At 65.1% G+C, this 54,224-nt stretch carries 46 protein-coding genes, 2 pseudogenes and 1 riboswitch (1 of these 49 cut by a window edge); of the genes and pseudogenes, 26 read left to right on the top strand and 22 right to left on the bottom strand.

Translation table 11 applies throughout. The features are described from left to right. The first annotated feature begins 520 nt into the window (after positions 1–520). Positions 521–1,825 (top strand): MFS transporter, encoded by a 1,305-nt coding sequence (locus CAG22_RS19450; RefSeq protein ID WP_063914168.1) that lies wholly within the window; start codon positions 521–523, stop codon positions 1,823–1,825. 430 nt (positions 1,826–2,255) lie between these two features. Here CAG22_RS19450 and CAG22_RS19440 read toward each other — a convergent pair whose 3' ends face one another. The 8 genes from CAG22_RS19440 to CAG22_RS19405 form a co-directional block, all read right to left on the bottom strand. Continuing rightward, a complete protein-coding gene (locus CAG22_RS19440) occupies positions 2,256–3,218 on the bottom strand; it encodes a D-glycerate dehydrogenase (RefSeq protein WP_085588593.1) in 963 nt (320 codons plus the stop codon). Between the two features lie 11 nt (positions 3,219–3,229). Further along, positions 3,230–4,522 carry an MFS transporter gene (locus CAG22_RS19435; protein ID WP_085705984.1) on the bottom strand — a complete coding sequence of 431 codons (1,293 nt, stop codon included), beginning with the start codon at positions 4,520–4,522 and terminating at the stop codon, positions 3,230–3,232. A gap of 58 nt (positions 4,523–4,580) precedes the next feature. Continuing rightward, a complete protein-coding gene (locus tag CAG22_RS19430) occupies positions 4,581–5,531 on the bottom strand; it encodes a sugar kinase (protein ID WP_085692517.1) in 951 nt (316 codons plus the stop codon). After that, positions 5,524–6,312 (bottom strand): TIM barrel protein, encoded by a 789-nt coding sequence (locus tag CAG22_RS19425; protein ID WP_085705983.1) that lies wholly within the window; start codon positions 6,310–6,312, stop codon positions 5,524–5,526. The genes CAG22_RS19430 and CAG22_RS19425 overlap by 8 nt, the downstream gene beginning before the upstream one ends. A 67-nt stretch (positions 6,313–6,379) precedes the next feature. Continuing rightward, positions 6,380–7,399, bottom strand: a complete 1,020-nt coding sequence (gene ptxS, locus CAG22_RS19420; RefSeq protein WP_025339278.1) for a transcriptional regulator PtxS — start codon at positions 7,397–7,399, stop codon at positions 6,380–6,382. 286 nt (positions 7,400–7,685) lie between these two features. After that, positions 7,686–8,930: a cytochrome c gene (locus CAG22_RS19415; protein ID WP_085705982.1), complete on the bottom strand. Its 1,245-nt coding sequence runs from the start codon at positions 8,928–8,930 to the stop codon at positions 7,686–7,688. 12 nt (positions 8,931–8,942) lie between these two features. Continuing rightward, positions 8,943–10,727, bottom strand: coding sequence for a GMC family oxidoreductase (locus CAG22_RS19410; protein ID WP_025339280.1), 1,785 nt, complete (start codon positions 10,725–10,727; stop codon positions 8,943–8,945). A gap of 3 nt (positions 10,728–10,730) precedes the next feature. Beyond that, positions 10,731–11,471: a gluconate 2-dehydrogenase subunit 3 family protein gene (locus tag CAG22_RS19405; RefSeq protein WP_085664763.1), complete on the bottom strand. Its 741-nt coding sequence runs from the start codon at positions 11,469–11,471 to the stop codon at positions 10,731–10,733. A 453-nt stretch (positions 11,472–11,924) separates the two neighbouring features. On the opposite strand from CAG22_RS19405, the gene CAG22_RS19400 reads away from it, so the two are divergent. The 7 genes from CAG22_RS19400 (at position 11,925) to CAG22_RS19370 (ending at position 19,517) form a co-directional block, all read left to right on the top strand. Beyond that, positions 11,925–13,253, top strand: a complete 1,329-nt coding sequence (locus CAG22_RS19400; RefSeq protein ID WP_085705981.1) for a hypothetical protein — start codon at positions 11,925–11,927, stop codon at positions 13,251–13,253. 32 nt (positions 13,254–13,285) lie between these two features. Then, on the top strand, positions 13,286–15,523 hold the full coding sequence (locus CAG22_RS19395) for an Ig-like domain-containing protein (RefSeq protein ID WP_085705980.1): 2,238 nt from the start codon (positions 13,286–13,288) through the stop codon (positions 15,521–15,523). A 15-nt stretch (positions 15,524–15,538) separates the two neighbouring features. Next, on the top strand, positions 15,539–16,012 hold the full coding sequence (locus CAG22_RS19390; protein WP_025339292.1) for a curlin: 474 nt from the start codon (positions 15,539–15,541) through the stop codon (positions 16,010–16,012). A gap of 16 nt (positions 16,013–16,028) precedes the next feature. Then, on the top strand, positions 16,029–17,474 hold the full coding sequence (locus tag CAG22_RS19385; RefSeq protein ID WP_085705979.1) for a curlin: 1,446 nt from the start codon (positions 16,029–16,031) through the stop codon (positions 17,472–17,474). Between the two features lie 227 nt (positions 17,475–17,701). Next, on the top strand, positions 17,702–18,349 hold the full coding sequence (gene alkB, locus CAG22_RS19380; protein ID WP_085705986.1) for a DNA oxidative demethylase AlkB: 648 nt from the start codon (positions 17,702–17,704) through the stop codon (positions 18,347–18,349). 169 nt (positions 18,350–18,518) lie between these two features. Then, the gene (locus CAG22_RS19375; protein ID WP_025339295.1) at positions 18,519–18,806 is read left to right on the top strand and encodes a hypothetical protein; all 288 of its coding nucleotides are present in this window, start codon (positions 18,519–18,521) and stop codon (positions 18,804–18,806) included. A gap of 96 nt (positions 18,807–18,902) precedes the next feature. Beyond that, positions 18,903–19,517, top strand: a complete 615-nt coding sequence (locus tag CAG22_RS19370) for a Yip1 family protein (protein ID WP_085705978.1) — start codon at positions 18,903–18,905, stop codon at positions 19,515–19,517. A 19-nt stretch (positions 19,518–19,536) separates the two neighbouring features. On the opposite strand, the gene CAG22_RS19365 is transcribed toward CAG22_RS19370, so the two are convergent. From CAG22_RS19365 to CAG22_RS19345, 5 genes are all read right to left on the bottom strand, one after another. Next, positions 19,537–19,797: a DUF1652 domain-containing protein gene (locus CAG22_RS19365; RefSeq protein WP_025339297.1), complete on the bottom strand. Its 261-nt coding sequence runs from the start codon at positions 19,795–19,797 to the stop codon at positions 19,537–19,539. A gap of 184 nt (positions 19,798–19,981) precedes the next feature. Next, positions 19,982–20,911, bottom strand: coding sequence for a DNA-3-methyladenine glycosylase (locus tag CAG22_RS19360; protein WP_085588561.1), 930 nt, complete (start codon positions 20,909–20,911; stop codon positions 19,982–19,984). A gap of 154 nt (positions 20,912–21,065) precedes the next feature. Next, positions 21,066–21,953 (bottom strand): pirin family protein, encoded by an 888-nt coding sequence (locus CAG22_RS19355; protein ID WP_025339299.1) that lies wholly within the window; start codon positions 21,951–21,953, stop codon positions 21,066–21,068. A 96-nt stretch (positions 21,954–22,049) separates the two neighbouring features. Continuing rightward, positions 22,050–22,922, bottom strand: a complete 873-nt coding sequence (locus tag CAG22_RS19350; RefSeq protein WP_085705977.1) for an alpha/beta fold hydrolase — start codon at positions 22,920–22,922, stop codon at positions 22,050–22,052. 21 nt (positions 22,923–22,943) lie between these two features. After that, complete coding sequence (locus tag CAG22_RS19345) at positions 22,944–23,573, bottom strand: LysE family translocator (RefSeq protein ID WP_025339302.1); 630 nt, start codon at positions 23,571–23,573, stop codon at positions 22,944–22,946. A gap of 125 nt (positions 23,574–23,698) precedes the next feature. Between CAG22_RS19345 and CAG22_RS19340 the strand changes: the two genes are divergently transcribed. From CAG22_RS19340 to CAG22_RS19305, 8 genes are all read left to right on the top strand, one after another. Next, positions 23,699–24,178 carry a GNAT family N-acetyltransferase gene (locus tag CAG22_RS19340; RefSeq protein WP_085588556.1) on the top strand — a complete coding sequence of 160 codons (480 nt, stop codon included), beginning with the start codon at positions 23,699–23,701 and terminating at the stop codon, positions 24,176–24,178. 259 nt (positions 24,179–24,437) lie between these two features. Continuing rightward, positions 24,438–24,662, top strand: a riboswitch (cobalamin riboswitch). A gap of 92 nt (positions 24,663–24,754) precedes the next feature. Beyond that, positions 24,755–24,943, top strand: coding sequence for a CbtB domain-containing protein (locus CAG22_RS19335; RefSeq protein ID WP_025339304.1), 189 nt, complete (start codon positions 24,755–24,757; stop codon positions 24,941–24,943). Between the two features lie 9 nt (positions 24,944–24,952). Next, positions 24,953–25,639 (top strand): CbtA family protein, encoded by a 687-nt coding sequence (locus CAG22_RS19330; protein WP_075045338.1) that lies wholly within the window; start codon positions 24,953–24,955, stop codon positions 25,637–25,639. Next, positions 25,639–26,025: a cobalamin biosynthesis protein gene (locus tag CAG22_RS19325; protein WP_085588552.1), complete on the top strand. Its 387-nt coding sequence runs from the start codon at positions 25,639–25,641 to the stop codon at positions 26,023–26,025. The genes CAG22_RS19330 and CAG22_RS19325 overlap by 1 nt, the downstream gene beginning before the upstream one ends. 32 nt (positions 26,026–26,057) lie before the next feature. After that, complete coding sequence (gene cobM / locus CAG22_RS19320; RefSeq protein ID WP_085615512.1) at positions 26,058–26,810, top strand: precorrin-4 C(11)-methyltransferase; 753 nt, start codon at positions 26,058–26,060, stop codon at positions 26,808–26,810. 66 nt (positions 26,811–26,876) lie between these two features. Next, entirely contained in the window at positions 26,877–27,119 is a 243-nt protein-coding gene (locus tag CAG22_RS19315; RefSeq protein WP_085705976.1) for a DUF1272 domain-containing protein, read from the top strand. Between the two features lie 231 nt (positions 27,120–27,350). Further along, the gene (locus CAG22_RS19310; RefSeq protein WP_085692500.1) at positions 27,351–27,965 is read left to right on the top strand and encodes a response regulator transcription factor; all 615 of its coding nucleotides are present in this window, start codon (positions 27,351–27,353) and stop codon (positions 27,963–27,965) included. A gap of 13 nt (positions 27,966–27,978) precedes the next feature. Next, a complete protein-coding gene (locus CAG22_RS19305) occupies positions 27,979–31,248 on the top strand; it encodes a transporter substrate-binding domain-containing protein (RefSeq protein WP_085705975.1) in 3,270 nt (1,089 codons plus the stop codon). On the opposite strand, the pseudogene CAG22_RS29020 reads toward CAG22_RS19305, so the two are convergent. The 3 genes and pseudogenes from CAG22_RS29020 to CAG22_RS19295 form a co-directional block, all read right to left on the bottom strand. Next, a pseudogene (locus CAG22_RS29020) lies at positions 31,223–31,648 on the bottom strand (methyl-accepting chemotaxis protein); the annotation flags it as partial. The gene CAG22_RS19305 and the pseudogene CAG22_RS29020 overlap by 26 nt on opposite strands. 111 nt (positions 31,649–31,759) lie before the next feature. Next, positions 31,760–32,443, bottom strand: a pseudogene (locus CAG22_RS29015) (PAS domain-containing protein); the annotation flags it as partial. A gap of 237 nt (positions 32,444–32,680) precedes the next feature. Beyond that, positions 32,681–33,700, bottom strand: coding sequence for a LacI family DNA-binding transcriptional regulator (locus CAG22_RS19295; protein ID WP_025339312.1), 1,020 nt, complete (start codon positions 33,698–33,700; stop codon positions 32,681–32,683). A gap of 206 nt (positions 33,701–33,906) precedes the next feature. Here CAG22_RS19295 and CAG22_RS19290 point away from each other — a divergent pair, with 206 nt between their 5' ends. The 3 genes from CAG22_RS19290 (at position 33,907) to CAG22_RS19280 (ending at position 36,288) form a co-directional block, all read left to right on the top strand. Continuing rightward, positions 33,907–34,446, top strand: coding sequence for a gluconokinase (locus CAG22_RS19290; protein WP_085664749.1), 540 nt, complete (start codon positions 33,907–33,909; stop codon positions 34,444–34,446). Between the two features lie 111 nt (positions 34,447–34,557). Further along, a complete protein-coding gene (locus tag CAG22_RS19285; RefSeq protein ID WP_015270532.1) occupies positions 34,558–35,910 on the top strand; it encodes a GntP family permease in 1,353 nt (450 codons plus the stop codon). Positions 35,911–35,994: 84 nt separating this feature from the next. Beyond that, a complete protein-coding gene (locus tag CAG22_RS19280) occupies positions 35,995–36,288 on the top strand; it encodes a hypothetical protein (protein ID WP_013972806.1) in 294 nt (97 codons plus the stop codon). A 174-nt stretch (positions 36,289–36,462) separates the two neighbouring features. Here CAG22_RS19280 and CAG22_RS19275 read toward each other — a convergent pair whose 3' ends face one another. The 4 genes from CAG22_RS19275 to CAG22_RS19260 form a co-directional block, all read right to left on the bottom strand. Continuing rightward, positions 36,463–37,890 (bottom strand): sigma-54 dependent transcriptional regulator, encoded by a 1,428-nt coding sequence (locus tag CAG22_RS19275; RefSeq protein ID WP_025339314.1) that lies wholly within the window; start codon positions 37,888–37,890, stop codon positions 36,463–36,465. Next, positions 37,859–39,352: a HAMP domain-containing sensor histidine kinase gene (locus CAG22_RS19270; RefSeq protein WP_085705985.1), complete on the bottom strand. Its 1,494-nt coding sequence runs from the start codon at positions 39,350–39,352 to the stop codon at positions 37,859–37,861. The genes CAG22_RS19275 and CAG22_RS19270 overlap by 32 nt, the downstream gene beginning before the upstream one ends. Positions 39,353–39,648: 296 nt before the next feature. Beyond that, complete coding sequence (locus CAG22_RS19265) at positions 39,649–41,109, bottom strand: HAMP domain-containing sensor histidine kinase (RefSeq protein ID WP_085705974.1); 1,461 nt, start codon at positions 41,107–41,109, stop codon at positions 39,649–39,651. Between the two features lie 271 nt (positions 41,110–41,380). Next, positions 41,381–41,965 (bottom strand): lytic transglycosylase domain-containing protein, encoded by a 585-nt coding sequence (locus CAG22_RS19260; RefSeq protein ID WP_023662492.1) that lies wholly within the window; start codon positions 41,963–41,965, stop codon positions 41,381–41,383. A gap of 185 nt (positions 41,966–42,150) precedes the next feature. Here CAG22_RS19260 and gspG point away from each other — a divergent pair, with 185 nt between their 5' ends. Both gspG and CAG22_RS19250 read left to right on the top strand, forming a co-directional pair. Continuing rightward, positions 42,151–42,576, top strand: a complete 426-nt coding sequence (gene gspG / locus CAG22_RS19255) for a type II secretion system major pseudopilin GspG (protein ID WP_085588532.1) — start codon at positions 42,151–42,153, stop codon at positions 42,574–42,576. Between the two features lie 11 nt (positions 42,577–42,587). Further along, positions 42,588–43,778 carry a type II secretion system F family protein gene (locus tag CAG22_RS19250; protein ID WP_085705973.1) on the top strand — a complete coding sequence of 397 codons (1,191 nt, stop codon included), beginning with the start codon at positions 42,588–42,590 and terminating at the stop codon, positions 43,776–43,778. Here the strand turns inward: CAG22_RS19250 and CAG22_RS19245 are convergent. Both CAG22_RS19245 and CAG22_RS19240 read right to left on the bottom strand, forming a co-directional pair. Continuing rightward, positions 43,772–45,076 (bottom strand): LLM class flavin-dependent oxidoreductase, encoded by a 1,305-nt coding sequence (locus CAG22_RS19245; protein ID WP_085705972.1) that lies wholly within the window; start codon positions 45,074–45,076, stop codon positions 43,772–43,774. The two genes, CAG22_RS19250 and CAG22_RS19245, sit on opposite strands and share 7 nt — an antisense overlap. A 139-nt stretch (positions 45,077–45,215) precedes the next feature. Then, complete coding sequence (locus tag CAG22_RS19240) at positions 45,216–46,151, bottom strand: ABC transporter substrate-binding protein (RefSeq protein ID WP_025339320.1); 936 nt, start codon at positions 46,149–46,151, stop codon at positions 45,216–45,218. Positions 46,152–46,366: 215 nt separating this feature from the next. Between CAG22_RS19240 and CAG22_RS19235 the strand changes: the two genes are divergently transcribed. From CAG22_RS19235 to CAG22_RS19215, 5 genes are all read left to right on the top strand, one after another. Beyond that, positions 46,367–46,945, top strand: coding sequence for a cysteine dioxygenase (locus CAG22_RS19235; RefSeq protein WP_085705971.1), 579 nt, complete (start codon positions 46,367–46,369; stop codon positions 46,943–46,945). A 26-nt stretch (positions 46,946–46,971) separates the two neighbouring features. After that, complete coding sequence (locus CAG22_RS19230; protein ID WP_085705970.1) at positions 46,972–48,558, top strand: rhodanese-related sulfurtransferase; 1,587 nt, start codon at positions 46,972–46,974, stop codon at positions 48,556–48,558. Positions 48,559–48,852: 294 nt separating this feature from the next. Then, a complete protein-coding gene (gene mexE / locus CAG22_RS19225; RefSeq protein WP_025339323.1) occupies positions 48,853–50,094 on the top strand; it encodes a multidrug efflux RND transporter periplasmic adaptor subunit MexE in 1,242 nt (413 codons plus the stop codon). Positions 50,095–50,106: 12 nt separating this feature from the next. Beyond that, complete coding sequence (locus tag CAG22_RS19220) at positions 50,107–53,286, top strand: efflux RND transporter permease subunit (RefSeq protein ID WP_085705969.1); 3,180 nt, start codon at positions 50,107–50,109, stop codon at positions 53,284–53,286. After that, positions 53,283–54,224, top strand: partial view of an efflux transporter outer membrane subunit gene (locus tag CAG22_RS19215; RefSeq protein ID WP_085588522.1) — the 5' portion only. 474 nt of this gene lie beyond the right edge of the window; the window shows 942 of its 1,416 coding nt (coding positions 1–942); its start codon is at positions 53,283–53,285; its stop codon lies beyond the right edge, outside the window. The genes CAG22_RS19220 and CAG22_RS19215 overlap by 4 nt, the downstream gene beginning before the upstream one ends.

The raw sequence follows: 54,224 nt of genomic DNA, 5'->3' as shown, positions 1-54,224 counted from the left end.
AGCTGGCCAGAATTGCATTCGCCTTGATGAAGACTCAAGGCGAATACATGAGCAAAGGGGGCAAAAAGCATTGCCCACAACCATAGAATCTCCCACAGGTACAGCGCCAAGCCTTGAGGTATCACCACCATGCGGGAGTAACTGTCTTGTGTTGCCTGTTCTGGCCCCATCGCCGGCAAGCCGGCTCCCACAGGTACTGCACAATGCTTGAGGTCGATGCAGTCGAGGTGGGAGCTGGCTTGCCGGCGATTGGGCCGCAAGGCGGCCCCGGGATGTCCGCCCAAGACGCATTCGTGTCGCCCACAGACTGCGGCGTCTCGTCGCACACCCAAGCCCCTTGGGCAAAACCGCGCAAGCCCGTAGAATCGCGCTTCCTTTTCGCCCGTCGCCTTGAACGGTGGCAACCGGCAGCGTCGCATCCAGCCCAGGCACATCCGTGCAGCCCCTCGGCCCCGTTCGGGTCGAGCCGGTGTGCGCGTCCGAAAAGGCGCTCATTCCGCTCATCCAACTAGAGGTACGTATGTCTCCGCGTTTGCTGGCCATGGCGCTGGCGCCCCTGCTCGGGCTGTTCATCATTGCCCTGGGCAACGGCTTCATGTCTTCCCTTACCACCCTGCGCCTGGGCGCTGCCGGCGAGTCGGCCACCACCATCGGTGTGGTTTCCTCGACCTACTTCATCGGCCTGACCCTGGGTGCCATCTTCAACGACCGGCTGATCCTGCGCATCGGCCATATCCGCGCCTACACCAGCTTCGCCTCGCTGATCGCCGTGACCATCCTGCTGCAAGGCCTGTTCTACGACGTCACGTGGTGGTCGGTGCTGCGCCTGATCAACGGCTGGGCGGCGGTGGGCGTGTTCCTGGTGATCGAAAGCTGGCTGCTGCTGGCCGGTGACGCCAAGATCCGCGGCCGCCTGCTGGCGCTGTACATGATCGCCTTCTACGGCGCCGGGGTCATCGCCCAGGCCGGCCTTGGCGAAATCACCCACATGGGTGACACCGCACCGTTCATGCTGGCCGGCGTGCTCGCCGCCCTGTCGGTACTGCCCATCGTGATCCTACCGCGGGTGTCGCCGCTGCTGGACCAGGTCGAACCGCTCAAGCCACGCCAGTTGCTGGGCGTTGCGCCGTCGGGCCTGGTCGGCTGCTTCGGTTCGGGTGTGGCCATTGCCGGCATCTATGCCTTGCTGCCGCTGTACCTGCAGCGCATCGGCCTGGATGTGGGCGAGGTCGGCAACATGATGGCCTGGGTAATTCTTGGTGCCATGCTGCTGCAATACCCGGTCGGACGCTGGTCCGACCGCAAGGACCGCCAGGATGTGCTGATCGCCCTGGCCGCGCTGTGCGTGCTGCTGTCGCTGGTCACGGTGTTCCTGCCGTCGGATTCGATCCTGCTGCCGGCGATGCTGTTCCTGCTGGGTGGTGGCGTGTTCACCCTGTACCCGGTGGCGGTCAGCCATGCGGCCGACCGGGCGCCATCGGATGCACTGGTGCCGATGATCCAGGGCCTGCTGCTAATCAACTCGCTGGGTTCGGCCATGGCGCCGGTGGCGATTTCGCCGATGATGACCGAGTTTGGCGAGGCCGGGTTGTTCTGGGCCTTTGCCGTGGTCAACCTGGCCATGGTGTGCTTCTTCATGTGGCGCCGTGGCAAGCGCCCGGCGGCAGAGCACCCGGCCCCGTTCACCGCTTCGACCACCTTCTCGCCGACCGGTGCCGAGTTGCGGGTGACCGAAGACCTGATGCATGCGGCGCAGGAGCACCCGCCGCTGGAGCCGGTGGAGAGTGCTGCGCCAGCGCAGGCGCAGCGTTCAGAATCGCATTGACTCCGGGGGCTGCCCTGCAGCCCTTTCGCGACACAAGGCCGCTCCCACAGGGTGCCCACCAGCTGAAGGAATGCGCCGTACCTGTAGGAGCGGGCGCGCCCGCGAACACCGGCGCAGCCGGTGCCATCCACCGCGTCGCCTGCTTCGCGGGTAAACCCGCTCCCACAGGGACTCCACCAGCCGAAGGAATGTGCCGTACCTGTGGGAGCGGGCGCGCCCGCGAACACCGGCGTAGCCGGTGCCATCCACCGCGTCGCCTGCTTCGCGGGCATGCCCGCTCCCACAGGGACCCACCTGCCGAAAGAATGCGCTGTACCTGTGGGAGCGGGTTTACCCGCGAACACCGGCGCAGCCGGTGCCATCCACCGCATTGCCTGCTTCGCGGGCATGCCCGCTCCCACAGGGGCCGCGCAGGTTTGTGGATCTGGCTTTAGCCATTCACCAGGTTGGCCGGGCGCTCACCAGCCAGCGCACTGAGCAGGTTGTCCACCGCACAGCGCGCCATGGCCTGGCGGGTTTCCTCGGTCGCCGAGCCGATATGCGGGGTCGCCACCACGTTGTCCAGCTGCAACAACGGCGACTGCGCCGGCAACGGCTCCTGCACGAATACATCCAGGCCGGCGCCGCGTATGCGCCGGGCACGCAACGCGTCGATCAGCGCCGGCTCATCCACCACGCGCCCGCGGGAAATGTTCACCAGGATTGCCTGCGGCTTCATCAGCGCCAGCTCCCGCGCGCCGATCAGGCCTTCGGTGCTGGCACTCAGCGGCACGGTCAGGCAAACGAAATCCGCCTGCTGCAACAGCTCATCCAGGCTGCATCGGCGCGCCGCATGGCGCGCCTCAACCTCAGGCTTGGCACGCTGACTGTGATACAGCACACGCATGCCGAAGCCGGCCGCGGCACGCCGGGCCAGGGCCTCGCCGATGCGGCCCATGCCGACGATGCCCAGCGTCTTGCCGTGCACATCGCTGCCGAAATGCGCCGGGCCGAGGTTGGCCTGCCAGTTCCCGTCTCGCACCCAGTTCGCCAGCTCCACCACCCGCCTGGCGGTGGCCAGGATCAAGGCAAAGCCCGTGTCGGCGGTGGTTTCGGTAAGCACGTCGGGGGTGTTGGTCAACATCACGCCACGCCGGCTGAGCTCGGCGATGTCGTAGTTGTCCACGCCGACCGAAACGCTGGACACCACTTCAAGCTGTGGCGCCAGGTCGAGCAGGCTGGCGTCCAGGCGCAGGCTGGCCCCCAGCAGCCCGTGCGCCCCCGGCAAGGCATCGCGCAGGCGCGCCAGGCCATCGGGCCCGGAGGTGTCCACCCAGGTCACCTCGACGCGCTCTTGCAGGCGTGCCATCAAGTCGTCGGACAGGCGTTTGTACAGGACGATTCGCTTCTTCATTGCACAGGTTCCTAATGGTTCATGGCCAGGCGCGAGTTGCCGCGCTTGGCCCGGCCGGATGTCTGGGAAGTATTGAGTGCGGCGGTAAGCGCCACTGCGGCCAGCAGCGCACCGCACATGAACAGGTAGGAGGCACCGGGCCCGCCCGTGACGCCATTGAGGTAACCCACCAGCCACGAGCCACCGAACGAGCCCAGCGCGCCCATGCTGTTGATCAGCGCCATGGCACCGCCCGCGACGTTGGCCGGCAGGATCTCGGGCACGATCGCGAAGAACGGGCCATAGGGTGCGTACATGCAGGCGCCGGCGACCACCAGCAACGCGTACGACAGCCAGAAGTGCTCGCTGCCCAGGGCGTACGAGCCATAGAACGCAACGGCGGCGATCAGCAGTGGTGGCCAGACGAAGCGCTTGCGCTTCTGCAGGCGGTCGGACGCCCACGACACACCGACCATGCCCAGCACCGCCGCCAGGTAAGGTACCGACGACAGCCAGCCGGCCTGCACGATGTCGAGGTTGGCCGCCTGCTTGAGGATCGACGGCAACCACAGCACGAAGCCATACACACCGATGCTCCAGCAGAAGTACTGCAGCGAAAGGATGATCACCTGCGGCGAGCGGAACGCCTCGCGGTAGTTCTTCACTGGCTTGATACCTTGCTGCTCGGTAGCCAGCGCCTGTTCCAGGGCGGCCTTTTCCTGCTCGCTCAGCCAGTTCACCTGGGCCGGGCGGTCATCCACCAGGCGCCACCAGAAGAACGCCCAGATGACCGCGGGCAGGCCTTCGATGATGAACATCCAGCGCCAGTCGTAGTGCTTGACCAGGTAGCCCGACACCACCGACATCCACAGGATGGTCACCGGGTTGCCGAGGATCAGGAAGGTATTGGCGCGCGAACGCTCGGCGCGGGTGAACCAGTGGCACAGGTATACCAGCATGGCCGGCATCACCGCCGCCTCCACCACCCCGAGCAGGAAGCGGATGCCGATCAGCATGTAGACGTTGCTGACCACGCCAGTGAGCGTGGCAAGGCCACCCCAGAGGATCAGGCAGACAAAGATCAGCTTCTTCACGCTGCGCTTTTCCGCGTAGATGGCGCCAGGCACCTGGAAGAAGAAGTAACCAAGGAAGAACAGTGCCCCCAGCAGCGAAGACAGTGCGGGGGTGATGTGCAGGTCTTCAGCCATGCCGGAAGCGGCGGCGAACCCGTAGTTGGCGCGGTCCAGGTACGCAAGGCTATAGGTGAAGAACACGATCGGGATGATGTACCACCAGCGGCGAGGTGCCAGGCTTTGGCTTTGCATGGTTCGTTTCTCCTGAGCTTGTTGTTTTTGTTGCAACAGGTGTTTCGTGGTCAAGTGTTCACGCGCTTCTGCGCAGGTCGTGGGCCTGCAGCTCATGGCGCAGCGGCAGCCCTTCCATGTCGCCACGCGATTGCACGGCACGGCTGCCGCACCAGTTGCCACGCGACACTGCCTCGGCTACCGGGTGGCCCTCCAGCAGCGCACTGAGCACGCCGACGGCAAAGGCATCGCCGGCGCCAACGGTGTCCACCACATGGCTGACCGGCACCGGCGCCACCTGGCCTTCGCCCTTGGCGCTGCGGAAGTAGGCACCGGCATCGCCCAGCTTGATCACCACCAGTTCCACCCCTTGGTCGAGGTAGAACGCGGCGATGTCTGCCGGGGTGTGCTGGCCGGTCAGCAAGCGGCCCTCCTCCAGGCCTGGCAGAACCCAGTCGGCCTTGGCCGCCAGGGCATTGACTTCGCGCACCATGCTGCTTTGGTCAGGCCACAGCGAGGGGCGCAGGTTGGGGTCGAACGAGATGCTGCGCCCGGCGGCACGCATGGCGTCCATCAACGCATGCGACAGCGCCCGGCAGCCCTCCGACAGCGCCGGCGGGATGCCGGTGGCGTGCAGGTGGCGGGCCTGCAAAGAGCCCGGGCGCAGCAACGCCGGCGACAGCCGGCTGGCCGCCGAGCCACGGCGGAAGTACTCCACCGCCGGGTCGCTGCCGTCATCGCAGCGGGCCTTGAGCTGGAAGCCGGTGGGGTAGCTGGCATCCACCTCTACGCCGGAGCAGTCCAGGCCTTCGCGGCGCAGGCTGTCGAGCACGAAACGGCCCAGCGAATCGTCGCCTACCCGGCTCAGCCAGCGGACCTTGAAGCCCAGCCGCGCCAGGCCGATGGCCACGTTGCTGTCGGCGCCGGCGATGCGCTTGCCGAACTGGCCGACACTGGCCAGGTCGCCGGCCTGCTCGGCGACGAACATGGCCATGGTCTCGCCGAAACACAGCACGTCATGCTCATGCATGGCTCAGCTCCTCACTCGATACGCCCTGCCCCAGCGCCGCCAGGTCGCGCACCTGGGCACGGGTCAGCGCCAGCAGATCGTCGCTCACCAACGGGTACTCGACAGCACGCACCACGCCGGGGGTGAACTCGGCCATCAGCTCGGCCCACTCCTGCAGGTCCGCAGTCTCTGGCGGGACGGCTACCAGGCGGCCATCGGCCCGGCGCTGCACGGCCTTGCAGTGCACATAGCGCACCCAGCGGCCAAGCTGGCGTGCGGCGTGCCGGGCAGGCTCGCCCTGCCACTGCCAGTTACCGATATCGAAGGTCATGCCCAGGCTCAGCCCGAGTTCGTCGGCGCGCTGGAAAAACTGCTGCAGGGGTTCGATTCGTCCACCTTGCGCGGTCTGGTCGTTCTCCACCAGCAGCAATAGCCCGTGCGCCGGCAACAGCGTCGCCAAGGCCGCGACGTCACAGCCCGCATGGTAGTGGCCCAGGGAAACCTTGAGCGCTACCGCGCCAAGGGCGCGGGCGGTTTCCAGCTTTTGCGCCAATTGCGGGTCAAGCTCGCCTTGTGCGGTCCACAGTTCCAGGGGCGTGGAATACAGGCACTCAAGGCGCAGCGCGGCAATGGCTGCAGCCAGCGCTGCAGTGTCCGGCGCACAAGTGAACAGTTCTTCGCGCAGTTCCACGCGGGTAACGCCAGCGGCAGCCAGCAGGTCAAGGAACTGCTCCTGGCCACGTTGCCGGACAAAGTCGGCACCGTAGCTGGAGAGGCTGATGGAAACGGGGCTCGAGTGCATTGTTGTTGTCCTTATGAAACCGGTTTCATTTTTTGATGACAGCAGGCACGCAGGTGCCTGCCTGTGATTACTGTGGCTGGGTTGAACCTCGGATGATCAGCTCGGCCTTGAAGTCGATGCGCCGGGCTGCCCCGCTGTCGCCGCGCAGGCGGCCAAGCAGGCTCTCGAATGCTGCCACGCCGATACGCTCGGTGGGCTGGGCCAGTGCAGTGATGCCACTGCCGACCAAGGGGTACCAGTCAAGGTCGTCGAGGGCGATCAGCCCGACGTCCGCGAACAGATTGCGCCCCGCTTCGTGCAGGGCACGGGTCACGGCCAGGGTGGCGACACCGTTGAAGGTGAAGATGGCCTGCGGGCCATGGCCGCTGCCGGCGAGGAACGAAGCCAGCTGGTCATCCAGCCCGGCGCCGATTTCCAGCACCTGCTGGCGCATGCCGGGGCGCCGGCTGATCGATGTGCCGAACGCTTGCACCCGCTCCAGCCGCGAGCTGGTGCCATCGAGGCGTTCGGTTACCGCCAAGATGTCGCGGTAGCCTTGCGCCTGCAGGTGGTCCAGGGCCTGCTCGACCGCGTCGGCATTGTCCAGGCCCACCAGGTCGACATTCAGTTCGGGCAACTGGCGGTCGACCAGCACCATGGGGATGTCGCGCTGCAGGTTGAGCAATTCGCCGGGGTGATGGCCAAGCGTGTTCACGATCAGCCCTTCGACGTTGTAGGACTGCAGGGCCACCAGGTGGTGACGCTCCTGCTCGTCGTCGCGGTTGGTGTTGCACACCACCAGGCTGTAGCCGTGCTGGCGGCAGGCAGTTTCCACGCCATGCATCACGGCCACTGAATAGGGGTTGAGGATATCGGCCACCAGCATGCCGATCAGGCGCGTCTGGCCGCGCTTCAGGCCACGGGCCATCTGGTTGGGGCGATAACCGAGGCGCTCGATGACCTCTTCCAGGCGCTTGGCGGTGGCTTCGGCGAGCAACTGCCGGTCACCGCCGATGTAACGGGAGACGGTGGCCTTGGAAACGCCAGCGACACGCGCTACTTCGCTGATGGTGACCCGTTCGCGGGCATGGGCAGGCGCGTCGGTCATGGGCTGTCCTTATGATTGTTGTGATAGCGATGAAACCGGTTTCAATACAGCAAAATCGCACGCGTTCGTCAACATGCCGTTGGTCGGCTTTGCTACAAAAAGGTGTTATACAACATCATAAATATCTAATAAGTCCTTGATATATAGATATATTTCTGTTGACGTCTGTGGGAGCGGGCATGCCCGCGAACACCGGCGAAGCCGGTGCCATCCACCGTGTCGCCTGCTTCGCGGGCGCGCCCGCTCCCACAAGGTAAACCCGGCAAACCTCCGGGCCTGGTTGCAGTCAGCGAAGGGCTTTCACGTCACTGGCGGTGACGGCGTCCCCTTGGTTACCCCAACTGGTGCGAATGAAGTTCACCACCTCGGCAACCTCCTGGTCACTCAGGCGCCAGCCGAACGCCGGCATGGTGAAGTTCGACGGTGCCGCGTGCGTCGCCGGCACTGTGCCCCCCGCCAAGACCACGTGGATCAGCGATGTGGCATCCGCCGTCTGCACCACCGGGTTGCCGGCCAGGGCCGGGAACACGCGGGTATAGCCCTGGCCATCGGTACGGTGGCAGGCCGCGCAGTTGTCGATGTACACCGCCGCCCCGGGCTTGCTGTCGTCGCCCTTCCACAGCGCATCCGCCACCTGTTTGTCGTACACGTGCGGCTGGTCGTCAGGGTTGCTCGGCGGCAACGTCTTCAGGTAGCGGGCGATAGCGGTCAGGTCGGCGTCGCTCATGTGTTGCATGCTGTGCTCGACCACGTCGCTCATGCCACCGAACACGGCGCTGCGGTCGCTACGGCCAGTCTTGAGAAACTGCACCAGCTGCTCTTCGCTCCAGCTACCCAGGCCGTCCTTGTGGTCGCCACGCAGGTTCTTGGCAATCCAGCCTTCCAGCGGTGCACTGCCAGCCAGGAACTGCTCGCCATCCTGTGGGCTCAGTGCCTTTTCCTGCATGGTCAGCGCCCGCGGCGTATGGCACGCGCCACAGTGCCCCAGGCCCTCGACCAGGTAGGCACCGCGGTTGACCACCGGGTCGGCCGCCGCCGATGCCTGCCAGGGCTTGGCCTCTGGCGCGAACAACCCGCGCCAGACCGCCAGCGGCCAGCGCATGCTCAGCGGCCAGGGGATGTCGGTGGCCTTGTTCCGCTGCTCGACCGGCTCCACGCCCTTCATGAAGTAGGCATACAGCGCCTGCATGTCCTGCTCGCTGACGCGCGCATAGGACGGGTATGGCATGGCCGGATACAGGGTGCTGCCGTCCTTGCCGATGCCCTTGCGCACCGCCTGGTCGAAGTCTTCGAAGCTGTACTGGCCGATACCACTGGCCGCCGGGGTGATGTTGGTGGAGTACACCGTGCCGATCGGTGTCTCCATCGGCAGCCCACCGGCGAACGGCTTGCCGCCCTTGGCGGTATGGCAGGCGACGCAGTCGCCGGCGCGGGCCAGGTACTCGCCCTGGCGCACCTGCGCATCGTCATTCGGCGCAGCCTGTGCAGCCACGCTGGCACCCAGCAGGGTTGCGATCAACATTGTCTTCATGCGCATCGCTCCTCAAGCCTGGACCAGCGGGCCAGGGTTTTTCAGGTACTGCTCGCGGATGGCGCGGGCCGACCAATAGGTCAGCGCAGCCACCAGCCCGGTCGGGTTGTAGCCCAGCCCCTGGGGGAACGCCGAAGCCCCCGGAACGAACACGTTGTGCACGTCCCAGCTTTGCAGGTAGCGGTTCAACGCACTGGTTTTCGGGTCGGTGCCCATGATCGCGCCGCCGTTCAGGTGGGTGGTCTGGTAGCTGGCGGTGTTGAAGTGGTCCTTGACCTTCTTGCCCAGCACGGCAATGGTCTTGGGGTTCATCGCCTGGGCGATCTTGCTCAGCTTGTCGACCATGAACTGGTTCATCCTGATGTCGTTTTCCTGCCAGTCGAAGGTCATGCGCAGCAGCGGCTGGCCGTAGGCGTCGCGGTAGGTCGGGTCGAGGTCCAGGTAGTTGCCACGGTAGGACTGGTGGGCGCCGTGGGCGTCCATCGACACCTGGTGGGTGTAGTAATCGGCGGTGGCCTTCTTCCAGGCGCTGCCCCAGGCCGGTGTGCCAGGCGGAGTCGCGCCGCCGGCAATCGGCCGTGTGCCGGCCTGGTTCACCCACATCGGCGAGCCACCGACGAAGCCGTGCGGGCCATGGTCGAAGTTGTCGGCGTTGAAGTCATCAATGGCAATGCCGTTGCCACCGGCGCCGATGAAGTTGTTGGTGTAGGTGTCCTTGTCGAAGAACGCCTTGACCGTGCCCATGTTCTGGTAGGCGAAGTTACGCCCGACCACGCCTTCGTTCTTGATGGGGTCGTACGGTTTGCCGATGCCGGACAGCAGCATCAGGCGCACGTTGTTGAACTGGAACGCCGCCAGGATCACCAGGTCCGCCGGCTGCTCCACTTCCCGCCCCTGGGCGTCGATGTAGGTGACGCCGGTGGCCTTGCGCTTGCTGTCGTCCAGGTTCACCCGCAGCACATGGGCGTTGGGCCGCAATTCGAAGTTCGGCACCTGGCGCAGCGCCGGCAGGATGTTCACGTTGGGCGAGGCCTTGGAGTACATGTAGCACACGTAGCCGCTGCAGAAACCGCAGAAGTTGCACGGCCCCATCTGCGCCCCGTACGGGTTGGTGTACGAGCCGGAGGTGTTGGCCGAGGGCAGGTTGTAGGGCTTGTAGCCCAGGCTGGCCGCCGCCTTTTCGAACAGCCTGGCCGACACCACGTTTTTCTGCGAAGGCAGCGGGAACGGGCTGGAACGGTCCGGCGCATAGGGGTTGCCGCCCTTCCCTTCGCCAACGACCTGGCCGTTGACGGTCCAGGCCTGGCCAGAGGTACCGAATACCTTTTCGGCAAAGTCGAAGTGCGGTTCCAGTTCTTCGTAACTGACCCCGAAGTCCTGGATCGTCATGTCTTCGGGGATGAACTTGCGCCCGTAGCGTTCTTCGTAGTGGCTGCGCATGCGCAGCTCCATCGGGTCTACCCGGAAGTGCACGCCAGACCAGTGCAGGCCTGCGCCACCTACACCTTTGCCCGGCAGGAAGGCACCGAGCTGGCGATTGGGCAGTGCCACGTCGTTCATGCCATGGCGGATGGTGACGGTCTCTTTCGACACATCGACGAACAGCTTCTTGCGCACGCTGTAGGTCAGCTCGTCGATCACCTGCGGGTAGCTGCCTTCCGGGTAGGTGTCCTGCATCGGCCCCCGCTCCAGGGCCACCACCTGCAGCCCGGCCTCGGTCAGTTCCTTGGCCATGATCGCGCCGGCCCAGCCAAAGCCCACGATTACCGCATCCACTTTCTTCATCACGGTCGCCATGCCTCAGGCCCTCTCGCCACGGATCGAAACAGCCGGGAACGGGTAAGGCTCGTTGCGCTCGACCCAATCCATGAAATCGGCGCGGGCGCCGGGGAAGCCGATCTGGGTCCAGCCGACCATGCCTTTGTTGCCGCCATGGATCGGGTCGCAGAAGAACCCTTCACGGGTGTTCTGCACCAGCAAGCTGAAGAACACCTTGGCCGGCACGGTGTCGAAAACCAGCTCTCCAGCCTCGACCTTGCTGAGAACGTGGTCTCGGGTAGCGCTATCTTGCGCAGCAAAAACTTGCCCTGAATTGGCCTTGCACCAGCCGTCCACGGCGGCGATGCCCAGGCGGTAGATCTGTTGCGGGCTGAGTTGCAGCTGGTAACCCAGTTCGGGCGCGGCGTCGGCCTTGAACGGGCCCTGCATGTACCACTGCGCGCCGGTTGCGTAGGGGGTGTTCATCTGCCGGTCGATGAATTCGGCAGCGCCGGCTTCAAGTGCACCAGGACCAAGCTCGTCGGCCGGGATGATGCGCGAGACGGCGGCCTGCACGAAGGCCCACTCCTCGGCAGTGAAGAACGTCGGCTGGTAGTTGCCCGCTGGCGGTGTGGCCGGCACTTTTGGCTCGTGTTGCGGGGCCGCAAGCAGCTGACTGGCACCCACGCCAAGCCCTGTGCTGGCCACGGTGACCACAGGGATCAAGGTCAAGGTCTTGCGCAGAAAGTCCCTGCGCGGGTTGTCTGGGGCATGGTCAGGCATTGCGAATCCTCATTGGCTGTGTGCGGCCTTGAAAAGCGCCATCTGATTTTCAATAGGGGGGGGTGGTCTTGATAGGCCATCAAGAAAACAGCCGAATAATTTAGCGTGTTCAGAAATGTTTTGAAACCGGTTTCAGGCTCGATTTCAAAGGGGCCGTCCGGACGTTGCACCAGGCCTGTCTGCCTTGCGGGCTACACACGCATTCGCGGGCAAGGCCGCGCCCACAGGGCCGCGTTCACGCAAATGTCACGAATGGGTCGGCACGACCTGCCCCACTCCCCAACCTTGGGGGCACGGTGCCCAACGACAAACGCCTACCAATACCGTTGAAAAGGAATTGGATCCCTTGCCCTGCAAGGGCTACAGCACATTTTTTCCGGCTTGGCACGCCTATTGCCGATCTCCTGCCAGACGCCCCAAGTCCATGGGCCCGTTTGCAGGAGGAAATGACTCATGCACCGACCGATACCCCACCCGCTGGCAGTGGCGATTTTCGCCGGCATGCTCCAGCTCCCGGCGCAGGCTGCCTTGAACGCTGTCGATCCAGGCGCCTATGTGCCCGCCAACGGCGGCTTCCCCGCCTGGTACCAGGACAGCCACGGTCGTACCCTCGACCTGTGCCTGACCAAGGCAGTCAGCTCGCGGGTACCTGGCGCGCCCGGCGCACCGTCGTACATGTGCACGCTGCTGCCTACCCCCGGCGTGTTCGACGATACCCAACCCATCGTCTTCCCCACCAACTTCCCTGACGAGGCGTTCTGGTTCACCGCCGACGCCGCCATCGTCGACGCCACTCGCGGCATCGATCTCAGCTACGGCACCGCGATCGAAGCGGCATTCGCCGCCGAAGAACCGGTCGACGGCGACCAGGTCAGCTTCGCCCGGGTGCGTATCCGGGTCGACGTGCCAACCGCCGGCACCTACGTGGTCACCCACCCGTATGGCGTCGAAGTGTTCGACGTACCTGCGGCCGGGCGCCGGGCGATCAACATGACCCGCGACATCGGCATTGCCGGCGCAGGTGATTTCACCGGTGCCCTGAAAGGCGATGTCGGGCCGTTCCTGCGCAGTGTCAACGGCCCCTACACCGAAGGCAGCGAGCGTTTCATCGGCGACCCGAACCTGGAAGAACGGGTGACCGGCAGCCCGTTCAACACCAACTACGTGCGCATCGAAGGCCCCGGCGGCATCGACCTGCGCACCGAGCTGTTCGCGGTTTCGGGCAAGCTTTCCGCAGTGGCCCTGCCAACCCCGCTGATGCCGCAACGCACTACCTACTCGCGGCATACCGAGAACGGCGACCTGCGCGCCCAGCAGGACATCTTCGTGATGGCCCCGCCGCCACCGGCCAGCGTCACCCTGACCAGCCAGACACCCAACCTGAACCTCACCGAGGCCAACGGTACCGGCGCCTGGTACGCCCAGTCGGTGCTCGACCCGGCCGCCGGGACGATCCTGACGCTGACCGCCGACAACAGCGTGGCGATCCCCACCAGCAGCCTGACCACCGCCAACGTGCCGCTGACCGACCTGGTCACCATCACCCAGGCCCAGTACCGCCTGTCCACCGGCGAGCTGACCCTGGTGGCCAGCACCAGCGACGAAACCACGCCGCCAGTGCTCACCGCACATACCGGCAACGGCGCGCTGATCGGCAACCTGAGCGGCACGGGCGCCGTGAAAACGCTGAGCACCAACCTGTCGCCGATCCCGCCGGCCAAGGTGCAGGTCACCAGTGCCAATGGCGGTAGCGACACCGAAGACGTGGTGCTGGTGCCATGAACAGACAAAGGCTCAGCCTTCAAGGAGGCAGCATGAACACTTGGTCGCGCCGTGCGCTGTTGGCCGCCGGTTTCTCCCTTACCGTTACCAGCGCCGCGTTTGCCGCGCTGTCCGATGTCGACCCGGGGCCCTACACCTTCGCCACCGGTGGCTATCCGATGTGGTACAAGGACAGCCTCGACCAGTCCCTGGAGCTGTGCCAGTCCCGTGCCACCAGTACGCGAGCACCCGGCGCGCCAGGGGCACCCGCCTACATGTGTACCTTGTTGCCCGAGCCCGGCATCTATGACGATGCCCTGCCGTTGGTGTTCCCGGACAACTGGCCGCCAGAGATGTTCTGGTTCCTGGCTGAAACCGACATTCCGCAGGTCGGCAACAGCGGCTACGAGCTGGAGGTCTATGTAGCCGGGGTGGAGGCAGCCTTCGCCGCCGAAAACCCGGTCGATGGTGACCAGCAAAGCTTCGCCCGGATCCGCATCCGTGCTTCGGTCCCAAGTACCGGTACCTACACCATCACCCACCCTTACGGGGTGGAGACGGTCAACGTCACCACGGCTGGGCGCCGCGCGATCAACATCACCCGGGACATAGGCATTGGTGCTCCTGGCAACTTCCGGGGAGCGCTGGCGGGGGCGATCGGCCCTTGGCTGAAGGGTGTTGGCGGGCCTTACACCGCGGTCAACCCCGATACCGGCGCCATCGAAACCTACATCGGCGACCCCAACATCACCGAGGCGGTGACCGGCAGCCCCTTCAATACCAACTTCGTGCGCATTCAAGGCCCCGCTGGCACCATCCAGACCAACACCTTCACTGTTTCAGGCAAAGTACTGGACCAACGGGCCCAGACCCCGGTCAGCCTGGAACGCGCCACCTACTCGCGCAATGCCACCGGCACCCGCACGGAAGTGTTCGCCAAGGCGCCCAGCGCAGCCAACCTGTGCATGCGCAATGGCATCGCCCTGGTCGGCACCCCGCCTTCGCCGTGCCAGTACACCCTCACCGCCGACAACAACGGGCTGTTCTTCCACCAGCAGTTCGGCCAGGAGGCACCGCCTGCAGTGGTGGTGGTCACCGCCAGCAACAGCGCCGGCGGCACACAGCCGACCGCGCTGTCGAGCAAGCTCACCGACGTGGTCAAGGTCAGCACCGCACGCTACGACTGGGCCAACAAGCGCCTGCTGATCGAGGCCAGTTCCAGTGATGAGGTGGCGATCCCCGACCTGCTCGCCCAGGGCTACGGTCGCCTGTCCAAGGCAGGCACGCTGCAGAGCCTGACCGTCAACGACGTACCGCAGCCACCGGCCACCATCACGGTCAAGTCGGCACGTGGCGGCAGCGATGTCGAACCGGTGGTCGTGGTCGGCAACGCACCGGTCGAGGCGGCCAACCAGCCACCGCTGGCCCAGGCCGATATCGGCAGCACCAGCGTCGGTATCCCGATCACCCTCAACCTGCTGCAGAACGACAGCGACCCGGACGGCAACGTGCCGCTGACCATCAGCGACCTGACCCAGCCCGGTACCGGCCTTGGCGGCGTGGTGATGAACGGCACCACCTCGGTCACCTACACCCCGCCAGCCGGGGCCACGCAACCCGTGGTGGCCACCTTCAGCTACCGGGCGGTGGACGCCAAGGGCCTGAAGTCGGCACCGGCTACTGTCACCATCAACGTAGCGCCCAACCGGGCACCAACCGCCAACCCGGAAACCGTCGCCACCCTGGGCGTGCCATTGACCATCAACGTGCTGGCCAACGACACCGATCCGGAAGGCAACGTGCCGCTGACTGTCCCCGCTACCTCCCTCACCCAGCCGGCTACCGGTCGGGGCACGGTCAGCACCGACGGCACCACGGTGACCTACACCCCACCGGCCACGGTGACCACCGCCTTCACCACCACCTTCACCTACCAGGCGCGTGACTCGCTGGGGGCGCTGTCCAACCCCACCACCGTCACCGTCAACGTGTCGCCACGGCCCGCCGCCGAAACCTTCACGGTCACGGCTGCCACGGTCACGGCACGCTCCAACAACCGTTACAACTGGGACCTCAGCGGTACCTCGTCGGTCACCACCGGCAACACCGTCACCGTGCGGGTTACCACCACTACCGGCGTGCAGACCCTTGGCACCGCCACGGTAGCGCTGACCGGCCGCTGGCGCCTGGCGGTGAGCAATAGCACCACGATCATCCCGACTGCGGCACCGACGGCGACGATCACCACCAGCCAAGGCACCACACGCACCGTCAACGTAACCGTGCAGTAAAGGCCGGAGGTTGCAATGAAACGCCTGTACCCCCTGCTGCTCGGCCTGGCCCTGGTGGGCCAGGCCTGCTGGGCCGACGACCTGCTGGACAATGCCGACCTCGCGCCCGGCAACGACCTCGGCGACCCGGTGATCATCCGCCTGCTGCCGGCCGGCGCCGGCCAGGCTGCGGTGATCGAGCAGCAAGGCGCGGGCAACCGCGCTGCACTCGACCAGAACGGCCAAGCCCTGCTGGGCCGCATCGTCCAGGCCGGTGGCGCGCAGGAAGCGTACATCTTGCAGGAAGGTAGTGACCTGATGGCGATCATCAGCCAACAGGGAAATGGCAACAGCGCGTCGATCCGCCAGAGCGGCAGCAGCAACAGCGCGGCCATCGAGCAGATCGGCAACGACAACAGCGCCAGCATCGTGCAGTCCGGCACAGGCCTCAACAGCTCCGTGACCCAGGCCGGCAATGGCCAGCACGTTCAGATCACCCAATACCGATAGCCCTGGAGGCACCCCCATGTACAAGCTCGCTCCGTTAAGTGCCGCTATCGTCCTGGCCCTTGCAGGTCAGGCCATGGCTGCTGACAGCACCTCGTCCCAGACCCAGGACGGCAAGGAAAACATCGCCGAAGTCAGCCAGTCCCTGGCGCCATTCGCCTCGGCCACCCAGACCCAGACCGGCAAGGGCAACAACCACCTGGCGGTGCAATCAGATAGCACCAGCAATATCCAGCAGAGCGCCAACGGCCAGTACAACGCCGGCTACGCCGACCAACTGTTCGAGAACGGCAGCCAGATCACCCAGCACGCCAGCGGCAGCTACAACGATGCCTTCGTCAGCCAGTCGCTGGGCCTGGGCAACCAGTCGCTGCAAACCCAGCAAGGCGCCGAAAACACCTCGACCGTGTGGCAGGACAGCCAGGAAGGCAGCAAGGCCACCACCTGGCAATCCGGCCAGCGCAACGAGGCCTTCATCGAGCAGACCTTTGGTGGCAGCAACAACAGCAGCAGCATCAACCAGACCGGCCAGGACAACTACGCCGCCGCCGAGCACCTGGGCTACGTCGATGGCGATATCCAGGTCTATCAGGATGGCAAAGGCAACTGGGCGTATGGCGACCAGCGCGACGGCACCGGCGGCACCATCGGCATAGGCCAGTACGGTGGCGGCAACTCGGTGGAAGTGTGGCAGGACAACCAGACTGCCAGCCAGGCATCGGTAACCCAGTCCGGCCAGCTGAACGAAGGCTATATCGACCAGAGCTTCGGCATGAACAACAAGGTCAGCCTGTCGCAACAGGGCACGGCCAACGCCAGCTGGTCGGACCAGTTCGAGACCAACAACTCGACCACCACCATCACCCAGACCGGTAGCAACAACCTGCATTTCACCTACCAGAACGGTGAAAACCTCAACCTGACCATCAACACCAAGGGCAATGGCAACAGCGTCACTGCCAGCAACTGGAAAGGCGCCAAGATGGGCGGCCAGTTCGGTACCAACCAGAACGCCACCATCAACCAGAACGGCAATGGCAACGGCGCCAACCTGACCCAGAACGGTGACAACCAGCTGGCCACGCTGACCCAGAAAGGCACCGGCAACCAGATGGAGACCAAGCAGGCCGACATGAACAACGAGCTGTACTTCGAACAGAACGGCACTGACAACATCCTGATCGCCGACCAGCGTGGCACCGAAAACTATGCCTACGGCAACAGCCAGGGCACCGGCAACGTCATCAACCTGGACCAGTCCGGCTACAGCAACCAGAGCTACACCAACCAGCTGTACGGTGGCGGCAACGAAGCCACCATCAAGCAGGTTGACAGTTACAACGTCGCCTACGTGACCCAGGGAGGCCAGGGCAACAAGGCGTACGTCGACCAGAGCGGTGTCACCCAGACCGCGACCATCAGCCAGCTGGGCAGCGCGAACGTGGCCACCGTGACCCAGCAGTAGATCGCTCCCCCCTTGGACCGCGGTGCTCCTCTCCCTGGTGCCGCGGTTCCTTTTTATTCCTGTCAGAACCTCTTTTTCTTGCCGACCTGTTCGCGGGCACGCCCGCTCCCACAGGTGCTCCACCGCCGTCAGAGCCTGCGCCCCCCTGTGGGAGCGGGCATGCCCGCGAATAGGCCAAGCCTGCCAAGCGCATTACAATGGTCCACACCCCAACCGATGCCTGCCCCATGATCCAGTCCGACCTCGACCTGTTCGGCCCCCAGCCGCAACGCCTGGCCAGCGACACCGTGCTGCTGCCCGGCTTCGCCCTGGCCGAGATCGAGCCTCTGCTCGATGCCCTGCGCCCGGTGCTGCGTGCCGCGCCGTTCCGGCACATGCAAACCCCGGGCGGCCTGCGCATGGCGGTAGGGTTGACCAACTGCGGCACGCTGGGTTGGGTCAGTGACGAACACGGCTACCGCTACAGCCCCTGCGACCCGCTCAGCGGCAAACCCTGGCCCGCCCTGCCCCCCGTGTTGCTCGAGCTGGCCAACCGCGCCGCAGCCATGGCCGGGTTCGACGGCTTCGTGCCGGATGCCTGCCTGGTCAACCATTACCTGCCGGGCGCCCGCCTGAGCCTGCACCAGGACCGCGACGAGCAGGACTTCGGCCAACCGATCGTGTCGGTGTCGCTGGGCTTGCCGGCGGTGTTCCTGTTCGGTGGCCTGCAGCGCGCCGACAAAACCCAGCGCATCCCACTGAGCCATGGCGATGTGCTGGTCTGGGGTGGCGAGGACCGCTTGCGCTTTCACGGCGTGCTCCCGATCAAGCCCGGCGTGCATCCGCGCCTGGGTGAACGGCGGATCAACCTGACCTTGCGCAAGGCCGGTGGCTGAATCGGACCAACGGCCCGCCACCCGGCGCAAACAGGATGAACGCGCATGAAACACGTTGAACATCTTGGCCAGGCAAGCTTCAAACGATATGCCATGCCCTCTTCAGCCTGGAGCCCGCCATGCCCTGCCAGCCCTGTTCCCCAACCCCTCACAGCGGAGCCGCGCGCCCATGAAAATGCCCTGCCGCGCGCCCAACGCCTCACTGCAACTCGATTACGTACGCGACACCCTGTTCGGCCCGGTGGCACAAAGCGTGGAATGCCAGTGCCAACTCGCCGCCCTCAACCTGCAAGGCCGCCCGGGCCTGCGCCTGCACATCTGCCCGCCGCTGCCCGACAAGGTCGACCGCGCTCACAGCGTGGCCTTCGTCTGGGACGGGCGCAGCTACCACGGTGTGGTCCGCGACCAGGGCAAGTGCGGTGATGGCGGCCTCAACCTGCTGCTGGAACTGCTGTAAGACGATCAACGGCGATCAACCCGGCTGAACCCACGGGGCGCGGCACGTCTCCATAGCAAAAGGGCCCACGCCTGCCGGAGAACGCGGAGAAAGCCAATGAACAGTCCGTTGCTCAAGCTCTTCACTCACCCCGCCGACGCCTGGCTGGATATTCGCCGGGCCGAGGAAGACCACCCGCAGCAATATCTGCCGCGCCTGCTGGCCCTGGCATTGATCCCCGCGGTGTGCCTGTTCGTCGGCACTACCACCTTCGGCTGGAGCCTGGCCGCCGAGGAACGGGTGCGCCTGAGCATGGCCAGCGCCGCGCAACTGGCGGGCTTGCTCTATGCAACTACCGTGGTCGGGGTGATGCTGATGGGCACGATGATCCGCTGGATGTCGCGCGGTTTCGATGCGCAGCCCAGCCTCAACCAGTGCATCGGCTTTGCCGCCTACTGCGCCACGCCATGGTTCTTTGCCGGGGTGGTCGGCCTGCTGCCGATCCGCTGGCTGGCGCTGGCGGCGCTGCTGGCAGCCTCGGCGTATGGCAGTGTGTTGCTGTATGGCGGGTTGCAGACCTTCCTGCGCCTGAAGAAGGAACAGGCCATGCTGTTCGCGACTTGCGTGTGGGGGGTGGGGTTGCTGCTGCTGGTGACCATCCTGGTGGCGATGATCCTGTTCTGGTTCAACGGCCTGATGCCGGAATATGTGCGCCCGGCCAGCCTGGGCTGACCGGGGCGCGGCAGGCGCCTCAGGCAATCGCCTTGAGTGGCGCCGGGTGGCTGTCACGCAGCGCGTGCAGCTGCCCCACCAGGTTGACCAAGTCGCGGCAACTGTTGAGGCTATGCAGGGGGACCCCGCTCAGGGTCACGCCCTCGTCGAGACTCTGGCCCTGACCCAGGCGGATGGTCAGGTTGGCGCCGTCCGTGCAGCTGACTTCGCAACGGTCGGGCAGGCAGGCCTGCTCGATCATCTGCCGCATTTCTAGCATCGAAACTCCTATCAACGACATGGTACGACCCTCTCTTTGGGATGGCCTGTTGTGTGAGTACGCCTTTGTCGGGCGAGGCGCCAATTGATATTGCGCATGCCGGGGCAGGCGTCCATGCGCCTGGGCAATGATCATGCGGGGAATCCTCTAGCACCTTAGTGGAAGATCACCTGCACAGTTCGAGTGTTCGAACGCAATGGCAGACTTAGCGACGAGCGGTGCCGGCAGGCCCCAGCGATGCCCACAGATGCTGCGCCGCATAGGCTCGCCACGGTCGCCAGGCCAGGGCTCGTTGCGCCAGTTGGGCGTCGTCGCCTTCGAGCAGGCGCAACGCCTTGACCAGCGCCACGTCGCCCAGCGGCAAGGCATCGGCCGCGCCGGCCTGGCGCAACGCCAGGTAGTGCGCGCTCCAGGGGCCGATCCCCTTGAGTTGGCACAGGTTGCGCAGCAGTTCATCCAGCACTTGCCCGCGGCGTAGCAGCCGGGGCTCGGCCAGCAAGGCACTGGCCAGCGTGCCCAGGGTGGCGGCGCGCGCCCGCGGCATGCCCATATCCTCGAACTGGGCAGCCGCCAATACCGGCAGCGCCGGAAACACGTGGCTCAGGCCCGGTGCGGGCCAGCGCAGGGGCACGCCGTGGCGTTGCACCAGGCGGCCGGCCAGGGTCATGGCCCCGGCCACACTGACCTGCTGGCCCAGCACAGTGCGCATGGCCTGCTCGCAGGCGTCCCAGCCTTGTGGCACGCGCAGGCCTGGGCGCTCCTGTAGCAGGCGGGCCATCAGCGGATCGCGGGACAGTTCGGCATTGATGCGCGCGGGGTCGGCATCAAGGTCGAAGACCCGCCTCAGCCTGGCGGTCAGGCCGGGTAGCGCGTGGGCCGGGACGCCCTCAAGGCGGACCCGCAGGTACTGGCTACCCGAAGGTGTGGCGTGCAAGACGGCGTGGCGGCCGGCAATTACCAGGGTACGGCGGTAGGTGCCGTCGAGGCAGGTCTCGATGCCGGGGATGCAGCGGGCAGCGAGGAAGGCCAGGGTCGAGGGCCAGTGGTAAGGGGCGCGGTAGCGCAGCCACAAGGTGTGGTGGCCGGGGGTGGGCAATGATCGGCGCACGGCGTGCAAGGGGGTGAGCTTGGGCATGGCTGCATCATGCCAGCAAATGTAATACCTGTACCGGCCCTATCGCCGGCAAGCCAGCTCCCACAGGTACAGCGACAATCTCGAGAGCATCGCTGTACCTGTGGGAGCTGGCTTGCCGGCGATAGGGCCGGACAAGCCATTCAATCAACCAGGATCAATGCGCCGCACCGTCCCGTGCATCCTGCATCTGCCCGAACCGCCCGGCATGGAAATCGTCGAACGACTCGGCAATTTCTGCCTGACTGTTCATCACGAACGGGCCATAGCCCACGATCGGCTCGTCGATCGGCTCACCGCTGAGCAGCAGCAGGCTGGCACCTTCCAGCGCTTCGACGGCAACATCCTCACCGCCGCGGTCAAGCAACACCAGGCTGGATGGGCCGGCTTCGCGCTCGCCGTTGATCCGCACATTGCCGCGCAACACCACCAGCGCCGCATTGCGCCCGGCGGCAACCGGCAGCTGCAAGGTTGCACCGGCATTCAGGCGCATGTCCCAGACATCCATGGCGGTAAAGGTTCGCGCCGGCCCCGAATGCCCACGATATTCACCTGCAATCACCCGCAGGCTGCCGCCCTCGCCGTCCAGCGCCACCACCGGGATGTCCTCGGCCAGCAGCGTCTGGTAGCCAGCCGCTGCGCGCTTGTCGCGTGCCGGCAGGTTGACCCACAGCTGTACCATCTCCAGCGTACCGCCAGTGCGGGCGAAGCCTGGGGAGTGGAACTCTTCATGGATGATGCCGTTGGCAGCAGTCATCCACTGCACGTCACCGGGGCCGATCAAGCCGCCAGCGCCGGTAGAGTCGCGGTGCTCCAGTTCGCCCTGGTAAACGATGGTCACGGTCTCGAAGCCGCGGTGCGGGTGCTGGCCAACGCCGCGCCGCGCACTGGTCGGGGTGAAGTCATGAGGGCCGGCATAGTCCAGCAGCAGGAACGGGCTGATCTTGCTGGCCAGGTTGTCGTAGGTGAACAGGCTGCGCACCGGGAAACCATCACCTACCCAGTGGGCGTGGGGGCTGCGGTGAATACCCAGAATCGTTTTCATGAGAAGGCTCCTCTCTTGGTTGAGATAACCTTATCAATGATGCCAATCAGGCGGTAGCAGGCTTGTTTGGCATTCATCGTTCCACCCATGGAACAGTCAACCTTGCAAGAAACCGAGCACCTGTTCGGCAGCAATGACCGGGTCTTCCTGCATGAAACAATGCCCACCTGCAACCTGCCTGGCGGTCACCTGAGGGTTGAGCGCCGCCAGGCGGTTCACCGAATGGGGCACGAAGGGGTAGGTGTGCTCGCCGTACAGCACCCGCGTGGGCGTGCGGATCGCCGTCAGGCTTGCCCACATGCGCTTGGGGAAGGAACTGAAGATTTCCACTTCGCGGCTGGGCCGGCACTTGAGCACCACCGCTTCGCCACAGTCGCCGATGGCATGCTCGACGTAGGCCCGCAGCGCCGCATCGGTCCACCCCTTGAAGATACCCCGCCCATGCAGCGAAGCCAGGGCTGCCTCGCGGTCGGGCCAGTGGCTGCGACGGCTGGCGGCCTTGCGCGCCAGGGCGTGACGCTGATGCAAGCCGACCAGGGCTGCCACCCCCATCACACCCAGCATGCGCCGGCTGAACAGTACCGGGTCGAGCAGCACGGCACGCGTGAACAGTTGCGGTTCACTGGCCAGGATCAGGCCGGTGAGCACGCCACCGAAACTGTGCCCGACGGCAAAGCGCGGTACGTCGCCATACTCGCCCCGCCCGGCTGCGAAAGCCTCCACCGCCAGCGCAGCGGTGCGGTTCCAGCCACGAAACACCCCGCCATGGTCACTGTCACCATGGCCCTGGACATCGCTGAGCCACAGGTCGAAATGTTCGCCCAGGCGCATCAGCAATGGCTGGTAGGTCAGGCAGCAGAAGCCGTTGCCGTGCAGAAAATGCAGCAGCGGCTTGCCACTGGCCGGGGTTCGCCAGCCACGCAGGGTGAAGCCTTCGGCGCATTCGTGGGACCAGGGGATCAACTGCATCGGCTTGCTGTACTCGCGGGGTCAGGAAAACGCCGATTCTACAAACAGCAGCGGGTACAGTGAAATCACCAGCAACAAGGCCATCAGGACATTGAACAGCATCAGCCAGCGCGGGTTCTGCAACAGGTTGCGCAGGGCGCTGCCGAACATCACCCACACCCCCACGCTGGGCAGGTTGACCAGGGCAAACAAGGCGGCAATGACAATGACGTTGGTCACATAGCCTTGCGCCGGCGTGTAGGTGGTGATTGCACCGACTGCCATCACCCAGGCCTTGGGGTTGACCCACTGGAACGCCGCCGCTCCCCAGAAGCCCAGCGGTTTGCGGGCACTGGACGAGGCTGTGCCGACCGGCCCGGAGGTGGCGATCTTCCAGGCGAGGTAAAGCAGGTAGGCGGCGCCGGTGTAGCGCAGTACCGTGTACAGCGGCGGCCAGGCCTTGAACACCTCGCCCAGGCCCAGGCCAACGGCCAGTACCATTACCATGAAACCGACGCTGATGCCCATGGCGTGCGGGATGGAGCGGCGCACACCGAAGTTGACGCCCGAGGCCAGCAGCATGGTGTTGTTGGGGCCAGGGGTGATGGAGGACACGAAGGCAAACAGCACGAAGGCGGTGAGCAGGTCGGCAGAGGCAAGCATGGCAGGCATTCCACATTCTTTATGGGTGCTGTCACACTAACGGAGTCGCCCTCCTCTGCGACCGATACAGTTTCACTAAATTGTGTAGATACACATCGCTGTACCGCAACCACCAGACCAAGGAAGCCGTCACCATGAGCCTTACCATTCGCCCTGCCGTTCGCGCCGATGCCGAGCAGATCCTGGCCTTCATCACCGAACTGGCCGAGTACGAACGCGCTCGCCACGAGGTGATCGCGAGCGTTGCCGATATCGAGCGCAGCCTTTTTGGCGAGGGCAGCACCGTGCACAGCCTGATTTGCGAGCGCGATGGCCGGGCAATCGGCTTTGCCGTGTATTTCTACAGCTACTCGACCTGGCTCGGGCGCAACGGCATCTACCTGGAAGACCTGTACATAACGCCCGAGCAGCGCGGCGACGGTGCCGGGCGGCAATTGCTGCAGCATATTGCCCGCGAAGCGGTGGCGAATGATTGTGGGCGGCTGGAATGGAGCGTGCTGGACTGGAACGAGCCGGCGATCGGCTTTTATCAGAAGCTGGGCGCCGAAGCACAGGATGAGTGGGTGCGCTACCGGCTGGATGGGGAGAAACTGGCGGCGTTTGCCCGGGGCTGACCGGGGCCGCTTTGCGGCCCTTCGCGGGCTTGCCCGCTCCCACAGGAACCGCGTATTTTCTGAGCCTAGCGCTAAACCTGTGGGAGCGGGCAAGCCCGCGAAGGGCTGCAAAGCAGCCCCAATAAAGCCGGCAAACGTTATCTGACCGGCATAAGGGCAAGCCCGCTCTCTTTGCACATAACTCAGCCGCTCCCACAGAGTACCCGCAGCGCCCGCAAACTCGATTCTGGCAATTGACGGCAGCCCCGCCCCATGGTCTCCTTATGCCTCGCGTTCAGGTGCCCCCGATGGGGGTGAAACGGGAAACCGGTGCGTCACAGGCCCTCCAGCAGGGCCGGACAAGGCCGGTGCTGCCCCCGCAACGGTAAGCGAGCGAAGCGTCTGTACCACTGTGCCCGGTCACCCGGCATGGGAAGGTGACGCCTTCCAGGAGCCTGGCTCCTCCTCGCAAGCCCGGAGACCGGCCTGGCGTTCATGAACACCCCGCGGTGGGCGGGCGCTGTTGCATTCCCCTGGGCTGCCACGCTCGGGGCTGCCGCGCTTGCCCGTTGCCCACAAAAAGCAGAGGAACGCGTCATGCCCGTCACCAGCGCCAAGCAACACAGCATCACCACCCCCGTCACCCTCAGCCAGCGTGTCGTCATCGCCGTCGGCGCCAGCCTGCTGGGCCTGTGCCTGGTGTATTTCGCCGGCTTCTCGCACATCGAGGCCGTGCACAACGCCGCCCACGACACCCGCCACAGCGCCGCCTTCCCCTGCCACTGAGTACGCCTGATGATCACACGCATTGCCCGTACCGCGGGCTTCAGCGGGTTGCTGGCGGCCTTGCTGCTGACCTTGCTGCAAAGCTTCTGGGTCGCCCCGCTGATCCTCGAGGCAGAAACCTACGAATCCTCGGCCCCGGTCGCCCAGCACGAGCATGCCGGCGAAGTGGCCGCCCATGAACACAGCGCCGAAGCCTGGTCGCCGGAAGATGGCTGGCAGCGGGTGCTGTCCACCACTGGCGGCAACCTGGTGGTCGCGGTCGGCTTCGCCCTGATCCTCACCGCCCTGTACAGCCTGCGCGAACCCAAGCGTGCCGGCACCGGCGCACTGTGGGGCCTGGCCGGCTTCGCCGTGTTCTGCCTGGCCCCGACCCTGGGCCTGCCGCCGGAACTGCCAGGTACTGCAGCCGCCGACCTGGGGCAACGCCAGGCCTGGTGGATCGGCACCGCCAGCGCCACCGCGCTGGGCCTTGCCCTGCTGGTGTTCGCCCGCCACTGGTTGCTGAAGGCGCTGGGCGCCGTGCTGCTGGTCATTCCCCATGTGATCGGTGCGCCGCAACCCGAGGTGCACGAGAGCCTGGCCCCCGCCGCACTGGAAACCCAGTTCAAAGTGGCCTCCTGGCTGACCAACGCCGCCTTCTGGCTGGCCCTGGGCCTGCTCAGCGCCTGGCTGTTCCGGCGCTCCAGCCAGGCCTGATGCCTGCCTTTTACGCCGGCTTCGGCTGCCGCCGGGGTTGCCCGGCGGACACGCTGGAAACCTTGCTACGCCAGGCCTTGGCCAACCAGAGCCTGGCGTTGGCCGACCTGCACGGTATCGCCAGCATCAGCCTGAAGGCCGACGAACCCGGCTTGCAGCAACTGGCCGAACGCCTCGGCGTGCCCTTGGTGTTGTACGATACCGCGCAGTTGCAACCCTACGAACTCCAGCTCAGCCACCGCTCCGCCGCTGCCCATGCCCACTGCGGCTGCTGGGGCGTGGCGGAGAGCGCGGCACTGGCCCTGGCCAGCCAGCGGCTCGGCGCGGCCAGGTTGCTGCTGACGCGCCAGGTACTGGGCCCGGCTACCCTCGCCCTGGCCTGTTGAACGTTTCCCCCTCTTTCCTGCAAGGACTTTCCATGACGGTCTACTTCATCGGCGCCGGCCCCGGCGACCCGGAACTGATCACAATCAAGGGCCAACGGCTGATCCGCCAGTGCCCGGTGATCATCTATGCCGGTTCGCTGGTGCCGGCCGCCGTGCTCGAGGGCCACCAGGCCGAGACCGTGATCAACAGCGCCGAACTGCACCTGGAGCAGATCATTGCCGCCATGCGCAGTGCGCATGAGCAAGGCCTGGATGTGGCCCGGGTACACAGTGGCGATCCCAGCCTGTACGGCGCCATCGGCGAGCAGATCCGCCATCTGCAGGCGCTGGGCATCGATTACCAGATCATTCCCGGGGTCACCGCCACGGCGGCCAGCGCCGCCCTGCTCGGCTGCGAACTGACCCTGCCCCAGGTAGCGCAGACCGTTATCCTTACCCGCTATGGCGACAGTTCGCCGATGCCGCCCGGCGAGCAACTTGGCGACCTGGCGCGCCATGGCAGCACCCTGGCGATCCACCTGGGGGTGAAGCACCTGTCGCGTATCGTCGAAGAACTGCTGCCGCACTACGGCGCGCACTGCCCGGTGGCGGTGGTGCATCGCGCCACCTGGCCGGATCAGGACTGGGTGCGCGGCACCCTCGGCGATATCGTCGAACGCGTCGCGGCCAAGGGCTTCCGACGCACGGCGCTGATCCTGGTGGGCCATGTTCTGGGCGACACACCGTTTGCCGAATCGGCCTTGTACCGCGCCGGGCACGCCCACCTGTATCGCCCTGGCGACTGAGCATTGCCAGGTTCGCCACGGGCGTAGCAGACTCCGGTTTCCCGCCTGCAAACAGGAGTCATGCCCATGCTGGACCTACGCCCAAACTGCGAGTGCTGCGATACCGACCTGCCGGGTGACAGCCCCGATGCGCTGATCTGCTCCTTCGAATGCACCTTCTGCCGTACCTGCGCCGAAACCCGTTTCCAGGGCCGCTGCCCGAACTGCACCGGCCAGTTGGTGGCACGCCCGACACGGGTCGGCCGGGCGCTGGCCAACAACCCTGCCTCGACCCAGCGCGTGAGCAAAGCACACTCCGCCTGCGCGTGATCTACTTCAAAACATTCAAAAAAACAGACATCGCCGCTTTGCCAGGGTGATGTCTTTCCTATTTTTTGTAGGACTTTTCAACAACAAGTGCGGAGACTTTCAACACTTCTATACTCGGCATTACCAAATTTCGGGAATGGTCGTATCGTGCAGCGCTTCCGATAACCCCACTTGCAGACGTATTCCTGAGTGATCCAGGAAGCGGACCACATCCTGACAGGAGTTTTCTTCATGACTACCGTGCTGATCGTCGACGACCACCCCATCGTCCGGTTGTCCTTGCGCATGTTGCTCGAACGCGAGCGCTTCCGTGTCGTCGGCGAGGTCGCCAATGGCAGCGAAGTGGCGCAAGTAGCCCGCGACCTGCGCCCGGACGTGGTGATTCTCGACATCGGCCTGCCCGGCCTGGATGGCATGGAAGTGATCAAGCGCCTGCAATGCCTGGAGCCGGCGCCCAAGATCATGGTGCTGACCGGTCAGGCCACCGACCTGTATGTGCGGCGCTGTCTGGATGCCGGCATCGGCGCTTTCGTCACCAAGGAAGAAGACCACGAAGCGTTGCTGTTTGCCCTGAAGGCCCTGGTCAAGGGCTACTCGACCTTTCCGCAGATGTCGGTCAACAGCAACTCGCTGGAAAGCGAGCCGGTGCGCCTTGCGAGCCTGTCCAACCGGGAAATGGAAGTGCTGCGACGCCTGGCGCGCGGCGAGAACAACAAGAATATCGGCACCTGCATGAACCTCAGTGCCAAGACCATCAGCACCTACCGGGGCCGCATCATGGAAAAGCTCAAGACCGAATCGCTGGTTGAGATGGTCGACCTGGCCAAGCGCAACAGCGTCTATTGAGCGCTCGGTGGCAATGAAGCGCCTGCTGGCAAGCGCCCTTCTGGTCATCGGCCTGGCCAGTTCCGGCGCGCTGCTGGCCAACAGCGAACCCCGCCAGTTGCTGGCACGCTCGGTCAGCGCCGCCGCCCCGCTGGCGCTGTCCAGCGAAGAGCGGCAATGGCTCCAGCAACGCCAGCACCTGGTGCTTGGCAGCTCGCGGCCCGACTACCCACCGCTGGAAATCAATATCAGCCAGCGCGACTATGAAGGCCTCAGCGCCGATTACGCAGGCATCATCGCTGAACAGCTGGGCACCACCATCGAAGTACGACGCTACGACAGCCGCCACGAAGCCATCGCTGCGCTACGCGACGGCCGTATCGACCTGCTGGGCAGCTCCAATGCCTTCGAGGCAGCGGATGCACAGCTCAGCCTCAGTGCGAGCTACGCCGACGACCTGCCGGTCATCGTCACCCGCGAGGGGCACAGCCTGAAGAACACCCCCGACCTCGCCGGCCTGCGCCTGGCCATGGTCGATCATTACCTGCCGGCCAGCAGCGTCCGTAGCCTGTACCCCAAGGCGCAACTGAGCCTGTATCGCTCGACGCTGGCCGGGCTGGCCGCCGTCGAACTGGGCGAGGCCGACGCCTACCTGGGCGATGCCATCAGTACCGACTTCGCGATTGGCAAGAGTTACCAGGGCACACTGAAGATCGACCACTTCTGCCAGGTTGCCCCCGGGGCGTTTGCCTTTGCCCTGGCCAGTGACAACCCGCGCCTGCAACAGTTGGTCGACAAGGCGCTGGCGCGCATCAGCGAAAGCGAACGCCTGAACATCCTGCGCCGCTGGAGCAGTGGCAACACCAGCCTGCTGCTGCAACGCCACCTCACCGCCCTGACCGCCGAAGAAGAAGCCTGGATCGCTGCCAACCCCAGCATCAGCGTGCTGGTCAACACATCGCTGGCGCCGCTGACCTTCAACGACGCCCAGCACCGCCCCAGCGGCATTACCCTCGACCTGCTCAAGCAGATCTCGCTGCGCACAGGGCTGCATTTCAAGCCGGTCGAAAGCCCGTCGGCGCAGGCAATGGTCGAGCGCCTGGCGCGCGGTGATGCGCAGATGATCGGCGCATTGGGCTATAGCGCGGACCGTTCGAAACAACTGCGCTATACCCGCCCCTACCTGGTCAGCCCGCGGGTGCTGGTCACCCGTGGCGACAATGCATTACCGGCGCAGGCCATGGCGCTGGATGGCCTGCGCATCGCCCTGGTGCGCGGCTCGCCGCAACGGGCCGTGCTGCAACAACGCTACCCGCAGGCCAGGATGGTCGAAGTGGACAACCCGCTCGGCCTGATGGAAGCCGTGGCCAACGGTGCCGCCGACGTCGCCTTGAGCAGCCATATCAATGCCGCCTACTACATCAGCCATGTGTTCAAGGACCGCCTGCGCATTGCCAGCGTGCTCGACGACGACCCGGCCATCGCCGCCTTCGCCGTGGCCGCCGACCAGCCGCAGTTGCAGGCAATCCTCGACAAGGCGCTGCTGAGCATTCCACCCGAAGAGCTGGACCAGTTGATCAACCGCTGGCGCACCACCACCCTGGTCAGTGACAGCCCTTGGCGCGACTACCGCACCCTGGCCTTGCAGGTGCTGGTGCTGTCGGCCTTGCTGCTGGCCGGGGTGGTGTTCTGGAACAGCTATCTGCGCAAGCTGATCAACCAGCGCACCGAGGCCCAGCATGCCCTGCAAGCGCAGCTGGCGCTCAGCCGCGGCCTGCTCGAGCAACTGCGCCAGGCCAAGGACGACGCCGAACAGGCCAGCCAGACCAAAAGCACCTTCCTGGCCACCATGAGCCATGAAATCCGTACCCCGATGAATGCCGTGATCGGCCTGCTGGAGTTGGCCCTGGAAGACAGCCGCGGTGGCCGTTGCGACACCCAGACCTTGCAGACCGCCCACGATTCGGCCATCGGCCTGCTTGAGCTGATTGGCGATATTCTCGACATTTCCCGCATCGAATCCGGGCACATCACCCTGCAGCCGGTGCCCACCAACCTGGTCGAACTGGTACGCGCCACCGTACGGGTGTTCGAAGGCAATGCACGGGCCAAAGGCCTGCACTTGCACAGCGAGCTGCCCGCTGCGCCGGTCTGGGTACTGGCTGATCCGCTGCGCCTCAAGCAAGTCTTGTCCAACCTGATCAGCAACGCCATCAAGTTCACCGACCGCGGCGAAGTCCAGGCCAGCCTGCTGCTCTCACCCGCTGACAATGACAGCCTGGCAGTGGAACTGAATGTGCGAGACACCGGTATCGGCATCGGCCCAGCCGACCAGGCCCGGCTGTTCAATGCCTTCGTCCAGGCCGACGGCCCCCGGGCACGCCAGGGTGCCGGCCTGGGGCTGGTCATCAGCCGCACCCTGGCCGAGTTGATGGGCGGCACCTTGAACCTGCAGAGCGTCGAAGGCGTAGGTACCAAGGTGCAGGTCTGCGTGCGGCTGCCCGCGTGCGCAGCACCGGTACAGGTCGAACAGCACGCCCCGGAGCTGGAAAGCAGCAGCGGCCCGCTGAACATACTGGTGGTCGACGACTACCCCGCCAACCTGCTGCTGCTGGAGCGGCAGCTGCATACCCTGGGGCATCGGGTGACGCTGGCGGAGAACGGGGAAATCGCGCTGGCACGCTGGCAGGCAGCGCGCTTCGACCTGGTGATCACCGACTGCAGCATGCCGGTCATGGACGGCCACGAACTGACCCGCCGCATCCGCAGCCTCGAGGGCGAACGCGGCCTGGCGGCATGCCGCATTCTCGGCGTCACCGCCAACGCCCAGGCCGAGGAGCGTACCCGCTGCCTGGCCAGCGGCATGGACGAATGCCTGTTCAAACCCATTGGCCTGCGTACGCTCAAGGCCCACCTGCCCCACGCTCACCCCCGGCAACAGCCGCCAGCGCGCCGCGACAGCGGGTTCAACCTTGGCGAACTGCGGCACCTGACCCAGGACGACGAACAGCTGACGCGGAATCTGCTGGAACAGCTGGCACAAAGCGTCAGCGAAGACCTTGCGACCTTGCGCGCACTGGCAGCCGATGCGCCCGGCGAGGCTGTGCGCGCCCTGGCTCACCGGATCAAGGGCGGGGCGAAGATGCTCAAGGTACGCACGCTGGTCCACGATTGCGAAGCCATCGAACAGGCCCACGGCCAAGGCCTGCCAACGGTTGACCTGCGCCTGCAATTGCAGGCCAGCCTGGAGACCCTGCTGGACGAGTTGGGCGATGCGCTCAATGCAATTGCAGCGTCGAACTGATCTGGCTGATGGCGTTTACCACGTGCCGTGAACCCTGCTGGATTTCCATGATCACCGTGCCGGCCTCATTGGCCAGCGCCACGCCATGATCGGTGCGTTTCAGGCTTGACTGCATGCTGGCCACGGCCAACAGCGACAGGTCGTGGTTCTGCCGCACCACGTCGACGATTTCCACGGTGGCCTTGCTGGTTCGCGCCGCCAGGCTGCGCACCTCGTCGGCCACCACGGCAAAACCGCGCCCGTGCTCGCCGGCGCGGGCCGCCTCGATGGCTGCGTTCAAAGCCAACAGGTTGGTCTGGTCGGCAATGCCACGGATGGTCAGCACTATCTGCCCGATTACATCCGACTGCTTGCTCACCGCATCGATACTGCGTGCCGCGTCGTTGAGTTCATGGGAAATCTGCTCGATCACCTGTACCGCCTGCTGTACCACCTCGGTGCCCTTGCGCGCGCAGGCATCGGTCTGTACCGAACTGGCATGGGCAGCATCGGCCGCGCTTTGCTGGGTGCTGACCTGGCGGGTGATGTCGCTGGCGAACTTCACTACCTTGTACAAGCGGCCCTTGCTGTCGAAGATCGGGTTGTAGGAGGCCTCCAGGTAGACCGTCTGGCCATGTTTGTCGACACGCTCGAAACGGTGCGAGTGGTACTCGCCGCGGTTGAGCGATGCCCAGAACTCGCGGTACTCGGCCGATTCGCGCTCATGCGCCAGGCAGAACAGCCCGTGATGGCGACCGACCACCTCGTCCAGGCGATAGCCCATGGTGTCGAGGAAGTTCTGGTTGGCCTTGATCACCCGGCCTTGCGGGGTGAATTCGATCACCGCCATGGAGCGGCTGATGGCCTTGAGCAGGCTTTCGCTCTCGTGCTCCTCCATCACCCGCTGGCTGATGTCGGATGCCACCTTGATAACGCTGGTGACCTGGAGCTGCTCGTCCAGTACCGGCATGTAGCTGGCTTCCAGCCAGACTTCGCGGCCGGCCTTGTCGATGCGCTCGAAGGTACCGCTGATGGCCTTGCCCTGCCCCAGTTCACGCCACAGTTGCTGGTATTCGGCGCTTTTCGCGTAGCCAGGGTCGCAGAACAGCCGGTGGTGCTTGCCGCGCAACTCCTCGGCGCTGTAGCCCATGGCCTGGCAGAAGCGCTCATTGGCATCGAGGATCGTGCCGTCGGGGGTGAACTCGATCATTGCCATGGAGCGGCTGATCGCCGCCAGCTTGGCCTGCAAGCTGGCCAAGGCCTCATGACTGCGCTGGATCTCGACCAGATCGGACTTGCGGTGGAAATCGAACATGACGCCGGGCTCCTGTATGCGCGGTGTCCTGAGCATAGATCGCCGTTAGCGCCATGCAAGCACAGTGCTATCACCTTGTAATTAATGCATTCATAGTACGGAGCGCGCTTCTTGACCAGGATGGGCAAGCGCCCGGGCTCAGGAACTCTCCCGCACCATCAACTCGAAGCCCAGGTCCTGCTGCGCATTCGGCACCCGCTTGCCATCGAGCAACGCCAGCAACGCCTGCGCAGCACCGCGCCCCACGGCGGCCCGAGGCGTGCGAATCGAGGTCAGCCGCGGCACCATGTGCGCCGAAGCCGGCAGGTCGTTGAAACCGACCATCGCCACCTGCCGCGGCACCTCCACCCCTTGGCGCAATGCCTGCAGCACCGCGCCCTGGGCCAGGTCGTCGTTGCAGAAGAAGATACCGTCGACATCTGGCGCCTGTTGCAGCAGCTGGCTGAACAACGCGCTGCCCAGGGCAATGGAAGAAGGCTCCGGCGCCAGCACTTCCAGCTCGGCCGCCTGCAAGCCGGCCTCGGCCAATGCCTGGCGGAACCCTTCGGCACGCTGCATCACCCGCGGGTCGAGCTGCGCGGCAATGAACGCCAGGCGCTTGCGCCCGCGCTCGATCAGGTGGCGGGCCGCGGCGCGCCCGGCCTGCTGCTGCGAGAAACCGACCGACAACGCCCCGGCCTCGCCATTCAGTTCCATCATGTGCACACAGGGCACACCACTGGCCGCCAGCATCTGCCGCGATGCCTCGCTGCGCTCGAAACCGGTCAGCAGCATGCCGCAGGGCTGGTAGGCCAGGTAGTTGCGGATCAGGTTCTCTTCTTCGGCAAGATCGTAGTGATAGTTGCCGATCAGCACCTCGAGCCCGCGCGGGCGCATGACCTCATGAATGGCTTCCAGCGTATCGATGAACAGCTGGTTGGACAGCGACGGGATCAACACCACCACCGACTGGCTGCGCGCCGACGCCAGGGCACGGGCCGCCGGGTTGGCCACGTAGCCAAGGCTCGCCGCGGCAGCAACGACCTTTTCCACCAGCTCCGGCGCAACCGTGCTGACCCCACGCAGGGCGCGCGAGGCGGTAATCGGGGAAACCCCGGAAAGCCTGGCAACTTCTGCCAGGGTGGGACGACCTGTGGTGCGGGAGCCGGTGCGGGACATGGATGTTGTAATTTTACTACTTGCAAGGAAAGGGAACGGCCACTAAGGTAGCGCTGTCTCAGGACGCAGGCAATGTAATCTTTGGTAGCAGCCACCGCGCGCTCGCCGCCAAGCGTCCATACTGCGTAAGGACAAGATCAATAACACCGGGGAGGTGGCTGTTCGTCGACGACGAGACAGCGCTATCTCACCCGCAGGAGGTACTGATGAATTCTCCCCTGTCCGCCATCGTGGTGATGGGCGTGGCCGGTTGCGGCAAAAGCTGCATCGGCGCTGCCATCGCCGCCCGAAGCGGCGGCCGCCTGATCGAAGGCGACGCTTTCCACCCTGCCGAAAACATCCGCAAGATGAGCGCTGGCATCCCCCTGGACGACAGCGACCGTGCCGGCTGGCTGGTGCGTCTTGGTCAGGAGCTGCAAGCCACGACCCAGGCCGGGGAACGTCCGATCCTGACCTGTTCGGCCCTCAAGCGCCGCTATCGCGACTCCCTGCGCGATGCCATGCCCGGGCTGGTGTTCGTGTTCCTCGAGCTGTCACCCGCCGAGGCGGAAAAACGCGTGCTGGCCCGCCCCGGGCATTTCATGCCGGCGAGCCTCATCGACAGCCAGTTCGCTGCCCTCGAGGCGCCACACGGCGAACCCCTGACTATCGCGCTTGACGCCACCCAGCCCATCGAAGCGCTTGCCGAAGCGGTGGACAGCTGGCTAAAGGGCCGCGGTGAGCCGGGCCTGGCACAAACCGCCTGACCCTGGCGGCTTTCCCGGCCCACCCAAGACAGCGCTACCCTGCCCCATAAGCGCAAGCAAAGTTGCAAAAAAGCTACGCCAAAACAACGATAAGACCGAGGCCTTCAAACCATGTTCGGACTGGCTACTGATACCTTCCTGCTGCTCGACGCGCTGGTTACCATCGTCGGGCTGATCCTGCTGATCACCCACTTCAAAGTCCACCCCTTCGTCGCCCTGACTATCGCGGCCGGCTTCCTTGGCCTGACCTCCGGCATGCCGGTGGCCAAGGTCATGAAATCGTTCCAGGACGGTTTTGGCGGCGTGCTGGGCTTCGTCGGCATCGTGCTTGCCCTGGGCACCATGCTTGGCAAGCTGATGGCCGACTCCGGGGGGGCCGACCAGATCGCGCAAACCCTCATCCGTGCCTTCGGCAAGAAGAACGTGCACTGGGCGATGATGTTCGCCGCCTTCCTGGTGGGCATTCCGCTGTTCTTCGAGATCGGCTTCGTGCTGCTGATTCCGCTGGTGTTCATCGTCGCCCGGCGTTCCGGCGTGTCGCTGATCAAGATCGGCATTCCACTGCTGGCCGGCCTGTCGGTGGTGCACGGCCTGGTGCCCCCGCACCCGGGCCCGCTGCTGGCGATCGGCATCTTCCATGCCGACATCGGCAAGACCATCTTCTATGGCCTGATCGTGGCGCTGCCTACCGCCATCATCGCCGGCCCGCTGTTCGGTAACTTCATTTCCCGCTACATCCCGGGCACCCCGTCCCAGGAGCTGATGGACCAGATCGCCAAAGAGTCCGACCAGGGCAACCTGCCGAGCTTCACCATCACCCTGGTCACCGTGCTGCTGCCGGTGGTGCTGATGCTGCTGAAGACCTTCGCCGACGTGGTGCTGCCAGCCGAGCACATCGTGCGCCAGTGGATGGACCTGATCGGCCACCCCATCACCGCCCTGCTCGCTGCCCTGCTGCTGGCCTTCTACACCTTCGGCTCGGCCCGTGGTTTCAACCGCCAGCAGATCATGAAGATGCTCGACCAGAGCCTGGCACCGACCGCGGCGATCGTGCTGATCGTGGGTGCCGGCGGCGGCTTCAAGCAGATGCTGGTAGACACCGGCGTGGGCAACGTGATCGGGCAGATGGCCGTGCAGGCGGAGATTTCGCCGATCATGCTGGCCTGGCTGGTAGCGGCGGTAATCCGCATCGCCACCGGTTCCGCGACGGTCGCCACCATCACCGGCGCGGGCATCGTCGCACCGGTGATCGACCTGGTGCCTGGGGTCAACCGTGAGCTGCTGGTGCTGGCCACCGGCGCCGGCTCGTTGATCCTGTCCCATGTCAACGACGCCGGTTTCTGGCTGGTGAAGCAGTACTTCAACATGACCGTGGCGGAAACCTTCAAGACCTGGAGCATGATGGAGACCATCCTGTCGATCGTCGGCATCATCTTCATCATGTTGCTGTCGCTGGTGGTGTAACCGTTGATCGGGGTAATGGCACCTTGAAGCTTCGGGTAGGGCCGAACGGAAGTATCAGCCCTACCAGAAGCAAAGGAGCCTGCCATGCCCCGCTCAAGCATCCTGCTGATTGCCCTGCTCGCCGCGCCATTGGCCATAGCTGCCGGCACCGGCCCCACCTATCCCGACGACCCGCACAACCCGGCGCCCAAGCCGGGCGCGGACAGCACCCTCAACCCGATCGAAAAGCCCATGCCGCGGGACACCGACCCACGCATAAAAGGCAACGACCCGGACAGCCCGCCCGCTGAACAGAATGACAACCGGGATTTGCCGGGGATGGATGGCAGTGGCTCGGAAGGTACCGGGCGGCAGGGAGCAGCCGATAATCAGCGTTGATCAATGCGCTCAAATTCTTAAAGTTGCCGCAATCCCTGTAGGAGCGGCCTTGTGTCGCGAAAGGGCTGCAAAGCAGCCCCAGCAATTTCAACTGTTGCGCATCAATCCCGGGGCCGCGTTGCGGCCCTTTCGCGACACAAGGCCGCTCCTACAAATGTCGCTCCCACGGGGGCCTCACCACTGGCGCTTGTCCGGCCTGGTCAGCCCCAGTTTCTCGATCCGGTAACGCAGCATGTCCCGCGACAGCCCGAGCATGCGCGCCGACTTGGTCACGTTCCAGTCCGTGCGGTCCAGGGTCTTGCACACCAGGTCGCGCTCCATGTCCGGCAGGCTGGTGCCGGGCTCGGGTTCGTGCCGGGGCATTTCGAACACCGCAGGCGCCGCCTGTTGCACCAGCGGTTCGTCGATCAGGGTCATGCACAGGTTGAGCTGATGCGCCTGCACCACCTCGTTCGGTGCCAGCAGCACGGTCTGCTCCAGCATGTTGCGCAGTTCGCGCACATTGCCTGGCCAGCTGTAACCGAGCATCAGGTTTTCCGCCTCGGCGGAAAAGCGCAGGTTCGGCTTGCCATAACGCCGGCCATGATGGGCCAGGAAATGCCGCGCCAGCAGCAGCACGTCCTGCCCGCGGGCATACAGGCGCGGTACCTTCAGGGCGATGATGCGCAGGCGGAAGAACAGGTCGCGGCGGAACTTGCCCTGCTGCACCATCTGCTCCAGGTTGCAGTTGGTAGCGCTGATCACCCGCAGGTCGACCTTGCGCTCCTTCACCGCGCCAATCCGGCGGATACTGCGGTCTTCCAGCAACTTGAGCAGCTTGGCCTGCAGCACCAGGTCCATCTCGCCAATCTCGTCGAGGAACAAGGTGCCGCCATCGGCAGCCTCCACCAGGCCCACCCGGCGCTCCTTGGCATCGGTGAAGGCGCCCTTCTCGTGGCCGAACAGCTCGGCCTCCAGCAGGTTGGCCGGGATCGAGGCACAGTTGAATTCTATGAACGGCCCCTTGCTGCGCGAACCATCGAAATGCAGGGCGCGGGCCACCAGCTCCTTGCCGGTACCGGTCTCGCCTTCGATCAGCACCGGTGGCAAGTCGTCGCTGGCCATGCGCCGCTCGGCATCCAGTACCTGGCGCAGGGTGTGCTTGAGGGTGAGCATCGTCGGTGATTCGCCGATCAACGCCTGCAACCCGGACTTCTGCGCCTCGCGCTCCTGGTAGAACGACAACGTGCGCTCCATGCGCTCGGCAGCCAGTGCCTTGTCCAGGGTCAGCTTGAGCTCGGCCAGCACCACCGGCTTGGTCAGGTAATGGAAGGCGCCCTCCTTCATTGCCTGCACGGCATCTTCGACATTGCCGTAGCCGGTCATCATGATCACTTTCAGGTCCGGCACCTGCGCCACCAAGGTACGCAGCAGGTCGTGCCCGCTCATGCCCGGCAGCGAGTTGTCGGTCAGCACCGCATCGGGCTGGCCCCGCTTGATCTGCTCCAGCGCCAGTTCCGCGCTGTGGCACACGGTGACCTCGAAGCCCTTGAGGCTGAGGTAGGTGCGAATATTGTCGGCGAGAATTTCATCATCCTCGACTACCAGGATGCTGTGCTCCATGGTCCCCTCCCGCTGCGATATTGAATGTGAGGCTGACGCGGGTTCCTTCCTCTTCGCGGCTGCTCAGGCTGACCGAGCCGCCAAAACGTTCCATGATGCGTTTGACCAGGGCCAGGCCTACGCCGAGGCCGCCCTGCTTGGTGGTGTAGAACGGCTTGAACACCATCCGTTCCTGCTGTTGGCTCATGCCCTTGCCGGTATCGCTGAGGACGAACTCGGCACGCTGCCCATCCTGCACATTGACCTGGGCACGCAGCATGCCGCCTTCGGGCATGGCTTCCAGGGCATTGGAGAACAGGGTGTTGAGAATTTGCGTGAGTTGTAGCGGCTGGCTGGCCACCCATTGAGCCCCGGGGCCTTCGTAGCAGAAGCGCACGCCGTTGCGTTCGATCTGCTGGGCGAAGGCCAGGTGGGTGTCCTCGATGGCCGTCACCAGGTCCACGGCCTCGGCGTCGTCACTGGTCGGGCGCAGCGACACCAGCAGGTCACGCACCCAGCGCGACATGCGGTCGACCTGGCTGATGATGTCGGTGATGTTCTTCTGCGCTGCGGGGTTGGCGATTTCCTGGGCCAGTTCTGCGCTGGAGCGGATGTTGGCCAGCGGGTTGCGCAAGCTATGCGCCACCGCCGACGACATCTCGCCCAGGGCCACATAGGTTTCACTGGCCACCAGCCGATCCTGCTGCAGGTGCAGCAGCTGCGCCGCGCGGCGCACGATCCAGAACAGGCCGAAGTAGACCAGCGCCCCGCCCACCAGGGTCGAGGCCCAGATCAGCACGTAGCCGCGCTGGATGCGCCGCACCAGGTCTTGCGGCTCCTTGTAGATCTCCACCATCGCCAGCACCTGCTCGCCCTGGCTGTCGAACAGCGGGATGTAGTTCTCGATGAACAGGTAACGCGGCTCACGCTGGAACTTCTGCTCTTCGCGGTCATCGTCGGCCTGGTGGTAGCTGGCCGACACCGCCTTGCGCGAGCGGAAGGCGCGGTCGAGGTCGCCATCGGCCTCGATGCGCTTGCCGATCAGCTCCCGGTTGGTCGACCAGACGATGGTGCGGTCGCGTGCATAGACATTGGCCAGCAAGGTGTCCGGCAGGTGCTCGACATGGTCGAGGAACTCGACCCGGGTAGATTCAGCCAGGTCCGGGGTGAACTGCAGGTGCTGCTGGTCCAGGCGCGGGTCAAGCAACTCGCCCATGGTGGTGCCCGGCGGCAACTGCGAATGGCGCACTTCGGCCTGGGCCATGGCCTGGATGAACTGGGCGGTGAGCATGGCATCGCGCTCGACGCTGTCGCGCACCACGAAACGCGTCGACACATAGCCCAGCCCGCCTGCCACCGAGGCGATGATCAGCAGGCTGATGACCGAGAACCAGCGCAGCAGGTTGAATTCGCGCAATGGCACGGCCACACCGCTGGCGGTAGTACTGGCCTTGTCTGGCACTTCATTATCCAGCATCTGCATCGCGTGCTTCCCGCGCAGGGCGTCCGTTCAGAAATGCATCAAGGCGACGAACAGTAGCCAATTGATAGCACTCCACCCGTGCAGCCGCAGCTGCCATTTGTCGTGTGTTGCGCTCCGCCTGTCACGTTGCAAGAACCCAGCCAGCCACCTGATTGATTTTATTAGTTATTTATAATCAATAGGTTAATGAATTTTCCTAGATTCGCATGGAGGATAATCCCCCACATTTGGGGATTTTCACCCCAAAAACATATGTCCTTTATAAACAACAAGATACGAAGATTTATCAATGTAAATCATGAGGACTCGATCAGCCGGAAACTCAACGAAACCCGGGTGCCATGGCCTTCACTGCTGCTGAGCCGGACGCTGCCACCGAAGCGTTCCATGATGCGTTTGACCAACACCAGGCCCACGCCCAACCCACCCTGCTTGGTGGTGAAGAAAGGCCGGAAGGCCATGCGCTGCTGCTCTTCGTTCATGCCTTTGCCGTTGTCGGACAGGCGCAGGGTCAGGTTACGCCGGTCATGGCGCACCACCTCGACACGCAACCGCCCACCCTGCTCCATCGACTCCAGGGCGTTGGCGATCAGGCTGCTGAAAATCTGCCGCAGTAACACCGGGTGCCCCAGCACCTGCACCGCCGGTAACGGTTGCAGGTCCAGGCTCACGCCGCCACGCGCCAGCAGCACCGCGTAGGTCTGCAGGCTTTCCTGCAATGCCAGCGGCAAATCCACCGCCACTGCCTCATCGTTGAGCGGGCGCAATGACTGCAACATCTGGCGGATCCACTGCGACATGCGGTCGACCTGGCTGATGATGTCGTTGACATTGCGCTGCGCCGGGCCGTCGTCGAACGCCTGGGCCAGCTCGGCACTGGAACGGATGCTGGCCAGCGGGTTGCGCAGGCTGTGGGCTACCGCCGAGGACACCTCGCCCAGTGCCACGTAGGTTTCGTTGCTGATCAGCCGCTTCTGCTGCACCGACAGCAAGCGCGCGGCGCGGTGCATGATGCCGTACAGGCCGACGTAGACCAGCCCGGCACCGACGGTGATCGCCAGCCAGATCAGGATCAGGCCATGCTCGATGCGCACGATCAGGTCATGGGGCTCCTTGTAGATCTCGACCATCGCCGTGACCTGCTCGCCATCGGCATCGAACAGCGGAATGTAGTTCTCGATGAACAACTGCTCGGGTGGGATGATGAACTTCTGCTCGGCGCGGGCCTGTTCGAAGTTGTGGTAGCTGGCCGAGACTCGCATCTTGTATTCGAAGGCCTGCTCCAGGTCCTGGTCGCCTTCGATCAGCTTGCCGACCAGCGCCGGGTTGCTGGACCAGATCACCGTACGGTCCGGGGCATAGATGTTGGCCAGCAGCATGTCGGGCAGGTGGGCGATGTGGTCGAGGAACTCGCCACGCGCCCTGCGCCGGGCGTCCGGGTCGACATCGAGCAGGTTGGCGCGGTCGATGCGCGGGTCGAGCAGTTCACCCATGGTGCGCACATTGGGGATCGACACATGGCGCACTTCGGCATCGGCGATGGAGGTAATGAATTGCGCGGTGAGCAAGGCATCGCGCTCGATGCTCTCGTCGATGATGAAACGGCTGGAAATCAACCCCAGTCCGACCGCTACCGAGAGGATGATGGCCAGGCTGACCCAGGCGTACCAGCGCAGCAGGTTGAACGGCTTGCGTGGGGTGGCCAGTTCGTTACCGGCGGGTACTTCAATAGCGTCGGAACGAGGGGCGATGTCCATGGCGGACTCCACAACTGGGCACCTTCAGAAGGTTATAGCCCAGAGTTGGGGAAACCATCGGGTCAGCTTGGTGGCATCCGCCGAAGGGTATTGTTTTGTTTCCCGTACTGAACGCACCTGCCTTGCAAAAATCCAGATGCTCACACGGTCCCTGTGGGAGCGGCTTTAGCCGCGAACACCGGCGCAGCCGGTGCCATGCACCGCGTTGGATTCTTCGCGGCTAAAGCCGCTCCCACAGGGGTCGCGCCAGCTTTGAAAGGGGCTACAGAGGCTAATCACCCGTCAACCCCTGCAACCGGCGGTACTCCCGCAGCACATTCGGTACATAGCGCCGGGTCTCGGCAAACGGCGGTACCGCACCACGGCGCAACACAGCTTCGGGGCCGGCGTTGTAGGCCGCCACGGCCAGGGTGATGTCATTGTCGAACAAGTTGAGCATGCGCTTGAGGTAGCGGGCCCCGCCCTGCACGTTGTCTTCCGGGTCCAGGCGGTTTTCCACGCCCATCTCGCGGGCGGTATCCGGCATCAGTTGCATCAGCCCCACGGCGCCCGCCGGTGAACGGGCCTTGGGGTTGTAGCCGGACTCGGCCTTGATCACCGCATGCAGCAACGCCGGGGGGACGTCGTGGGTACGCGCCGCGGCGGCGACCAGCTTGGCGTAGGGGCGGCCGGTGATGAGCTGCGCGTTGGCCGGGCCGGCCTGGGCCTTCGGCTCGCTGATCACCGTTTCATAGAGGCGCCCGGGTCGATGGACGTTGGTCAGTATGTAGCTGCCTTTGGCGTCGATGGAAATGTACACATCGGCCTGGGCAGCACCTGCCACCAGCCAGATCAAACCGAGAATGAGTCCACGCATGTCGGTCGCCTCTTCGTGGTACCCCCAAATTTGGGGGATATACCCCGGAAAGCCCGAGGTCGATGACCACGACGCAAGCACTGTGCCGCTTTGCATACCGCATGGTGCAAGGCGCCAGCGCAGGCGTGCACGGCTGTTGCATGGAGCCTGCAAAAGCTTGTCCCCATGCAGCGGAGGGCTTCACCATGCAGCGCAGAACCAACCCTCAACGTGGCTTCACCCTGCTTGAACTCCTGGTGGTGCTGGTGGTGCTCGGCCTTTTGGCCGGTATCGTCGCGCCCAAGTACTTCAGCCAGCTAGGCCGCTCCGAGGCCAAGGTGGCGCGGGCGCAGATAGAGGGGCTGAGCAAGGCCCTGGACCTGTACCGCCTCGAAGTCGGCCACTACCCCAGCAGTGAGCAAGGCCTGCAGGCCCTGGTGATCGCCCCCAGTGGCGAAGCGCGCTGGACCGGCCCGTACCTGCAGAAGGCCGTGCCGCAAGACCCGTGGGGCCGCCCGTACATCTACCGGCAACCTGGCGAGAACGGCGGCGAGTACGACCTGCTGTCGATGGGCAAGGACGGCCAGCCCGGTGGCGACGGGGAAAACGCCGAAATCACCAGTTGGCAGTAGGGAGAACGGCCATGCGCTACAGCCTCAAGGCCCTGGGCAGGCAGGGTGTGGTGCAGTTGCAGATCGACGCCGAGGACGCCGACCAGGCCCGCCGCCAGGCCGAGGACCAGGGCCTGCGCGTGCTCAGCCTGCGCGGCCACGGCGGCGCCTTGCGCGGCATGGCCTGGCGCCGCGAAGCAAGCTTTGACCTGGTGCTGTTCAGCCAGGAACTGTCGACCCTGCTCAACGCCGGCCTGCCGCTGATCGACGCGCTGGAGAGCCTGGCGGAAAAGGCCCCCGCAGCGGCAACGCGCAAAGTGCTCGCCGAACTGGTCCGCCAACTGTACGAAGGCCGCTCGCTGTCCCAGGCCTTGGGCCAGCAGCCACGGGTATTCCCGCCGCTGTACGTGGCGCTGGTGCAATCCAGCGAGCGTACCGGCGCACTGGGCGACGCCCTCGCCCGCTACATCAGCTACCGCCAGCGCCTGGACCTGGTACGGCAGAAGCTGGTGGGCGCCTCGGTGTACCCGTTGCTGCTATTGCTGGTGGGCGGTGGCGTGGTGCTGTTCCTGCTTGGCTACGTGGTGCCGCGTTTCAGCCAGGTATTCGAGGGCATGGGCACCGAGTTGCCCTGGCTGTCTCGGCTGCTGATGCAGATCGGCCTGTTCCTGCATGCCCAGCAACTGCCACTGGCGTTTGGCACCCTCGGCGTGGTCATGGCGCTGTGGCTGCTGCGCCGCCAGCCACGGGTGCGGCGCTGGGCAGCCTGCCAGCTGCGGCGCCTGCCGGCACTGCACCAACGCCTGATGATGTACGAACTGGCGCGCTTCTACCGCTCGCTGGGCATCCTGCTGCAAGGCGGTATCCCCATCCTCACCGCCATGGGCATGGCCCGCGGCCTGCTCGGCAGCGCGGCGGCCCAGGGCCTGGAGCACGCCAGCCAGCGGGTCGGCGAAGGGCTGCCGTTGTCCGACGCGCTGGAGGCCGGGCAACTGGTCACGCCGGTATCGCTGCGCCTGCTGCGGGCCGGCGAGCAGTCCGGCAACCTGGGCGAGATGCTGGAGCGCTGCGCCGACTTCCATGACCAGGAAATCGGCCGTTGGGTGGAATGGTTCGTCAAGCTGTTCGAACCACTGCTGATGACCTTCATCGGCCTGCTGATCGGCCTGATCGTGATCCTGATGTACATGCCGATCTTCGAACTGGCCTCGAGCATTCACTGAATGCCCAGGCCCAGGCTTTCACGCAGGGTGGTGCCCTCGTAGGCGGTGCGGTATACCCCGCGTTCCTGCAGCAGCGGCACCACTTGCTCGGTAAAGCGGCGGAACTGCCCGGGGTGGCCGATATAGATGTTGAAACCATCCAGCGCCCGCGCCTCGAACCACTCGGCCATTCTGGCCGCTACCGTTGCCGGCGAACCGACGAAGGCCCCCGGCCGCAACTGGCGGCCGAACTCCACCGCCTGGCGCAAGCTCAAGCCCTGCTCCCGTGCCTGGTCGGCAATGCGCCTGGCGTTGGTGAAGAAGCTGCTGCGCGCGTGCTCCAGGCTTTCTTGCGGGAATGGCGCATCGAGGTCGTACTGGCTGAAGTCGTGCCAGCCGAAGTTGCGCCCGAACTCCTTGAGCGCCAGCTCGAAGCTGTGGTCCTGCTGGTGGTAATGGCGCTCGATTTCACGGGCGTGTTCGTCGGTGTCGCCGACATAGATCTCGGCCCCGGGCAATACCAGCAACTGCTCGGGGTCACGCCCCAGTCGCGCGGCGCGGCCCTTCACATCACGGTAGAACGCCTGGCCCTGCTCGATGCTGGCGGCGTGGGTGAAGATCACATCCGCCGTGGCGGCCCCAAGGTCACGCCCCTGCTGCGAATCGCCGGCCTGGAAGATGACCGGCTGGCCCTGTGGCGAGCGCTGGATGTTCAACGGCCCCACCACCGAGAAGTGCTCGCCCTTGTGGTTCAGGGCATGCATCCGGCTGGGGTCGAGGAACTGCCCGGTAGCCCGGTTGCGCGGGAAGGCGCCGTCTTCATAGGAGCGCCACAGGCCCTGCACCACGGCGACGTGCTCCTGGGCGCGGGCATAGCGGGTGTCGTAGTCGTAGTGCTCGTCACGGCCATAGTTGCCGGCGGTGCCGGCGTCGCCACTGGTGACCACGTTCCAGCCGGCGCGGCCCTTGCTGATCAGGTCCAGCGAGGCGAGGCGGCGGGCGACGTTGAAGGGTTCGTTGTAGGAAGTGGTCAGGGTGCCGACCAGGCCGATGTGGCGTGTGCTTACCGCCAGCGCCGAGAGCAGGGTCAGCGGCTCCAGGCGGTTGAGGTAATGGGACGGCGAGCCGGGGGTGATGTACTGGCTGTCGACGATGAACATCAGGTCGAACAACGCCGCCTCGGCCTGGCGGGCGATGTCGATGTACCAGTCGATATTGACGCTGGCGTCGGCAGGCAGCTCCGGGTCGAGCCACAGGTTGTGCCGGCCGGGGCCGCCGCAGCCCATGGTCAGGGCGCCAAGCTTGATCTTGCGGGTCATGGGAAATCCTCAGTAAAGATGTTGCCAGTACCGGCCTCTTCGCGGGCACGCCCGCTCCCACAGGTACCTCACAGGTCTTGAAAACCATGCAGTCCCTGTGGGAGCGGGCATGCCCGCGAAAGGGCCGGTACAGGCGTAATCAATGCTCGAACGCCGCCGCGAACGAGGTATCGAAAAGGCTGGCCGCCGGGTAGGCCTTGATCAGCCCCAGCCCGGCAAAGAAGTCCACGGTCTTCTGCGCCTCCACGATCACCTGCGGGTTCAGCGCCGCCACATCGGTACGCGCCCTGGCAAACCAGGCCCGGGCAATGTCGCGGTCGGCACGGGTGCGCCTGGCCCAGGCATCGGCATACGCCTCGGTGTGGGCGGGGTCGCTCAGGGTCCAGTCACGGGCCTTCTTCAGGCGCTGGAGAAAATCACTGATCTGCGCCCGCTTGGCCTCCACCGCCTTGGCATTGGCCACCACGAAACTCTGTGCCGGGATCAGCCCTTCGGCCGTGGCCAGCACCCGCGCGCCTTGGCGCTCCTGCTGGGTGACATAGGGTTCCCAGGTGGCGATCACGTCCACCGAACCACCATCCAGGGCATGCGACGCATCCAGGGCGCTGAGGTAGCGCAGCTCCAGGGCGTCACGCGGCACCGCAGCCTTGTCCAGCGCGCTGAACAGCAGTTGCTGGCTCCAGGAACCCTTCCAGATCGCCGCGCGCTTGCCACGCAGGTCTTCGAGGCGGTGAATGTTCGAGTCCTTGCGTGCCAGGATGGCTACGCCCTCCAGGTTCTGCCGGCTGACCGCAATCACCTTGATCGGCGCACCCAGCGCACCGAGGAACAACGGCGGCGCATCGCCCAGCAGGCCGATGTCCAGGCTGCCCACGTTCAGCGCCTCGGCCACCGGCGAGCCGGCGGTGAACTGCTTCCATTCCAGGGTATAGGGCAGGTCGTCGAGCACGCCGGCCGCTTCCATCACGGCGCGGGCATTGAAGCTCTGGTCGCCAACCACCAGGGTTTGCGCGGCGGCCGCCAGGCTGAGGGAGCTGGCCAGCACACCGGCGGCCAATTGCTTGAGGTATCGCACGTTCGTCTCCAGGTACCGTCGAGGTACATAAGGCCGATCCGCGCGTGCGGTCTCGTGGGGTAATCGCGGGGCTTGCTGTTCGTTGCGCCCATTTCAAAACAGATCAGCCAAGCTGTAAATGCATTTTTTGCATATTAGCTTATGAATATTTTTACTTTTAAGAATACTCACCGCATTTGCTAGGGTTTAACCAAACCGTCAGCCGAGCCTGAACCATGAGCCAACCCCTGCGCCTCGAGCGCCTGCGCCACTTCATCGACGCACTTTCGCAACTGCTGGACCGGGAAACCGACGAAGCCACCCTCCTCGACCAGGGCCAGGGCCTGCTGCGCAGCCTGGTCGCCCATGACGACTGGCTGCCCGAAGCGCTGGCGCAGCCGGACCCGGCCCGTTACCAGCAATACCTTCTGCATTGCGATTCACGCCAGCGCTTTTCCATCGTCAGTTTCGTCTGGGGGCCAGGCCAGCAGACGCCGATCCACGACCACCGGGTGTGGGGCCTGATCGGCATGTTGCGTGGCGCCGAATACTCGCAAGGCTTTGTCCGTAGCGAGCACGGTGCGTTGCTACCGGCAGGCGAGCCGGTGCGCATCGACCCTGGCCACGTGGAAGCCGTATCGCCGCGCATCGGTGATATCCACCAGGTCAGCAACGCCTTCGCCGACCAGGTGTCGATCAGCATTCACGTGTATGGCGCCAACATCGGCGCCGTCAGCCGTGCCGTGTACCTGCCCGACGGCAGCGAGAAACCGTTCATTTCCGGCTATTCCAACACCCTTCTGCCCAATATCTAGGACCTGTCCAAAGAGAACCCTGCCCCATGAGTACCGTAGCCACCCGCGCCTTCCACGACATTCGTCGGGCATTGCTGGCCCATGAAGAACTGGCGCTGATCGATGTACGCGAGGAAGACCCGTTCGCCCAGGCACACCCGTTGTTCGCCGCCAACATTCCGTTGTCGAAACTGGAGCTGGAGGTGTTTGCCCGGGTCCCCCGGCGCGACACCGCCATCACCCTGTATGACGACGGCGAAGGCCTGGCGGCCCAGGCCGGCCAGCGTCTGACGGCACTGGGCTACAGCGATGTGGCACTGCTCGAAGGTGGCCTGGCCGGCTGGCGCGCAGCAGGCGGCGAACTGTTCCGCGACGTCAACGTGCCAAGCAAGGCCTTTGGCGAACTGGTGGAAAGCGTGCGCCACACCCCATCGCTGGCGGCCGAACAGGTGCAAGCGCTGCTGGATGCCAAGGCCGATGTGGTGGTGCTCGATGCCCGCCGCTTCGACGAATACCAGACCATGAGCATCCCGGGTGGCATCAGCGTCCCGGGTGCCGAACTGGTGCTGCGGGTGGCCGAGTTGGCGCCCGACCCTGCCACCCAGGTGATCGTCAATTGCGCCGGGCGCACCCGCAGCATCATTGGCACCCAGTCGCTGGTCAACGCCGGCATCCCCAACCCGGTGGCCGCCCTGCGCAACGGCACCATTGGCTGGACCCTGGCCGGGCAAACCCTGGCCCACGGCCAGCAACGGCGCTTCACCGAGGTTACCGACAGCACCCGTGCCGATGCCGCACAGCGCGCGCGCAGCGTGGCCGACCGCGCCGGCGTGGCCCGCCTGGAACCCGAAGGCCTGGCCGCCTGGCAGGCTGATACCAGCCGCACCACCTACCTGTTCGACGTGCGCACGCCCGAGGAATACGCCCAGGGCCACCTGCCGGCCAGCCGCAGCGTGCCGGGCGGGCAGCTGGTGCAGGAAACCGACCATGTCGCCAGCGTACGCGGGGCGCGCATCGTGCTGGTGGACGATGACGGCGTGCGGGCCAACATGAGCGCTTCGTGGCTGGCGCAGATGGGCTGGCAGGTGGCAGTGCTGGACGGTTTGTCAGCGGCAGACTTCAGTGCAGCCGGCGAGTGGCAGGCGCCGCAGCCGGCGTTGCCAGCGGTGACCGAAATCGGTGTCGAGCAACTGGAGGACTGGCTGCAAGCGCCAGGCACCGTGCTGCTGGACTTCACCAGCAGTGCCAACTATGTGAAACGGCACATTCCAGGCGCTTACTGGGCGATCCGCGCGCAGTTGCCACAGGTACTGGAGCGCTTGCCGGTAGCCGAGCGCTATGTGCTGACCTGCGGCAGCAGCCTGCTGGCGCGCTTTGCGGCGCTGGACTTGCAGGCACTGACGCAAACCCCGGTGTACGTGCTGGACGGTGGCACGGCGCGCTGGATAGCGGCGGGCAAGGCGCTGGAGAGCGGCGAAACGCGCTTGGCCGTGGCGCGTACTGACCGTTATCGCCGGCCCTATGAAGGGACGGACAACCCGCACGAAGCGATGCAGGGGTATCTGGACTGGGAGTTCGGCTTGATTGCCCAACTGGAGCGCGATGGCACCCATGGGTTCCGCGTATCGAGCTGAGATTGCCGGGGTTAGCAAATGGGGCCGCTTTGCGGCCCTTCGCGGGCATGCCCGCTCCCACAGGGACCGCGCATTCACCAAATCCAGCGCCGTACCTGTGGGAGCGGGCAAGCCCGCGAACACCGGCAAAGCCGGTGCCATACCTAAACCCACTACAACAAGATCATGCCACAAATCGATGAACGCCCCACACATATCATTCATCGTGATAATAACCTTCGCCCCGTTCGATTCGTGCATCACGCGCAAGACACTCACACTCCGCCCACTACTAATACATTGGCGGAGTTCTCCATGGAACAATCACTCAAACCCTTGCGCTTCCCCCTCGCTGCCCTGGCAGTGGTGGTGATCAGCGCTTGCGGTCGAACCCCCGACGCCGTGCAGGCTCCCGCCGCGCCGAAGGTCAGTGTGGCCAAGGTGATCGAGCAACCGATCAACGAATGGGACGAGTTCACCGGCCGCCTCGAAGCCCCGGAAACCGTCGAGGTTCGCCCGCGGGTCTCCGGCCAGATCGACCTGGTGGCCTTCACTGAAGGCGCCCAGGTCAAGAAAGGCGACCTGCTGTTCCAGATCGACCCACGCCCGTTCCAGGCAGACGTCCGCCGCCTCGAAGCCCAGCTACAGCAAGCCAAGGCCACCGCCATCCGCAGCGCCAACGAAGCCCGCCGTGGCGAACGCCTGCGTGACAGCAACGCCATTTCCGCAGAACTGGCCGAATCGCGTAGCAGCGCCGCCGCCGAAGCCCGCGCCGGGGTCGACGCGATCCAGGCCCAGCTCGACCTGGCACGCCTGAACCTCAGCTTCACCCGTGTCACCGCGCCCATCAGCGGCCGCGTCAGCCGCGCCCAGTTCACCGCCGGCAACATCGTCACCGCCGATGTCACCCCGCTGACCAGCGTGGTCTCCACCGACAAGGTCTACGCCTACTTCGACGCCGACGAGCGCGTGTACCTCAAGTACACCCAGCTGGCCCGCGAAGGCCAGCGCGGCCAGAGCACCCCGGTGTACCTGGGCCTGACCAACGAAACCGGCAACCCGCACCTGGGCCAGATGAACTTCGTCGACAACCAGGTCAACCCGCGCACCGGCACCATCCGTGGCCGTGCGGTGTTCGACAACAGCGACGGCCAGTTCACCCCGGGCCTGTATGCACGCCTGAAGCTGGTGGGCAGCGCCCAGTACCAGGCCGTGCTGATCAACGACGAAGCCGTGGGCACCGACCTTGGCAAGAAGTTCGTGCTGGTCATGGACAAGGACAACAAGGCCGCCTACCGCGCCGTGGAGCTGGGGCCGAAGCTGGAAGGCCTGCGCATCGTGCGCAGCGGCCTGGGCAAGGACGACCGCATCGTGGTCAAGGGCCTGCAGCGCGTACGCCCTGGCTCACCGGTCACCCCGGAAGAGACACCGATGGCCAGCGAACAGACCCTCGCCGCCCTAGCCCAGCAGCGCCAGGCCCTGGAGGCCAGCAACCCGGCGCCGAAGGTGGCGGGCAACAACGTGAAAGTCGCCAGCGCCCAGGCGCCACGCGGTTAAGGGACCACACCGATGAACTTCTCGAAATTCTTCATTACCCGGCCAATCTTCGCCGCGGTGCTGTCGCTGGTGCTGCTGATCGCGGGTTCGATCTCGCTGTTCCAGCTGCCGATCAGCGAATACCCCGAAGTGGTGCCGCCCACCGTGGTGGTGCGCGCCAACTTCCCCGGCGCCAACCCCAAGGTCATCGGCGAAACCGTCGCCGCGCCGCTGGAGCAGGCGATTACCGGCGTGGAGAACATGCTGTACATGTCCTCCCAGTCCACTGCTGACGGCAAGCTGACGCTGACCATCACCTTCGCTCTGGGCACCGACCTGGACAACGCCCAGGTGCAGGTGCAGAACCGCGTCACCCGTACCCAGCCCAAGCTGCCAGAGGAAGTGACCCGCATCGGTATCACCGTCGACAAGGCCTCGCCCGACCTGACCATGGTCGTGCACCTGACCTCGCCGGACAACCGCTACGACATGCTCTACCTGTCCAACTACGCCATCCTCAACATCAAGGACGAGCTGGCGCGCCTGGGCGGCGTGGGCGATGTGCAGCTGTTCGGCATGGGCGACTACTCGCTGCGCGTGTGGCTGGACCCGAACAAGACCGCTTCGCGCAACCTCACCGCCAGTGATGTGGTGGCTGCGATCCGCGAACAGAACCGCCAGGTGGCCGCCGGCCAGCTGGGCGCCCCACCCGCCCCGGGTTCGACCAGCTTCCAGCTGTCGATCAACACCCAAGGTCGTCTGGTCAATGAGGAAGAGTTCGAGAACATCATCATCCGCGCCGGTGCCGATGGCGAAATCACCCGCCTGAAGGACATCGCCCGGGTCGAACTCGGTTCCAGCCAGTACGCCCTGCGTTCGCTGCTGAACAACCAGCCGGCGGTGGCCATCCCGATCTTCCAGCGCCCAGGCTCCAACGCCATCGAGATCTCCGACGAAGTGCGGGCGAAGATGGCCGAGCTGAAGAAGGACTTCCCCGAGGGCATGGACTACAGCATCGTCTATGACCCGACCGTGTTCGTCCGTGGTTCCATCGAAGCCGTGGTGCACACCCTGTTCGAAGCGCTGGTGCTGGTCGTGCTGGTCGTCATCCTGTTCCTGCAGACCTGGCGTGCCTCGATCATCCCGCTGATGGCCGTGCCGGTATCGCTGATCGGTACCTTTGCCGTGATGCACCTGTTCGGCTTCTCGCTCAACGCGCTGTCATTGTTCGGCCTGGTCCTGGCCATCGGTATCGTGGTGGACGACGCCATCGTCGTGGTGGAAAACGTCGAGCGCAACATCGGCCTGGGCCTGAAACCGTTGGAGGCCACGCAAAAGGCCATGGGCGAAGTGACCGGGCCGATCATCGCCACCGCCCTGGTGCTGTGCGCCGTGTTCGTGCCTGCCGCGTTCATTTCCGGCCTGACCGGGCAGTTCTACAAGCAGTTCGCCCTGACCATCGCCATTTCCACGGTGATCTCGGCATTCAACTCGCTGACCCTGTCGCCGGCCCTGGCTGCCGTGCTGCTGAAGGACCACCATGCGCCCAAGGACCGGTTCTCGCGGTTCCTGGAAAAACTGCTGGGCAGCTGGCTGTTCGCCCCGTTCAACCGCTTCTTCGACCGCGCTTCCAACCGCTACGTCGGCGGCGTGCGTCGGGTCATCCGCTCCAGCGGCATCGCCCTGTTCGTGTATGCCGGCCTGATGGGCCTGACCTACCTGGGCTTCTCGTCCACCCCGACCGGTTTTGTACCGGCCCAAGACAAGCAGTACCTGGTGGCGTTCGCCCAGCTGCCTGACGCGGCCAGCCTCGACCGCACCGAAGCGGTGATCAAGCGCATGAGCGAAATCGCCCTGAAGCAGCCTGGCGTGGCCGACTCGGTAGCCTTCCCTGGCCTGTCGATCAACGGTTTCACCAACAGCCCGAACAGCGGCATCGTGTTCACCCCGCTCAAGCCGTTCGACGAGCGCAAGGACCCGAGCCAGTCGGCGGCGGCCATCGCTGCTGCACTGAATGCCCAGTTCGCCGACATCCAGGACGCCTACATCGCGATCTTCCCGCCACCGCCGGTACAAGGCCTGGGCACCATCGGCGGCTTCCGCCTGCAGATCGAAGACCGTGGCAACCTGGGCTACGAGGCGCTGTACAAGGAAACCCAGAACATCATCGCCAAGAGCCACAACGTGCCGGAACTGGCGGGCCTGTTCACCAGCTACCAGGTCAACGTGCCGCAGGTCGATGCCGCCATCGACCGGGAAAAGGCCAAGACCCACGGCGTGGCGATCACCGACATCTTCGACACCCTGCAGGTCTACCTGGGCTCGCTGTACACCAACGACTTCAACCGCTTTGGCCGTACCTACCAGGTCAACGTCCAGGCCGAACAGCAGTTCCGCCTCGATGCCGAGCAGATCGGCCAGCTGAAGGTGCGCAACAACCTCGGCGAGATGATCCCGCTGGCGACCTTCCTCAAGGTCAGCGACACCTCCGGGCCTGACCGGGTGATGCACTACAACGGTTTCATCACCGCCGAGATCAACGGCGCCGCGGCACCGGGCTACAGCTCCGGCCAGGCCGAAGCTGCAATCGAGAAGCTGCTGAAAGAGGAACTGCCCAACGGCATGACCTTCGAGTGGACCGACCTGACCTACCAGCAGATCCTCTCGGGCAACACTGCGCTGTTCGTGTTCCCGCTGTGCGTACTGCTGGCCTTCCTGGTGCTTGCCGCCCAGTACGAAAGCTGGAGCCTGCCGCTGGCGGTGATCCTGATCGTGCCGATGACCCTGCTGTCGGCCATCACCGGGGTGATCGTGTCGGGTGGTGACAACAACATCTTCACCCAGATCGGCCTGATCGTACTGGTGGGCCTGGCGTGCAAGAACGCGATCCTGATCGTCGAGTTCGCCAAGGACGAACAGGCCAAGGGGCTCGACCCGCTGGCTGCGGTACTGGAATCCTGCCGCCTGCGCCTGCGGCCGATCCTGATGACCTCGATCGCCTTCATCATGGGTGTGGTTCCACTGGTGTTCAGCTCCGGTGCAGGTTCTGAAATGCGCCATGCCATGGGTGTGGCGGTGTTCTCGGGGATGATCGGCGTGACCGTGTTCGGCTTGTTCCTGACCCCGGTGTTCTTCTTCCTGATTCGCCGTTTCGTCGAGCGTCGCCAGGCCCGCAAGGCCGAACGCGCCCACTCGCTGGAGAGCCATGCATGAACCTGCTCAAACCCTTGACCCCGAGCCTGCTGGCGCTGGCCCTGGCGGCCTGCGCGGTAGGCCCGGACTACCAGGCGCCGGCCACCGAGCCTGCGCAGCTGGCCAGCGATGTACAAGCCAAGGCCTACGACCGTAGCCGTTTCGAGAGCCTGTGGTGGAAGCAGTTCGACGACCCGGTGCTGAACCAGCTGGTGCAGGCTTCGCTGGACGGCAACCGTGACCTGCGCGTGGCCTTCGCCCGCCTGAAGTCGGCCCGTTCGATCCGTGAAGACGCCGAGAACGACCAGTTCCCGGTGGTCACCAGCCGCGCCAGCAGCGACATCGGCAAGGGCCAGGTCCCCGGCCAGACCACGCAACGGGTGAACAGCGAGCGCTACGACCTGGGCCTGGACATGGCCTGGGAGCTTGACCTGTTCGGCCGCATCCAGCGCCAGATCGAAGCCAGCGAAGCCCAGGAAGCGGTAGCCGCGGCCGACCTGCAGCAGCTGCAGGTCAGCCTGATCGCCGAGTTGGTCGATGCCTACGGCCAGCTGCGCGGCGCGCAGTTGCGCGAGAAGATCGCCCTGGCCAACCTCAAGACCCAGCAGGAATCGCGGGCCATCACCGAAACCCTGCGCGATGCCGGCGTGGGCAACGACCTTGACGTGGTACGGGCCGACGCGCGCCTGGCCGGGGTCGAAGCCACCGTGCCGCAACTGCAGGCGGAACAGGCGCGGGCCCGGCATCGCATCGCCACCCTGCTCGGCCAGCGCCCCGAGGCGCTCAGCGTCGACCTGTCGCCCAAAGCCCTGCCGGCCATCGCCAAGGCGCTACCGGTGGGTGACCCGGGTGAACTGCTGCGCCGCCGCCCGGACATCCGCAGCGCCGAACGCCAGTTGGCGGCTGCCACCGCCAACGTCGGCGTGGCCACGGCCGACCTGTTCCCCCGCGTCAGCCTC

The organism is Pseudomonas sp. B8(2017) (assembly GCF_002113575.1).
Lineage (GTDB): Bacteria > Pseudomonadota > Gammaproteobacteria > Pseudomonadales > Pseudomonadaceae > Aquipseudomonas > Aquipseudomonas putida_Z.
Note: the sequence above shows the minus strand (reverse complement) of the source record. Positions and strands in the feature narration are given on the sequence as shown.

What these genes read in the sequence shown, in the direction of transcription:
- CAG22_RS19450 (WP_063914168.1), top strand. Translation starts at nt 521, where the DNA reads ATGTCTCCGCGTTTGCTGGCCATGGCGCTGGCGCCCCTGCTCGGGCTG.
- CAG22_RS19440 (WP_085588593.1), bottom strand. Translation starts at nt 3,218, where the DNA reads ATGAAGAAGCGAATCGTCCTGTACAAACGCCTGTCCGACGACTTGATG.
- CAG22_RS19435 (WP_085705984.1), bottom strand. Translation starts at nt 4,522, where the DNA reads ATGCAAAGCCAAAGCCTGGCACCTCGCCGCTGGTGGTACATCATCCCG.
- CAG22_RS19430 (WP_085692517.1), bottom strand. Translation starts at nt 5,531, where the DNA reads ATGCATGAGCATGACGTGCTGTGTTTCGGCGAGACCATGGCCATGTTC.
- CAG22_RS19425 (WP_085705983.1), bottom strand. Translation starts at nt 6,312, where the DNA reads ATGCACTCGAGCCCCGTTTCCATCAGCCTCTCCAGCTACGGTGCCGAC.
- ptxS (WP_025339278.1), bottom strand. Translation starts at nt 7,399, where the DNA reads ATGACCGACGCGCCTGCCCATGCCCGCGAACGGGTCACCATCAGCGAA.
- CAG22_RS19415 (WP_085705982.1), bottom strand. Translation starts at nt 8,930, where the DNA reads ATGAAGACAATGTTGATCGCAACCCTGCTGGGTGCCAGCGTGGCTGCA.
- CAG22_RS19410 (WP_025339280.1), bottom strand. Translation starts at nt 10,727, where the DNA reads ATGGCGACCGTGATGAAGAAAGTGGATGCGGTAATCGTGGGCTTTGGC.
- CAG22_RS19405 (WP_085664763.1), bottom strand. Translation starts at nt 11,471, where the DNA reads ATGCCTGACCATGCCCCAGACAACCCGCGCAGGGACTTTCTGCGCAAG.
- CAG22_RS19400 (WP_085705981.1), top strand. Translation starts at nt 11,925, where the DNA reads ATGCACCGACCGATACCCCACCCGCTGGCAGTGGCGATTTTCGCCGGC.
- CAG22_RS19395 (WP_085705980.1), top strand. Translation starts at nt 13,286, where the DNA reads ATGAACACTTGGTCGCGCCGTGCGCTGTTGGCCGCCGGTTTCTCCCTT.
- CAG22_RS19390 (WP_025339292.1), top strand. Translation starts at nt 15,539, where the DNA reads ATGAAACGCCTGTACCCCCTGCTGCTCGGCCTGGCCCTGGTGGGCCAG.
- CAG22_RS19385 (WP_085705979.1), top strand. Translation starts at nt 16,029, where the DNA reads ATGTACAAGCTCGCTCCGTTAAGTGCCGCTATCGTCCTGGCCCTTGCA.
- alkB (WP_085705986.1), top strand. Translation starts at nt 17,702, where the DNA reads ATGATCCAGTCCGACCTCGACCTGTTCGGCCCCCAGCCGCAACGCCTG.
- CAG22_RS19375 (WP_025339295.1), top strand. Translation starts at nt 18,519, where the DNA reads ATGAAAATGCCCTGCCGCGCGCCCAACGCCTCACTGCAACTCGATTAC.
- CAG22_RS19370 (WP_085705978.1), top strand. Translation starts at nt 18,903, where the DNA reads ATGAACAGTCCGTTGCTCAAGCTCTTCACTCACCCCGCCGACGCCTGG.
- CAG22_RS19365 (WP_025339297.1), bottom strand. Translation starts at nt 19,797, where the DNA reads ATGTCGTTGATAGGAGTTTCGATGCTAGAAATGCGGCAGATGATCGAG.
- CAG22_RS19360 (WP_085588561.1), bottom strand. Translation starts at nt 20,911, where the DNA reads ATGCCCAAGCTCACCCCCTTGCACGCCGTGCGCCGATCATTGCCCACC.
- CAG22_RS19355 (WP_025339299.1), bottom strand. Translation starts at nt 21,953, where the DNA reads ATGAAAACGATTCTGGGTATTCACCGCAGCCCCCACGCCCACTGGGTA.
- CAG22_RS19350 (WP_085705977.1), bottom strand. Translation starts at nt 22,922, where the DNA reads ATGCAGTTGATCCCCTGGTCCCACGAATGCGCCGAAGGCTTCACCCTG.
- CAG22_RS19345 (WP_025339302.1), bottom strand. Translation starts at nt 23,573, where the DNA reads ATGCCTGCCATGCTTGCCTCTGCCGACCTGCTCACCGCCTTCGTGCTG.
- CAG22_RS19340 (WP_085588556.1), top strand. Translation starts at nt 23,699, where the DNA reads ATGAGCCTTACCATTCGCCCTGCCGTTCGCGCCGATGCCGAGCAGATC.
- CAG22_RS19335 (WP_025339304.1), top strand. Translation starts at nt 24,755, where the DNA reads ATGCCCGTCACCAGCGCCAAGCAACACAGCATCACCACCCCCGTCACC.
- CAG22_RS19330 (WP_075045338.1), top strand. Translation starts at nt 24,953, where the DNA reads ATGATCACACGCATTGCCCGTACCGCGGGCTTCAGCGGGTTGCTGGCG.
- CAG22_RS19325 (WP_085588552.1), top strand. Translation starts at nt 25,639, where the DNA reads ATGCCTGCCTTTTACGCCGGCTTCGGCTGCCGCCGGGGTTGCCCGGCG.
- cobM (WP_085615512.1), top strand. Translation starts at nt 26,058, where the DNA reads ATGACGGTCTACTTCATCGGCGCCGGCCCCGGCGACCCGGAACTGATC.
- CAG22_RS19315 (WP_085705976.1), top strand. Translation starts at nt 26,877, where the DNA reads ATGCTGGACCTACGCCCAAACTGCGAGTGCTGCGATACCGACCTGCCG.
- CAG22_RS19310 (WP_085692500.1), top strand. Translation starts at nt 27,351, where the DNA reads ATGACTACCGTGCTGATCGTCGACGACCACCCCATCGTCCGGTTGTCC.
- CAG22_RS19305 (WP_085705975.1), top strand. Translation starts at nt 27,979, where the DNA reads ATGAAGCGCCTGCTGGCAAGCGCCCTTCTGGTCATCGGCCTGGCCAGT.
- CAG22_RS19295 (WP_025339312.1), bottom strand. Translation starts at nt 33,700, where the DNA reads ATGTCCCGCACCGGCTCCCGCACCACAGGTCGTCCCACCCTGGCAGAA.
- CAG22_RS19290 (WP_085664749.1), top strand. Translation starts at nt 33,907, where the DNA reads ATGAATTCTCCCCTGTCCGCCATCGTGGTGATGGGCGTGGCCGGTTGC.
- CAG22_RS19285 (WP_015270532.1), top strand. Translation starts at nt 34,558, where the DNA reads ATGTTCGGACTGGCTACTGATACCTTCCTGCTGCTCGACGCGCTGGTT.
- CAG22_RS19280 (WP_013972806.1), top strand. Translation starts at nt 35,995, where the DNA reads ATGCCCCGCTCAAGCATCCTGCTGATTGCCCTGCTCGCCGCGCCATTG.
- CAG22_RS19275 (WP_025339314.1), bottom strand. Translation starts at nt 37,890, where the DNA reads ATGGAGCACAGCATCCTGGTAGTCGAGGATGATGAAATTCTCGCCGAC.
- CAG22_RS19270 (WP_085705985.1), bottom strand. Translation starts at nt 39,352, where the DNA reads ATGCAGATGCTGGATAATGAAGTGCCAGACAAGGCCAGTACTACCGCC.
- CAG22_RS19265 (WP_085705974.1), bottom strand. Translation starts at nt 41,109, where the DNA reads ATGGACATCGCCCCTCGTTCCGACGCTATTGAAGTACCCGCCGGTAAC.
- CAG22_RS19260 (WP_023662492.1), bottom strand. Translation starts at nt 41,965, where the DNA reads ATGCGTGGACTCATTCTCGGTTTGATCTGGCTGGTGGCAGGTGCTGCC.
- gspG (WP_085588532.1), top strand. Translation starts at nt 42,151, where the DNA reads ATGCAGCGCAGAACCAACCCTCAACGTGGCTTCACCCTGCTTGAACTC.
- CAG22_RS19250 (WP_085705973.1), top strand. Translation starts at nt 42,588, where the DNA reads ATGCGCTACAGCCTCAAGGCCCTGGGCAGGCAGGGTGTGGTGCAGTTG.
- CAG22_RS19245 (WP_085705972.1), bottom strand. Translation starts at nt 45,076, where the DNA reads ATGACCCGCAAGATCAAGCTTGGCGCCCTGACCATGGGCTGCGGCGGC.
- CAG22_RS19235 (WP_085705971.1), top strand. Translation starts at nt 46,367, where the DNA reads ATGAGCCAACCCCTGCGCCTCGAGCGCCTGCGCCACTTCATCGACGCA.
- CAG22_RS19230 (WP_085705970.1), top strand. Translation starts at nt 46,972, where the DNA reads ATGAGTACCGTAGCCACCCGCGCCTTCCACGACATTCGTCGGGCATTG.
- mexE (WP_025339323.1), top strand. Translation starts at nt 48,853, where the DNA reads ATGGAACAATCACTCAAACCCTTGCGCTTCCCCCTCGCTGCCCTGGCA.
- CAG22_RS19220 (WP_085705969.1), top strand. Translation starts at nt 50,107, where the DNA reads ATGAACTTCTCGAAATTCTTCATTACCCGGCCAATCTTCGCCGCGGTG.